General features: G+C 35.0%; 49 protein-coding genes and 2 tRNA genes (1 of these 51 running past the window's edge). 21 read left to right on the top strand and 30 right to left on the bottom strand.

All coding sequences use genetic code 11. The features are described from left to right. Positions 1–217 precede the first annotated feature (217 nt). The 4 genes from J2Y60_RS04775 (at position 218) to J2Y60_RS04760 (ending at position 5,030) form a co-directional block, all read left to right on the top strand. Positions 218–1,450, top strand: coding sequence for an ROK family protein (locus tag J2Y60_RS04775; protein ID WP_309914046.1), 1,233 nt, complete (start codon positions 218–220; stop codon positions 1,448–1,450). A 257-nt stretch (positions 1,451–1,707) separates the two neighbouring features. Continuing rightward, entirely contained in the window at positions 1,708–2,241 is a 534-nt protein-coding gene (locus J2Y60_RS04770; RefSeq protein WP_309914044.1) for a hypothetical protein, read from the top strand. A gap of 391 nt (positions 2,242–2,632) precedes the next feature. After that, positions 2,633–3,100 carry a MarR family transcriptional regulator gene (locus J2Y60_RS04765; RefSeq protein WP_309914041.1) on the top strand — a complete coding sequence of 156 codons (468 nt, stop codon included), beginning with the start codon at positions 2,633–2,635 and terminating at the stop codon, positions 3,098–3,100. Positions 3,101–3,230: 130 nt separating this feature from the next. Next, positions 3,231–5,030: an acyl-CoA dehydrogenase family protein gene (locus J2Y60_RS04760; protein WP_309914038.1), complete on the top strand. Its 1,800-nt coding sequence runs from the start codon at positions 3,231–3,233 to the stop codon at positions 5,028–5,030. A 70-nt stretch (positions 5,031–5,100) separates the two neighbouring features. On the opposite strand, the gene rplS is transcribed toward J2Y60_RS04760, so the two are convergent. Together rplS and fbaA are read right to left on the bottom strand one after the other, a co-directional pair. Continuing rightward, positions 5,101–5,460 (bottom strand): 50S ribosomal protein L19, encoded by a 360-nt coding sequence (rplS, locus tag J2Y60_RS04755; protein WP_309914035.1) that lies wholly within the window; start codon positions 5,458–5,460, stop codon positions 5,101–5,103. Between the two features lie 338 nt (positions 5,461–5,798). Then, positions 5,799–6,881, bottom strand: a complete 1,083-nt coding sequence (gene fbaA / locus J2Y60_RS04750; protein WP_309914031.1) for a class II fructose-bisphosphate aldolase — start codon at positions 6,879–6,881, stop codon at positions 5,799–5,801. 309 nt (positions 6,882–7,190) lie between these two features. Here fbaA and J2Y60_RS04745 point away from each other — a divergent pair, with 309 nt between their 5' ends. After that, on the top strand, positions 7,191–7,760 hold the full coding sequence (locus J2Y60_RS04745; RefSeq protein WP_309914027.1) for a hypothetical protein: 570 nt from the start codon (positions 7,191–7,193) through the stop codon (positions 7,758–7,760). Here J2Y60_RS04745 and J2Y60_RS04740 read toward each other — a convergent pair. Beyond that, positions 7,744–8,652, bottom strand: coding sequence for a sugar phosphate isomerase/epimerase family protein (locus J2Y60_RS04740; protein WP_309914024.1), 909 nt, complete (start codon positions 8,650–8,652; stop codon positions 7,744–7,746). The genes J2Y60_RS04745 and J2Y60_RS04740 overlap by 17 nt on opposite strands. A 166-nt stretch (positions 8,653–8,818) precedes the next feature. Beyond that, positions 8,819–10,534, bottom strand: a complete 1,716-nt coding sequence (locus J2Y60_RS04735; protein WP_309914021.1) for a GMC family oxidoreductase — start codon at positions 10,532–10,534, stop codon at positions 8,819–8,821. A gap of 273 nt (positions 10,535–10,807) precedes the next feature. Here J2Y60_RS04735 and J2Y60_RS04730 point away from each other — a divergent pair, with 273 nt between their 5' ends. The 7 genes from J2Y60_RS04730 to J2Y60_RS04700 all read left to right on the top strand — a co-directional run bounded on the left by J2Y60_RS04730 (position 10,808) and on the right by J2Y60_RS04700 (position 26,184). Next, on the top strand, positions 10,808–12,568 hold the full coding sequence (locus tag J2Y60_RS04730; RefSeq protein ID WP_309914018.1) for a gliding motility-associated C-terminal domain-containing protein: 1,761 nt from the start codon (positions 10,808–10,810) through the stop codon (positions 12,566–12,568). A 274-nt stretch (positions 12,569–12,842) separates the two neighbouring features. Further along, positions 12,843–13,934 (top strand): carbohydrate-binding family 9-like protein, encoded by a 1,092-nt coding sequence (locus J2Y60_RS04725; RefSeq protein ID WP_309914013.1) that lies wholly within the window; start codon positions 12,843–12,845, stop codon positions 13,932–13,934. Between the two features lie 30 nt (positions 13,935–13,964). Beyond that, positions 13,965–15,044, top strand: coding sequence for a family 10 glycosylhydrolase (locus J2Y60_RS04720; RefSeq protein ID WP_309914011.1), 1,080 nt, complete (start codon positions 13,965–13,967; stop codon positions 15,042–15,044). Positions 15,045–15,557: 513 nt separating this feature from the next. Then, positions 15,558–18,215 (top strand): PAS domain-containing protein, encoded by a 2,658-nt coding sequence (locus J2Y60_RS04715; RefSeq protein ID WP_309914008.1) that lies wholly within the window; start codon positions 15,558–15,560, stop codon positions 18,213–18,215. Between the two features lie 435 nt (positions 18,216–18,650). Then, complete coding sequence (locus tag J2Y60_RS04710; RefSeq protein ID WP_309914005.1) at positions 18,651–22,076, top strand: PAS domain-containing protein; 3,426 nt, start codon at positions 18,651–18,653, stop codon at positions 22,074–22,076. A 90-nt stretch (positions 22,077–22,166) separates the two neighbouring features. Next, positions 22,167–22,541 (top strand): response regulator, encoded by a 375-nt coding sequence (locus J2Y60_RS04705; RefSeq protein ID WP_309914003.1) that lies wholly within the window; start codon positions 22,167–22,169, stop codon positions 22,539–22,541. A gap of 88 nt (positions 22,542–22,629) precedes the next feature. Beyond that, the gene (locus J2Y60_RS04700) at positions 22,630–26,184 is read left to right on the top strand and encodes a PAS domain S-box protein (protein ID WP_309914000.1); all 3,555 of its coding nucleotides are present in this window, start codon (positions 22,630–22,632) and stop codon (positions 26,182–26,184) included. 3 nt (positions 26,185–26,187) lie between these two features. Here the strand turns inward: J2Y60_RS04700 and J2Y60_RS04695 are convergent, their stop codons facing one another. The 4 genes from J2Y60_RS04695 to greA form a co-directional block, all read right to left on the bottom strand. Beyond that, entirely contained in the window at positions 26,188–27,279 is a 1,092-nt protein-coding gene (locus J2Y60_RS04695) for a response regulator (RefSeq protein WP_309913997.1), read from the bottom strand. A gap of 333 nt (positions 27,280–27,612) precedes the next feature. Next, on the bottom strand, positions 27,613–28,017 hold the full coding sequence (locus J2Y60_RS04690) for a response regulator (protein WP_309913994.1): 405 nt from the start codon (positions 28,015–28,017) through the stop codon (positions 27,613–27,615). Between the two features lie 327 nt (positions 28,018–28,344). Next, the gene (locus tag J2Y60_RS04685) at positions 28,345–30,420 is read right to left on the bottom strand and encodes a BatA domain-containing protein (RefSeq protein WP_309913991.1); all 2,076 of its coding nucleotides are present in this window, start codon (positions 30,418–30,420) and stop codon (positions 28,345–28,347) included. 171 nt (positions 30,421–30,591) lie between these two features. Continuing rightward, entirely contained in the window at positions 30,592–31,065 is a 474-nt protein-coding gene (gene greA, locus J2Y60_RS04680) for a transcription elongation factor GreA (RefSeq protein WP_309913988.1), read from the bottom strand. Positions 31,066–31,571: 506 nt separating this feature from the next. On the opposite strand from greA, the gene fmt reads away from it, so the two are divergent. Then, positions 31,572–32,486: a methionyl-tRNA formyltransferase gene (fmt, locus tag J2Y60_RS04675; protein WP_309913986.1), complete on the top strand. Its 915-nt coding sequence runs from the start codon at positions 31,572–31,574 to the stop codon at positions 32,484–32,486. 202 nt (positions 32,487–32,688) lie between these two features. Here the strand turns inward: fmt and J2Y60_RS04670 are convergent, their stop codons facing one another. Together J2Y60_RS04670 and J2Y60_RS04665 are read right to left on the bottom strand one after the other, a co-directional pair. Further along, positions 32,689–33,123 (bottom strand): hypothetical protein, encoded by a 435-nt coding sequence (locus tag J2Y60_RS04670; protein ID WP_309913983.1) that lies wholly within the window; start codon positions 33,121–33,123, stop codon positions 32,689–32,691. A 12-nt stretch (positions 33,124–33,135) separates the two neighbouring features. Next, positions 33,136–34,356 carry a sulfite oxidase gene (locus J2Y60_RS04665; protein WP_309913980.1) on the bottom strand — a complete coding sequence of 407 codons (1,221 nt, stop codon included), beginning with the start codon at positions 34,354–34,356 and terminating at the stop codon, positions 33,136–33,138. A 190-nt stretch (positions 34,357–34,546) separates the two neighbouring features. Between J2Y60_RS04665 and J2Y60_RS04660 the strand changes: the two genes are divergently transcribed. The 4 genes from J2Y60_RS04660 to J2Y60_RS04645 all read left to right on the top strand — a co-directional run bounded on the left by J2Y60_RS04660 (position 34,547) and on the right by J2Y60_RS04645 (position 36,720). Next, on the top strand, positions 34,547–35,380 hold the full coding sequence (locus J2Y60_RS04660; RefSeq protein ID WP_309913978.1) for a fumarylacetoacetate hydrolase family protein: 834 nt from the start codon (positions 34,547–34,549) through the stop codon (positions 35,378–35,380). 122 nt (positions 35,381–35,502) lie between these two features. Beyond that, positions 35,503–36,066 (top strand): hypothetical protein, encoded by a 564-nt coding sequence (locus J2Y60_RS04655; protein ID WP_309913975.1) that lies wholly within the window; start codon positions 35,503–35,505, stop codon positions 36,064–36,066. A 161-nt stretch (positions 36,067–36,227) separates the two neighbouring features. After that, positions 36,228–36,524: a hypothetical protein gene (locus J2Y60_RS04650; protein WP_309913973.1), complete on the top strand. Its 297-nt coding sequence runs from the start codon at positions 36,228–36,230 to the stop codon at positions 36,522–36,524. Next, entirely contained in the window at positions 36,490–36,720 is a 231-nt protein-coding gene (locus J2Y60_RS04645; RefSeq protein ID WP_309994552.1) for a hypothetical protein, read from the top strand. The genes J2Y60_RS04650 and J2Y60_RS04645 overlap by 35 nt, the downstream gene beginning before the upstream one ends. A 48-nt stretch (positions 36,721–36,768) precedes the next feature. Here J2Y60_RS04645 and J2Y60_RS04640 read toward each other — a convergent pair whose 3' ends face one another. The 9 genes from J2Y60_RS04640 to J2Y60_RS04600 all read right to left on the bottom strand — a co-directional run bounded on the left by J2Y60_RS04640 (position 36,769) and on the right by J2Y60_RS04600 (position 44,380). Next, positions 36,769–37,308 carry a DNA polymerase III subunit psi gene (locus J2Y60_RS04640; protein WP_309913969.1) on the bottom strand — a complete coding sequence of 180 codons (540 nt, stop codon included), beginning with the start codon at positions 37,306–37,308 and terminating at the stop codon, positions 36,769–36,771. 12 nt (positions 37,309–37,320) lie between these two features. Next, positions 37,321–38,043 carry an alpha/beta hydrolase gene (locus J2Y60_RS04635; RefSeq protein WP_309913965.1) on the bottom strand — a complete coding sequence of 241 codons (723 nt, stop codon included), beginning with the start codon at positions 38,041–38,043 and terminating at the stop codon, positions 37,321–37,323. A gap of 41 nt (positions 38,044–38,084) precedes the next feature. Further along, entirely contained in the window at positions 38,085–39,434 is a 1,350-nt protein-coding gene (eat, locus tag J2Y60_RS04630; RefSeq protein WP_309913962.1) for an ethanolamine permease, read from the bottom strand. A gap of 240 nt (positions 39,435–39,674) precedes the next feature. Beyond that, the gene (locus tag J2Y60_RS04625) at positions 39,675–40,817 is read right to left on the bottom strand and encodes a cysteine desulfurase family protein (protein ID WP_309913959.1); all 1,143 of its coding nucleotides are present in this window, start codon (positions 40,815–40,817) and stop codon (positions 39,675–39,677) included. A 159-nt stretch (positions 40,818–40,976) separates the two neighbouring features. After that, the gene (glmM, locus tag J2Y60_RS04620; protein ID WP_309913956.1) at positions 40,977–42,368 is read right to left on the bottom strand and encodes a phosphoglucosamine mutase; all 1,392 of its coding nucleotides are present in this window, start codon (positions 42,366–42,368) and stop codon (positions 40,977–40,979) included. A 214-nt stretch (positions 42,369–42,582) separates the two neighbouring features. Next, positions 42,583–42,653, bottom strand: a tRNA-Gln gene (locus J2Y60_RS04615). 69 nt (positions 42,654–42,722) lie between these two features. After that, positions 42,723–42,793, bottom strand: a tRNA-Gln gene (locus J2Y60_RS04610). A 174-nt stretch (positions 42,794–42,967) separates the two neighbouring features. Further along, the gene (gene fabD / locus J2Y60_RS04605; protein ID WP_309913953.1) at positions 42,968–43,849 is read right to left on the bottom strand and encodes an ACP S-malonyltransferase; all 882 of its coding nucleotides are present in this window, start codon (positions 43,847–43,849) and stop codon (positions 42,968–42,970) included. A gap of 111 nt (positions 43,850–43,960) precedes the next feature. Further along, on the bottom strand, positions 43,961–44,380 hold the full coding sequence (locus tag J2Y60_RS04600; protein WP_309913949.1) for a thiol-disulfide oxidoreductase DCC family protein: 420 nt from the start codon (positions 44,378–44,380) through the stop codon (positions 43,961–43,963). 126 nt (positions 44,381–44,506) lie between these two features. Between J2Y60_RS04600 and J2Y60_RS04595 the strand changes: the two genes are divergently transcribed. The 3 genes from J2Y60_RS04595 to J2Y60_RS04585 all read left to right on the top strand — a co-directional run bounded on the left by J2Y60_RS04595 (position 44,507) and on the right by J2Y60_RS04585 (position 48,108). Continuing rightward, on the top strand, positions 44,507–45,682 hold the full coding sequence (locus tag J2Y60_RS04595; protein WP_309913946.1) for a sodium:proton antiporter: 1,176 nt from the start codon (positions 44,507–44,509) through the stop codon (positions 45,680–45,682). Between the two features lie 74 nt (positions 45,683–45,756). After that, on the top strand, positions 45,757–46,851 hold the full coding sequence (locus tag J2Y60_RS04590) for an MBL fold metallo-hydrolase (protein WP_309913944.1): 1,095 nt from the start codon (positions 45,757–45,759) through the stop codon (positions 46,849–46,851). A 327-nt stretch (positions 46,852–47,178) separates the two neighbouring features. After that, entirely contained in the window at positions 47,179–48,108 is a 930-nt protein-coding gene (locus J2Y60_RS04585) for a TIM barrel protein (protein ID WP_309913941.1), read from the top strand. 75 nt (positions 48,109–48,183) lie between these two features. Here the strand turns inward: J2Y60_RS04585 and J2Y60_RS04580 are convergent, their stop codons facing one another. From J2Y60_RS04580 to aroQ, 4 genes are all read right to left on the bottom strand, one after another. Then, on the bottom strand, positions 48,184–48,822 hold the full coding sequence (locus tag J2Y60_RS04580) for a ribonuclease H family protein (protein WP_309913939.1): 639 nt from the start codon (positions 48,820–48,822) through the stop codon (positions 48,184–48,186). Positions 48,823–48,856: 34 nt separating this feature from the next. After that, positions 48,857–49,432, bottom strand: coding sequence for a MarC family protein (locus J2Y60_RS04575; RefSeq protein ID WP_309913936.1), 576 nt, complete (start codon positions 49,430–49,432; stop codon positions 48,857–48,859). Between the two features lie 5 nt (positions 49,433–49,437). After that, entirely contained in the window at positions 49,438–50,484 is a 1,047-nt protein-coding gene (locus J2Y60_RS04570; protein WP_309913932.1) for an aminotransferase class V-fold PLP-dependent enzyme, read from the bottom strand. A 91-nt stretch (positions 50,485–50,575) separates the two neighbouring features. Beyond that, complete coding sequence (gene aroQ, locus J2Y60_RS04565) at positions 50,576–51,001, bottom strand: type II 3-dehydroquinate dehydratase (protein WP_309913929.1); 426 nt, start codon at positions 50,999–51,001, stop codon at positions 50,576–50,578. Positions 51,002–51,149: 148 nt separating this feature from the next. On the opposite strand from aroQ, the gene xerD reads away from it, so the two are divergent. Next, the gene (xerD, locus tag J2Y60_RS04560; RefSeq protein WP_309913926.1) at positions 51,150–52,070 is read left to right on the top strand and encodes a site-specific tyrosine recombinase XerD; all 921 of its coding nucleotides are present in this window, start codon (positions 51,150–51,152) and stop codon (positions 52,068–52,070) included. On the opposite strand, the gene J2Y60_RS04555 is transcribed toward xerD, so the two are convergent. The 7 genes from J2Y60_RS04555 to J2Y60_RS04525 all read right to left on the bottom strand — a co-directional run. After that, positions 52,060–52,656: a Crp/Fnr family transcriptional regulator gene (locus J2Y60_RS04555; RefSeq protein WP_309994550.1), complete on the bottom strand. Its 597-nt coding sequence runs from the start codon at positions 52,654–52,656 to the stop codon at positions 52,060–52,062. The two genes, xerD and J2Y60_RS04555, sit on opposite strands and share 11 nt — an antisense overlap. A 107-nt stretch (positions 52,657–52,763) precedes the next feature. Next, on the bottom strand, positions 52,764–52,967 hold the full coding sequence (locus J2Y60_RS04550; protein WP_309913921.1) for a hypothetical protein: 204 nt from the start codon (positions 52,965–52,967) through the stop codon (positions 52,764–52,766). Between the two features lie 192 nt (positions 52,968–53,159). After that, positions 53,160–53,561: a hypothetical protein gene (locus J2Y60_RS04545; RefSeq protein ID WP_309913919.1), complete on the bottom strand. Its 402-nt coding sequence runs from the start codon at positions 53,559–53,561 to the stop codon at positions 53,160–53,162. A 273-nt stretch (positions 53,562–53,834) separates the two neighbouring features. After that, complete coding sequence (locus J2Y60_RS04540) at positions 53,835–55,055, bottom strand: alanine dehydrogenase (RefSeq protein WP_309913916.1); 1,221 nt, start codon at positions 55,053–55,055, stop codon at positions 53,835–53,837. Positions 55,056–55,110: 55 nt separating this feature from the next. Then, positions 55,111–55,554 carry a tRNA (adenosine(37)-N6)-threonylcarbamoyltransferase complex ATPase subunit type 1 TsaE gene (gene tsaE, locus J2Y60_RS04535; protein WP_309913913.1) on the bottom strand — a complete coding sequence of 148 codons (444 nt, stop codon included), beginning with the start codon at positions 55,552–55,554 and terminating at the stop codon, positions 55,111–55,113. A 126-nt stretch (positions 55,555–55,680) separates the two neighbouring features. Then, entirely contained in the window at positions 55,681–56,601 is a 921-nt protein-coding gene (locus tag J2Y60_RS04530) for a sugar phosphate isomerase/epimerase (protein WP_309913910.1), read from the bottom strand. Between the two features lie 95 nt (positions 56,602–56,696). Further along, positions 56,697–57,671, bottom strand: the 3' portion of a protein-coding gene (locus J2Y60_RS04525; RefSeq protein ID WP_309913907.1) for a GMC family oxidoreductase. Its footprint extends 741 nt past the window's final position; only the last 975 of its 1,716 coding nucleotides appear in the window; its start codon lies beyond the right edge, outside the window — the gene reads right to left on this strand; the stop codon is at positions 56,697–56,699.

The following is a 57,671-nucleotide window of genomic DNA, read 5'->3' as shown; positions in this document are numbered from 1 at the left end:
TTATGTAATTAGTAAAAAATATTAAAAAGTATTTTAAAAATAAATTAGGTAAAGGATAGCTCGGTTGTAGAGGAAATTATTTTTTCGTTCTTTTGTAATGAAACCCATTTAACTCTTGCTTTTATATTAGATAATTCGTTTTAACAAGACTATTTATTGAATACAAAAGCCTAAAATTGATAGCCTTATTTTTCACATAAACTCCATTTATTAAAACATGTCTTTTCATTCCCTAGAATCTTCTGAGATAGAAGTATTTGATAAAGAGTCCATCGTAGATAAGAAAAAAAATAGTTTAAGACGTAAAATATTACAAGACTTATACTTCAATGGGAATAAAACAATTGCTCAGTTAACTAAAGAGATTCATACCAGTGTTCCCTCTGTTACGGCATTACTCGAAGAATTGATGTCCGAACGTTGGATCATAGAAATCGGTCCAGCGGAAGCTCAGTTTGGAAGGAAACCCATTCTTTATACCTTAAATCCTAAGCAACGATATACTATTATCTTGGATATTGCTATTCATGGTTCTAAAGCAGCTATTATCAATTTGCAGAACCAAGTAGTATTTGAACAAGACATTCATTTTTGTTTAGAAGATAGCCCTGCTATCTTAGGTAAAATCTGTACATCTATTGATACCATCTTATTAAAGTCTGACATTCAGCTACAGGAAATCATCGGCATTGGTATTTCTATGCCGGGATTGATTAATCCCAACAATGGCTATAATTATACTTATAGAAAAATAAACCCTGAAAACCAATCGCTAGTTGAGTGGCTCAAAAACAATTTTTCTATTCCTTTTTACCTTATTAATGATACTCAAGCCACTATTATTGGTGAAAACCAATTTGGACTATCTAAAGGAATGCAAAATGTGTTGTCTGTAAATATGGATTGGGGTGGGGTTGGATTGGGTATTGTATTAAATGGAAAGGTTTTTCAAGGTTCAAATGGTTTTGCTGGTGAATTAGGACATATACAAGTAAAGGAAAATGGCGAGTTGTGTTCGTGTGGAAAAGTTGGGTGTTTGGATACGCTCACCTCGGCAGCATCATTAATTCGTAGAGTAAAAGAATGTTTGAAAGAAGGAAAAGTTTCCAGACTTGCTAAAACCAATCTTGCCGATATTGATATAGAGTTGGTGATAGAGGTGGCTAATGGTGGCGATGCCTTGGCTATTGATTTACTACATGATATCGGGAAAGAAATGGGTAAGGGATTATCTATCGCTGTGCATTTATTTAATCCAGAAGCTATCGTCATCAATGGTATTCTAGCAAAGGCTGGGCGGTTTATCAGTAACCCAATAGAACAAGCTATTAATAAATATTGCTTAGTAGATTTCAAGAGTAATTTAAATATAGAGGTTTCTTCTTTGGGTGAATCAGCACGTTTATTGGGTACTCAAGTTTATTTAATTGAAAACATCTTGATTGCCTAACCCTTAATAAGATAGCGATAGCACTACTATATATAGTAATGGATTCATCTTTATAAAAATAAACTTCCGCCTTAAAAGTACTCTTACATCTAATTTTTTTTTGAATTAGTAACGTAAACACATCATCGTATATCATGAATGTTTGTTTTTTTCCGATACCTCATAATTTTCATATTGATAATGATAGGAAATTTGGAATTTTATTAACTTTTTGATTACTTTTATGGACACGCCTTTTAACTAATTCACCAGAAGCAATGAAAAAGATTCTGTTTATCATTAGTATACTATCTTTAACAAGCTGTCAAAAAAACGTTTATTTGACAGGTTCTTTAATGCACCAACTTCAAGAGAATGAACTTGACCTTACTAGAATTCAATTTTATAACGACAATCCCCTTTATTTAGAAAGAGAAGTGCCCTCTTCAGATGCCAATATTAAATCTGGAAAAGTGGTTTTCAAAAATGGAAGATATATCAATAGGATTACCCTAGAAAAAAATACGCCTGGTGTAGTACAACTTGAGAACAACGGACATTTAATGATTGCCTTTGAAAAAAGTAATGAAGAAAGTTCTTTACGGTTTGGGCCTGTAGCAGGTGAAAAAGGAGAATATTTCTATCAACTGGTTGATGTTAACGGTAACCCGATGTTTTCTCGTATAGATTACGAAGGCAGTAAGTACCTTGTCGTTTATAAAAAACCAAGGGTTCGTATCATGCTTTCAAGAAGCGTTTTTACAAATATGAAAGTAAAAGTACGCAGAATGAAAGGGAACAAGATAAAGTAATGGTATCAACCCTCTGATTTTAACGAAATATTTGAAGAGTAAGCTTTAAAAGGCTTGCTCTTTTTATTTACATAACATTGCCATCTACCTTTTATGACAGATGCAACTAAAATTGATAAAACATTTATGTACTTGCTTATAATACTATCATTGTGTTCTATATTTTTAAACGTAGCAATTAACTCGTCTGAGGCAAAATACCTGAAAACATCTTGATTGAACAATCTTTGATTTTTAGTCTTTACTGATAAAGTGATAATGTCGACAAAATGATTAATTTAGTAGTATGCTTGCATAATAATTTTTTCCTCTCCATTTTTACCATATTATGCCAAGCATAACATTAAAATATCCAAAACAGAACCCATTCCTTTATAAATAATTGACCAATATGAAAGCAGACAAAACTGTAGATTATCACATCAAATCTGGTTGGCACGCCATTAGCAGAATGTATAATTCATTTGCCGCTCCATTCGACATGACGATGGCAATTGGTTATGTATTATTGAATATTGATAAAAAAGGGACTCCTGCTACCAAAATCGCTCCTGCTTTGGGGTTAGAACCCCGTAGTTTAACAAGAATGTTAAAATCTTTGGAGGATAAAAAATGGATAAGAAGAGAAACCGACGAGGAAGATCGTAGGGTAGTAAAGGTTTACCTGACAGAAGAGGGAAAAAGGAAAAGAGATAAAGCACGAGAAGGTGTATTATTATTTAATAATGCTATTTATGAAAAAATTGGGGCTGAAAAATTGGAGATTTTCTTTGAAGTAATGCAAAAAATTAGTGAAGTAGTAGATATCGATACTGCCGGCTATAAAGCTGATAACATTGGCGAAGATGAGTTTATTTAAAGAATTAGAGAGTGCGAAAATAATTTTAAATGTTATGCTTGCATAACATTTTTTTTATTGCTTATCTTTACATAAAATAGTATGTAAGCATCATATTTTAGGCTTTTATTCAGAATAAATTTATAAAGACATGACAATCACAGCTAATAAAGCTTCCATAAAAGGGGGTGAGTTTTTAATTAAAGACATTGACGCTTCGCAAATTTTCATTCCTGAAGATTTTACAGAAGAGCAACAAATGATTGCACAGACTTGCTTGGATTTTCTTCGTACAGAAGTGCATCCACGTTTAGATGATATCGATTATGCCAAAAATACTGATTTAATGGTTTCACTAATGGACAAAGCTGGCGAGCTTGGTTTGTTAGGAACAGCTATTCCTGAAGAATACGGTGGATTCGGAATGAATTTTAATACCTCGATGTTGGTAGCGGAAGCTTGTGGGGGTGGCCATTCATTTTCAGTAGCTTTATCGGCTCATACTGGAATCGGTACATTACCTATCTTATACTATGGAACTGAAGAACAAAAAGCTAAATACCTGCCAAGGTTAGCCACTGGCGAATGGAAAGCGGCTTATTGCTTAACTGAACCAGATTCAGGTTCTGATGCTAATTCGGGGAAAACGAAGGCTGTTTTATCGGAAGATGGAAAACATTATATCATCAATGGGCAAAAAATGTGGATAACCAATGGTGGTTTTGCCGATTTGTTTATCGTTTTTGCTAAAATTGATAATGATAAAGCTTTAACAGCATTTATTGTTGAAAAAAGTTTTGGTGGTATTACGATGAATGAAGAAGAACGCAAGATGGGAATAAAAGGCTCATCTACTCGTCAGATTTTCTTCAATGATTGCAAAGTGCCTGTTGAAAATCAGCTATATACACGTGAAGGTGGATTCAAAATTGCGGTAAATATCTTGAATATAGGTCGTATTAAATTGGCTTCGGCGGTAGTGGGTGCGGCTAAAGGTATTATTGGTAAAGCAGTAAATTATGCCAACGAACGTAAACAATTTGGTACTTCTATCAGCAATTTCGGTGCAATAAAATATAAAATTGCCGAAATGAATGTAAAAGTATTTGCTTCTGAATCAGCATGTTATCGTGCTGGACAAAACATTGATGATGCCATTGAAGATTTATTGGCATCGGGTGTAGAGTCGGCTCAGGCAAAACTAAAAGGTGTTGAGCAATTTGCCATTGAATGTGCGATGCTGAAAGTACATGGGTCGGAAGTATTAGACTATGTTGTTGACGAAGGTGTACAAATTTATGGTGGTATGGGCTTTTCGGCGGAAGCACCAATGGACAGAGCTTACAGAGATTCTAGGATTAACAGGATTTTTGAAGGTACTAACGAAATCAATCGTTTGCTTGCTGTAGGAACGGTTGTGAAACGTGCAATGAAAGGCGAAATCAATTTGATGCCTGCTGCGATGGAAGTTGGCAAAGAGATTATGTCGATTCCAGATTTTAGTGTTTCGGATGATGAAGGTATTTTTGTAGCGGAGAAAAAGGTAATCAAAAATCTGAAAAAGGCCATTTTGATGGTGGCTGGTGCTGCCTTACAAAAATTCATGATGAAATTTGAACAAGAACAAGAAATTATCATGAATCTGGCAGATATGATGATTGAGCTTTATATTGCTGAATCAACCTTATTAAGGGTTGAAAAATTGATTGCTGTGCGTGGAGAAGCTGCGTGTGCTTTACACAAAGATGCGGCTTTAATTTACTTACACACTGCTGTAGAGAAAACAAATAATGCTGGCAAAGCAGCGATTACAAGCTTTGCCGAGGGCGACGAACTTCGTGTGATGTTGATGGGATTGAAACGTTTTACTAAAATAGAACCTATCAATTTAAAAGAAGCACGCAGAAGAGTTGCAGAAGCGGCTATTGAAAAAAACAGTTATGTATTTTAGTATTTTTTGGTTAGAAACAAAAAGGTCGTTCAATATTGAACGACCTTTTTTTATTGAAAAATCAGTATGATTATTTTTTCTTAACCAATTCTCTAACTTTTGCAGCTCTACCTTGTTTTCCACGTAGATAGAATAATCTAGCACGACGAACTTTACCTCTACGCAATACTTCGATTTTCTCGATGTTTGGTGATAATAAAGGGAAGATTTTTTCTACACCAATACTGTTTGAAATTTTACGTACTGTAAACATTTCACCAGCACCGCTATTACGACGTTGGATTACAGTTCCTTGGAATACCTGAATACGCTCTTTAGCTCCTTCACGGATTTTGATGTAAACATTGATGGTATCACCTGCTGAAAACTCGGGCAATTCTGCACGGCGTGCAGCATTTTCAGCTTCTACGAATTTAATTAACTCGTTCATTTCTTGATTATTTTGCTGTTAAATTCTTAAATAATTTATCCAAAAGACAACCAGCGGTAACTTTAAAGGTCTGATAAACAATTGCTTGCTTCATACAGATTGCCCAGCCACATAATTGCTCTTTAATTGGGGTGCAAAGTTAAGGAGATTTTTCTAAATTTCAATAGTGAACCTCAAAAATTATCCATAAAAAAAGAGTCAGACTTCATCATAATGAAATCTGACTCTTTTTTTATGAGTTTAGGGTTTATGAGTTAAAAGTTTAAAGTAGAGTAATACAATAGAATTAAAAACGAAACTTTAAACTCATAAACCTTGAACTCTAAACTCATAGACTCTTATAAATATTGATTAGCATTCGCTGCGTTCAAATCTTCAAAAGCTAATTTCAAACGGCTTACAAAAGTATCTTCACCTTTACGTAACCATACACGTGGGTCGTAGTATTTCTTGTTTGGTGAATCTTCGCCTTCTGGGTTACCGATTTGTCCTTGTAAATAACCTTCTTTAGCTTTGTAGTATCCTAAGATACCTTCCCAGAATGCCCATTGTAAATCTGTATCAATGTTCATTTTGATAGCTCCATAAGAAAGTGCCTCACGGATTTCTTCACGAGATGAACCAGAACCACCGTGGAATACGAAGTTGATTGGTTTCTCAGCAGTTAAACCATATTTTTCTTTCACAAATTCTTGAGAATTATGAAGAATAACTGGAGATAACTTTACGTTTCCTGGCTTGTAAACACCGTGTACGTTTCCGAAAGCAGCGGCAATCGTGAAACGGTGAGAGATTTTGCTCAATTCTTCATAAGCATAAGCTACTTCTGAAGGCTGAGTATATAATTTTGAAGAATCTACGTCTGAATTATCAACGCCATCTTCTTCTCCACCTGTTACACCTAATTCAATTTCAAGTGTCATACCCAATTTAGCCATTCTCTCAAGGTATGTTTTACAGATTTCGATGTTCTCTTCGATTGGCTCTTCAGAAAGGTCAATCATGTGTGAAGAAAACAATGGCTTACCATGTAGTTCATAAAACTTCTCGCCAGCGTCTAACAAACCGTCTAACCAAGGTAATAATTTCTTAGCACAGTGGTCAGTGTGTAAAATCACTTGAACACCATAAACCTCTGCTAATTGGTGTACGTGATGAGCACCTGAAATAGCACCTGCAATAGAAGCCTCTTGTTTACCGTTTGGTAACGATTTACCTGCATAAAACTGAGCTCCACCATTTGAGAACTGGATGATTACTGGTGAATTTACGGCTTTTGCTGCTTCTAAAACGCCATTTACTGTATCTGTTCCTGTAACGTTTACGGCTGGTAAAGCAAACTGGTGCTTTTTAGCGATTTCGAAGAGCTCTTGCACTGCATCTCCATGCAATACGCCTTTTTGAGAAGATAAACTTGACATAGTTTAATTTTTTCTTGTTAAAAACTTATTTCAACTGATTTTTTGGATAAAAGAACCCAAAAATAATTATTTTAATTGGCTTTCTTAGGTTTTGCAGAATAATATTCGGCACTGACCCAATAAACCAAATATTATAAAAACTAATCTAATAACATTTATACAAAGATACAAATTGAATTTTCGATTTTATAGTTTTCTACTAAGTACTTCATTATCAATTATCAAATGTTAAAAAATCTTAATATTTATCATTTTAAAAATACAAAATCAAGTCGGTCGTTCTCAGCAAAACATTAATTGCATGACTATATGAAAACTAATTTTTTACTTATTTTTTTCTTCCTACCATTAACTTTTGTGTGTGCTCAGAAACCTCCAGAGTCAAAACAACCTTTTCGTTGTCTTACGTTGCAAATGACAGGCAAAACACGCAATATCCATTTTCATGAAGGTAGTGATATTATTTTCAAAACGTTTAGCAATAGAAAAAAACAACACCTCACAATCGTTCAGCTAAGCGATAGCTCATTTTTTTACTTTCCTTATGAAAACCAACATAGTATTTTTGATCTTCAAGAAATAAAATTCAGGGAGATTAAAAAAATATACTCTCATGGGGAAAAACAACTATTTGCCCTAAAAGGTATTGGGGCATTGGGCGGAGCAGGCGTTTTTTTATTTTCATTTGATGTACTAAACCAACTCAAAAGCCCGCCTATTGTTATAAATCCTACTATCGTAGCAATCAGTTCGGGCTTTATAGGACTTAGTTTTATTATCAATAAACTTCAACATCCTTCTTACAAAATTTCTAAACGCCATTATTTACGGTTGTATCATATTGAAAACCCAAAATGGCATACTAAAAGTACTTTTTAATGGCTATCGGAAAATCAGGAATCGCTATTTCTGGTTCTTGAATTTCTGGATGCCAAAGTTTTTCCCATTCAAAGCTATAATAACCTTTGTATCCACCTTTTGTCAATACTTTTATTGCTTCTGCGAGGGGCGTTTCGCCCTTACCCAATAGTACGTATTCTTCTTTGCCATTGACCAAATTGGCATCTTTGATATGCGTATGGCGAATATATTGATGCAATTGTTGGTAAACAAAAGTAGGGCTTTCTTTGGTGACAGACCACATATTAAAAATATCCCAAACCATCCCAACATTAGGGTGTTCGGATGCTTTCATTATTTTTAATAGGATATCAGCCTGAATAACTTTTCCGTGAGATTCTAATAGAACGGTAACCGACGAGCCTTTGGCATAGTCGCCAAGTTCCAATAATCCCTTTGTGATTAAATCAATGGTTTCGTCGTCTCGTTGTTCTTTGGGTAAATCATTAGGGAATACCCTTATAAAGGGGCAATCTAGCTTTGATGCTAAATCTATAAACCGTTTAGCATCGTCTAATTGCGCCTTGCGTTTGATAGGATTGGCATGGTGCAATTCTGTAGAAGAACCCAAATCGACAATTTTCAACTTATTATCGGCTACCTTTCTTTTAGTCTCTGCAATATTTACTGCACTAAACTCAGGGCATTTTGTCAAATCCAATTGCTTTTGGATTCCTCTGATTTCTATACCGTCATAGGTATTCGCTACGGCATATTTCAAAATGGTATCAAAAGACCAATTAGGACAGCCTAGTGTTGAAAACGATAATAAGGGCTTGGTTTTCTTGAAATCCAAAGAAACTTCAAGCATAGCCAACCCTGCTATGGCGAGGGAGTTAATAAGAAAATCCCGACGGGTATTTGTATTCATGAGGTTTTAATTGTGGTTGAGTTGTGAATTAGTGATTGAGTGATTTTCCAAATCATGAATGGACTTTCTTATCACAATTTACCACTTGTCATTGTCTAATTTCTTGAGTCTTATATCTTGTGTCTTATGTCTAATTTCTTGTGTCTAGTCTCTAATCTCTTCCTCCTCACAACTTTTGTGCCTTCATCTGCTTTACAGCATAGTCAACAGCCCTAGCAGTGAGTGCCATATACGTAAGTGATGGATTTTGAGTAGCCGTAGATGTCATGCAAGCACCATCCGTTACAAATACATTTTTACAACTATGCAACTGATTCCATTTATTGAGCAACGACGTTTTGGGGTCTTTGCCCATTCTGACTCCTCCCATTTCATGATTCTCTGAACCCGGCATTCTGTGGGTTTCGTGTAACTGAATATTACTAAAGCCTGCCTTCGTGTACATTTCAGCAAATTGTTCATGAAAATCCTTCATCATTTTGCGGTCGTTTTCATCAAACTTTACTGATATTCTTAATTGTGGAATCCCATATTTATCTTTCAAGTGTGGGTCTAACCTCACAGTACTTTCTTCTTTAGGAATGGTTTCGCCCATCATGTGTGAGCCTATTTTCCACAAGCCTAAATCATCCTTCAACAAGTCCCTTTTCAGGTTTTCGCCCATTTCATCATAAGACTGAATAGGACTCCTCGAAGCGGAAAAGCCAGCAGCATAACCTCTTAGAAAGTCAGTTTCTTGTTTGAATACATTTCTGAACCTTGGTATATAGCTTGCATTGGGTCTACGACCGTCAGTCGTAGCATCTAACATCCCATCATACTCGGCTGAAATTCTGCCTTGATAGGTATGAAAAGCAATGTATTTACCCAATAGTCCATTATCATTCCCTAAGCCGTTTGGAAAACGCTTTGAAATGGAGTTCAACAAAATAAGATTAGAATTGATGGCAGAGGCATTCAAGAAAATGATGTTCGCATAAAATTCCGTCATTTCTCGAGTAATAGCATCTATTACCCTCACCCCTTTAGCTTTGCCTTTTTGCTCATCATAGATAATAGAATGTACAACTGAATGCGGGCGAAGGGTAAGATTCCCTGTCTTCTCTGCCCAAGGAATCGTGGAAGCATTACTACTAAAATATCCCCCAAACGGACAGCCTCTTTCGCATAAAGTACGGTTTTGACATTTTCCACGCCCTTGCTTTACATAAATGGGCTTGCTTTCAGTAATATGCGCTGCTCTTCCGATAATCACATGCCTACTGGTTGCATAGTTTTTAGCCACTTGCTGTTTAAAATGTTTTTCAACACATGACATTTCGTGGGGTGCTAAAAACTCGCCGTCTGGTAATTCAGGTAAACCATCTTTATTACCTGTAATTCCTGCAAATTTTTCAACATAGCTATACCAAGGAGCAATATCTGCATAGCGAATAGGCCAATCTACCGCAAATCCGTCGCGAGCAGGCCCTTCAAAATCAAAATTGCTCCATCGTTGAGTTTGTCTTGCCCATAGTAGCGACCTCCCTCCTACTTGGTAACCTCGCATCCAAGTAAAAGGGTCATCTTGAATATATTCTTGTTCTGCATCTTTTACTAAAAAATGTAAGGTACTTTCTCCGAAAATATAATGGTCGCGTGGAATTTTATATTCGTCATGGAGTGCCAATGGTACTTTTCCATGATGTTCAAACTCCCAAGGGTTCATCATAGTAGTTGGATAGTCGGTTACATGTTTTACATCTCTCCCTCGTTCTAAAACCAACGTTTTTAAACCCTTTTCTGTTAACTCTTTTGCAGCCCACCCTCCACTAATTCCAGAGCCAATCACGATGGCGTCAAAAGTTTGCTTTTTATTACTATCAATATTAAAGTATGTCATATTGTCAATTACACTTGATGAGTCTATAGCCTTGAAAGCTAAATTTTTAGTTCAATTACTTAAATTAATCAATAGATTTTATAACTTTATCCTGATTAGTAAATCTAATTCTTCCATGCAACGCTTTCTACTGCTTTACCTGTCTATATAATTACTACACATTGCTCCCTTTTATTAAGATTTATACCTTACCTACAGCTTAAAATTAATAATGATCTCTCTTGTAAATTCATGAGTTAAAATTCTGTTGGATTATTTCATAACCTGATTGAAATGCAAAAACTTTTATTCATTAGCATATTTTTTGTTTTATCAACTGTTTACAGTTTTGCACAAACAGACTGTACAAATATCGGTTTTGAGCTTGGTAATATTAGTGGTTGGACTGTTACTTCAGGAACCGTTACTGATAATGGCACAAAGACAGAGTTTGGTCCTGAACAATCTGGAGGAATTTATAAGATTACCAATAGTTCAAGTGGTTTTGACCCGAAAATAACGAATGAAAGAATTTCGATGGTAGCACCTGGAAGTAATTATTCGATTCAGTTAGGGAATACAACCGAAACTACGCCTGGAGGTGTATATCATCGATTAAGAACTTCTTTTATGGTGACACAAGACAACACCTTGTTTCAATATAAGTTTGCAGTTATTCTTCAAAATGATAATAACAACCATACTGATGCACAAAAACCAGCCTTCAATATCAGCATTACGGATGAAAACGGTGACCCGTTGACTTGTAGTAATTTTAACATCCAACTTTCAAGGTCTGGAACTGCTTCTAATTTTAGTGTCCAAAATTATAATAGTGGGGGTAATATCGAGTACCGCAACTGGACGGTTGGCTCTATCAACTTGTTAAACTATATTGGAAAAAGAATTAATATTGAAGTGACGGCTCATGGTTGTACAAAACAAAAACATTTTGGCTATGCATATTTTGATGCACAATGTTTGAAATCAGAAGTAAAACCTATTGCCGCTTGTCCAGATGCTGATGGTTATATGACATTAAGTGCTCCTGATGGTTTTGAAAAATATACATGGAGCAATGGCGAAACCACCCCTTCTATTAAAGTATTAGCAAAATTAGGAGATAAATATTCAGTTAAAATACTTCCACAGTCGAGCTTAGACCCTTCTTGCGAACTAAACTTAGACTATACCATTAAATACCAACACCCGTATAATACAATAACTGCTAAAATTTGTGAAGGCGAAAAATATACCCTTGGTACTAAGGATTACAAAACAAGCGGTACATTTATTGAAAATATACAAAGGACTAATATTTGCGACAGTACCGTCACCTTGAATCTTACCGTCAATCCGCTTCTTAAAAAATATCAAGATATTGTCATCTGTGCAGGTACTACTTTAAAGGTTGGCCCTGAAGTTTATAATGCCACAGGTGTATATACTACAACAATTAAGAATGCTGGGCAATGCGATAGTATTGTTACTACTAACCTGAAAGTGATTGACTTTGATGTCACCCTACAAAATAAAGATTTTAGTATCCTTTCGGGTGATAAAGTACTCCTAAAAGCCATTGTATCCACTACGGGGAATTATTCTTATTTATGGCAACCCACGACTGATTTAAGTTGTGCTAATTGTGCGGAAACGTGGGCTAGCCCCACAACAACCAGACAATATTCTGTTTATGTAAGTAGTTTAGACGGCAAAGCATGTGAGAAAATAAAAGTAGCCAATATTTCCGTAAGGAGTTGTGGGTTGGTTTTTCTACCAGATGCCTTTTCGCCTAATAATGATGGTAACAATGACATTTTTTACGCTTTTGCCTCTGGATGTGTCAAACAAATCAAAAACATGAAAGTGTTTGACCGATGGGGAGAAGTTATTTTCTGGAAAGAAAACATTGTTCCTTCACAAGCAAGTTACGGGTGGGATGGCACACACAATGGTTTACCTTCAGACGCAGGCATATACGCCTATGAGGTAGAGGTAGAACTCAATGATGGCACTACTTATAACAGTCAGGGAAGTATTACGCTATTGCGATAATGGTTGATTGATTAAGATTAATTATTATTAATTAATTATCAACAATAAGCAATATAATACCGAATTTGATTTTTAAATCAAACAAACCTCTCCTATTTTCTAGTCATTTATGCCTATTTTACTAGTTTATTGAGTATTTATAGGCTTTTCCTTCCCTTATAATTAGTAATTAGAAGTAATTAATCCTTACTTTGTTTAACTAATTATTACAAGCGATTCGTGGTTTTGTATATCCAACGAGCAAAATCGCGACAATTATCCAAATTTAATGTATATGAAAAAATTATTCCTTACTGGGATAATTGGGTTGAAACTGTGCTCTTCGTTCGCCCAAGTTGTTCCTGAACCTCTTCAATACCATTGTTTCCGAAGTACAGAACCCCTAAAAATTGACGGTAAGCTCTCTGAACCAGCATGGCAAAAAGCTAAGTGGACAAGTTTTTTTGTGGATATTGAAGGAGATAAAAAGCCTAAGCCTTTGCAAGCTACTAGGGCTAAGCTTTTATGGGATGATACGCATCTTTATATAGCTGCTGAACTTGAAGAAAAAAATATCTGGGCGTATCAAAACAAAAAAGATCAGATTGTTTTTTTAGAAAACGACTTTGAAGTTTTTATTGATCCAGACGGAGATGCCCAAAACTACTTTGAATTAGAAATAAACGCTATCAACAATACCTTTGATTTATTTCTGCCAAAGCCCTACAGAAATGGTGGCAATGCCTTGATAAGTTGGGATATTAAACAACTTAAGACAGCGGTAAGTATAGAGGGAACAGTAAACAATGCCACAGACACGGATAAACGTTGGGTAATAGAAATGGCGATTCCATTTGCTTCAATCAGCTTAGATAATTATTTAAACAAACCAGAGGATTTGTCGCTTTGGCGAATAAATTTTTCAAGGGTTGAATGGAATCATGATGTGCAGGCGGGTAAGTATAGTCGCAAGAAAAAAGAAGATGGACAAGGTGTGCTTCCAGAATACAATTGGGTTTGGTCTCCACAAGGTAAAATTGACATGCACATGCCCGAAAATTGGGGCTACTTAGTGTTTTCTGATAAAAAAGTAGGGGCAGAAGATTTTGATTTCTCTATCCCTGACATTGAAAAAGTAAAACAAATAGCTTGGGATATTTATCATCACCAAAAGGAGTACTTTGCTAAAAATCACCAGTATGCCAAAGAATTATCGCTTTTGGCGATAGACCCTACTGTTCTTAAAACTAGCGAATTAGTACACAGCATCGAAATAGAAGCTACTAGTCAAGCTTTTGTAATAACGATTATTGACAAAGCCGAAAACAATAAAATATTCCTCAATCAGGACAGCCTCCTCAAGATAAGCAAATTGAAGTCTTTATAATTGTAACAATCTTCAACAAAAAACAAAGCAATGGAAAAACGTACTTTCTTAAAACAAATGGGCTTAGGAGCATTAGCTGTTGGGCAAAGTGCTAATTTACTTCAAGCACGCCCTTTAGTTCCTGAGAAAAAAAGCACTCAACTAAAAAACTGGGTTTGGATAAACCCTGACCATAAGGAAACAGAAGACGTACTTACTGAACGTTATAAAAAATATAAAGCACATGGCATCACGGGTGTTTTCTTTGAAGCCGACGATGAAAAACATTTTAGAATTGCCAAAAAACAAGGATTAACTACTCATCGCTGGATTTGGACATTGAATAGAGGTGAAGAAAGTCTTTTGAAGGCTCATCCAGAATGGTATGCTATCAACCGCAAGGGGGAATCTTGTGCTACTAACCCTCCTTATGTAAACTATTATAGATGGCTCTGTCCGTCACGTCCTGAGGTAAGAGACTACTTAGAAAATGTTGTTAAAACGGAATTGAGCAGGCCTTATGTAGATGGTATTCATCTAGATTATGTACGGTACTGCGATGTAATTTTAGCGGTAAATCTATGGCAAGTATATGGTATCAAACAAAATCAAGAATTGCCTGAATACGATTTTTGCTATTGTGATGTTTGTCAGGCTAAATTCAAAGAATTGAAAGGGATTGACATCAAAACGGTAGAGAATCCCGACCAAAATTTATCTTGGCGTAAATTCAGATATGACAATGTTACTCGTCTGGTAAATCATTTAGCTAAAACGGCGGCAAGCTTTAAGAAACCTATTACTGCGGCAGTTTTCCCTACGCCAGAAGTAGCTAAAAGAATTGTAAGACAAGATTGGGTAAATTGGAATTTATCGGCTGTATGCCCAATGATTTACCATAAGTTTTATAAAGAAGACGTAAGTTGGATTGGCGATGCCGTAGAAGAAGGCGTAAAGGCATTACATGGAAAATTTCCATTATATGCTGGCTTGTATTTACCCGATTTTGATAGTAATGACGAAATTGTTCAAGGCATCAAGTTGGCGTTAAAAAATGGTGCGGCTGGGATTTCACTATTTGGCAATGTAAATGATGATGTATTAAAAGCTTTAGTAAAAGGTACAGCTTAAATAATTGTTTTATTGACAACCCTATAAAATTTGAATTTATCCTTGAGAAGGGACTGATGTCACTTCTTAAGGATAAGCATTTTACTGAATAACTCTGCTTCAAGCAAAAGATTATTAATAAGTATAAGTTCATCATTGCCTACCCCAAAACGACATCCCCTATTTTCTGTTCTCGATAAAAAACAGGTTTAATGATATAATATTGCTGCCAGTAACCTGATTGAAAGTATAATTATTTTCAACATATTTTGTATTTAAACAATAGCGTATTTCATCAAAAAAGCCTTATTGGTACTAAGTATAATCAATACTGTTTTTATCCAAAACTTACCCTATATCGAGATTGCTTTAATTTATTATTGCATAAATCACTGTATCTGCATAAATTAAGAGTATATTTAAATTACAATTAATATTATTAAACCATTTTACCTCTGTGTTTTTCACTCTTTCTAACCAATAAGAGGAGATAAAACTGTTTTCTTTCCTTACGACGAGATATTTTTTAATGTTATGACAAACTACTTAAAGAATGAATTAGACCTTCATCTAAAAAATGATGAAGAACTTTATGATTTTGTTCAAAAAAATGCGAAAAACGGTTTATGGTTTTGGGATTTGGAGGTATCAAATTTCTGCTGGATAAGCTCAGAAATTGAATTGATATTAGGCTACAATGCTATTTTTGAGTATTCTGTATTTGTAAATCAATTAATAGGCTTTTTCATTGATAATGATTTATTAAACCCTACTAGACTAACTGCTAATAATACTCCGTATCCTGAGTATTTATTGAAGTATATTCATCAAAATGGCTCAACAGTGGCGATGAACTGTGTTTGTAAGATTTTCTATGATGGTGAAGGAAATCCTCATAGACTTTTGGGTGCTAATACACTTGCCCAACATTATGAATTCCCACAGGTAACTTCTGATAAAACTTATAAATCAATAGGTACGTCTATCAAAAACAGTAATGTCTTATTTGTCATGAAAACCGACATTTATGATAATTATAATTTCATTAACGACAACTACCATCAGTTTTTTTGTTCTGATAAAGAATCTTTGCTAGGAACAAACGCTATGCTCTCTGTGATTAAAGATGACCATGAAGTATACAGAGAAACTATTATGAAATGCTTTAGGAGTCCACTTACTCCTTTTTCTGTCTTTCTAAGAAAAATAAATAAACATAGAGAAATCATTACTAATCAATGGGAATTTACAGCCCTAATAGATGATGAAGGCAAACCTTTTGAGATATTATGCATCGGTTACAACGTTTCTGATCATGTTAAGATAGAGAATGATTTATCAGTATTGGTAGCAAACATGACAGATTTACTAATTTCTGTCAATAATCGTGGTATTATTACGTACGTTTCACCCAATATTACAAAGCTATACGATTATGAAGTAAACGAAATAGTAGGGAAATTTTATGCGGATTTCATTCATCATAAAGATTTAGAAACAGGCATACATGCGATAAAAAACGCATTGATTTCAGGTGTGCCGTTTAAAAACCTAGAAATTAGGTTAAAAGAAAAACATGGTTCTTATTACTGGGCAAATATCAATTCTAGTATCAATCCGCTGAACAAGGAAACCATCATGGTACTTAATGATATAACAGCCCGAAAACACGCAGAAATAGAGTTAACCCGAACCAAGACACTTTTGCAAGAGACTAATCAGGTAGCTAAAATTGGTGGATGGGAGCTTAATATTAGCACAGGTACGTTGTATTGGTCTAAAATTACGAAAGAGATTCATGAGCTTGATGAATGGTATCAACCTACTATTGAAGGCGGGATTAATTTTTATAAAGATGATAAAAGTAGAAGGGTGATAGCCAATGCCATAGAAAACTGTATTAATTGGGGAACACCCTATGATGTTGAGCTTGAACTCATTACGGTCACTGGCAAAGAAATATGGGTGAGAAGCGTAGGTAAAGCAGACTTTTCAGATTCAAATAGAAAAAGAATTTATGGTACTTTTCAAGATATTACAGAAGCAAAGCTTGCTGAAGAACAACTCAAGAAAACAAAAGCTTTATTAGAACAAACCAATAAGCTAGCCAGAATTGGGGGCTGGTCATTTGATGTAGCCACAGGGGATATTTATTGGTCTGATGTAATAAAAGAGATTCTTGAAGTGAGCCTAGATTTTAATCCCACCTTTGAAATGGGAATTGCTTTTTATAAAGAAGGCTTTTGCCGAGAATTAATAGAAAATGCCATTCAGAACTGCATAGAATATAGAACACCCTTTGAAGTAGAAACTAAAGTAATAACTACCACACAAAAAGAAATTTGGGTGAAGCTGATAGGAAAACCTGAAATGGAAGACAACAAAATCAAACGAATTTTTGGCACATTTCAAGATATTCACCAGTCTAAAATAGCGGAAGAGAATAAAAAAAATATACAGAATTTAGAAATCCTTCTGACCCAAGAGAAGCAATTAAATCAGCTAAAATCAAGATTTATCTCGCTCACATCTCATGAGTTCAGAACGCCCTTATCAGTCATTTTGGGAAGTACGGAATTATTAGATGTTTACATTAGCAAAATAGAAGATGCCCAAATAAAATTTAAAACGAATAAACAATTAGATAATATTATTACGCAGGTTAATAGGCTAACAGGGATTATCACCGATATATTAAACTTAGAAAAGACCGCAGAAGGCAAAATTGTTTTACAAAAACAGCCTTTGTTGATTAAAGAGTTTCTTGAAAATATTGCTCAGGAATTTCAATATCAACCCAATGAACATAGAAGCCTAACATTATTTCTTCCTAGTGAAGAAAAAGAAATAATTTCAGATGAGTCTATCTTACGGCACGTCATGAATAACCTGATTGGCAATGCCTTTAAATATTCCAGAGGCATATACCAGAACCCCGAAATTCATTTAACTTATTTTGATAATCATTTTTGTATTAATGTAAAAGATTACGGGATAGGCATTCCACAAACTGAGCAAAAATATTTATTTGAAACCTTTTTCAGAGCTAGTAATGTAATAAAAACCGAGGGAACGGGCTTAGGATTGAATATTGCCAAAGAATTTACGGAAAAGCTACATGGTGAAATTAGTTTTGAAAGTGAAGAAGGAAAAGGGTGTAAATTTACGCTCATATTTCCTTATAGCATTTAAGTATAGCATATTGTCTTTTTACATCTTTATTTGTATTATTAGAGAGGAACTTAAGTCCCTCTCTAATGATACAAATAAGAGTAGAAAGCTACTGGCACCCTAACAACGTTATCGCCCTTATTTTCAGAACAATAGCAATTTTTCATTAACGTTTCTACCTGAAAATCAATTATTTAATTTTTATTTTTTAGCCTTTTAACTTACTTTTTCTACACTCTATTACTCCTACCTACAGCCATCACATAAACACAAAAAAGGATTGATTATAATTTACTTTTCGTCATTGTAAATAGACTTCCTTTTAATTAAATTGCTGAACATAAGCCTCTAATTTTAATATTCAAATAATTTACTTTGTTTTCTTACTTAGCGTAAAAACATTTTATCTTATGATAACTTTTGTCATAAATTTGCAAGTAATATAAGTTTATAAATATGGCAAATTATTTAAAAAATGAGCTTATAGCACTTATTCAAGCTGATTCAACCATTTTTGACTTTATTCAAGAATTTGCACTTGATGGATTTTGGTTTTGGGATGCCAAAACTCATAGCGATTGTTGGGTAAACCCTAAGTTAGCATCTATACTTGGTTATCATACAGATACGGAATACAACATCCTACAAAATCAATGGTTAGATATTTTTAAAGAGAAAGAGCTTTCCCTCCTCTCATCAAATAACCATAACACTATATGTTATGTTGATGCTATCACTACCTATTATGTCCATAAAGGTGGGAGTATTATCAACATGAGTTGCTCCTTAAAGCATATATATGATGCGGATGGAAACATTAGTAAAATATTAGGTGCAAACACCCTACAGCATGACGTTAGTCCTCCACAAAAAGCAGATAATAATTTTCATACATCTATAGGCGAATCTATTATAAACAGTGAGTTTTTGTATGTAGTAAAAACAGATTTATATGGAAATTACACCTATATTAATGATTATTTTCATAAGGTTTTTAGTGTTGATAAAACAGCAATTTTAGGTACAAATAGATTATTATCAATTATTGAAGAAGACCGAGCGATTTGTCAGGAGACTGTCTTAAAATGCTTTTTGTATCCTTCAAAACCTTTTAAAGTAATTCTTCGAAAAAAGAATAAGCAACAAGAAATAATAACGAATCAATGGGAGTTTACAGGGCTGATAAACGAAGAAGGAAAAACAATTGAGATACTTTGCGTAGGTCATAATGTCTCTGAACTAATAAAGACGGAGAACGATTTATCTATTTTGGTTTCAAACATGACCGATTTACTGATTTCAGTAAATCACCTTGGAATCATCACCTTTGTATCGCCAAACGTTACAACACTATATCAATATGACATTGATGAAATATTGGGCAAATTGTATTTAGATTTTGTACTAGATGAAGACATTGCACCAGCACTTCAGGCCGTTAGGAAAACGATTGCTACGGGTATTCCCTTTGTTAATCTTGAAATAAGACTAAAAAGAAAGGACGGTTCATGGTATTGGACAAGCATCAATTCTAGTATTCACCCTTATAATAAAGAAACGATTTTGGTAATTAATGATATTACAGCCAAAGTAGATTCATTAAACCAACTTAAACAAACCAAAGAGTTATTAGAAGAAGTCAGTGAAGTAGCTAATATAGGAGGTTGGGAATATTTCCCTGCCAGTAAAATTTTGTTCTGGTCAGATACTACTCGAAAAATCTATGATTTACCGAGTGAGTTCAGTCCTGATTTGAAAAAAATTCTTAAGTTTTTCAAAACTAAGAGTAAAAAAACCTTTTTGATGGCGCTAAAAAAAGGTATTCAAAAAGGGATTACGTCTAATTTGGAATTAGAGATTATTACTGCTAGGCAACGACATATTTGGCTGCGAAGTATTATTAAAACTGATTTCGTTAATGGTGTTTGTACGAGAGTATATGGTACTTTTCAAGATATAAATCAGTTAAAAAAATCTGAAATTGCCAGAGAGAAATCATCAAAATTGTTGGAGCGTTTAGCCAAGCAAGTACCAGGAACATTGTATCAATTTCAACTTTTTGATGACAATCGCTACTTTTTCTCGTATGTTTCTCGACAGCTCATTTATTCGCAGGGATTAGAAAAATTAAATCCTGAAGAAAGGACTAAAGCATTGTTTAAACTCATACACCCTGAGGACTATGCAATGGTGATGAAGGAAATTCAAAAAACCTACAAAACCTTAGCTTTAACAGATATTGAGTTTAGGGTAATTTTACCTTCACAAAAAGAGAGGTGGCTAAAGGCAACTTCAACACCCGAACGATTGAGTGATAGTGTAATATGGCATGGTTATATGAGCGATATTACAGATAGGAAAATAGCAGAGGAGGAATTGAAGCAAACTAGAAATGTCCTTCAGGAAACCAATCAAGTGGCACGAATAGGCGGTTGGGAGGCAGACATCAATACTAATATTGCTTCTTGGTCACAGATTACAAGAGAAATACATGAATTTGATGAAGACGCTACTACTGTTAATGTTTCAGATGGCATAAGCCATTATAAAGAAGGTTATAGCAGAGAAAAAATCAAGAAAGTTTTTTCTGATTGTATTCAATTTGAAACACCATTCGATGTGCAAGTACAATTGATTACAGCTAAAAACAGAGAAATATGGGTAAGGGTAATCGGCAAAGCTGATTTCAGCATTCCAACTAAAAAAAGAATATATGGTACTTTTCAAGACATCACTGATATAAAGCTAGCAGAGGAACAACTAAAAAGAACAAGAGATTTGCTTGAAGAAAGCAATAGAGTAGCACGTGTGGGTGGGTGGTCTATAGATGTGGCTTCTAATACCATTTATTTGTCTAAAGTAATCAAAGAAATTGCCGATATACCCTATAATCTTCAACCAACTATTGAAGAAAGTTTGTTATTTTATAAAGAAGGAATTAGTCGGCAGCTCATCACCAATGCTGTTCACAATTGTATTCAACTAGGTACAGCATTTGAAATTGAAGTACAAATTGTGAATGCTCAACATGAAGGAACTTGGGTAAAAGTTATCGGAAAAGCAGAATTGGAAGGCGAAAAAGTAAAAAGAGTATATGGTATTTTCCAAGATATCAATCAGTACAAAATAGCAGAACAAAATGCGAAGAATCTTCAGAAGTTAGAGGTTTTGTTGACGAAAGAAAAGCAATTAAATCTTCTTAAATCAAGGTTTATTTCATTAACCTCACATGAGTTCCGCACACCCCTTGCGGGTATTTTAGGTAGTGCAGATTTATTAACCTTGTATGTGGAAAAGGTAGGGAATGAGTTCATAAAAAATAAAATACAGGAGCACATTAATCATATAACCTCGCAAGTGGATAGACTGACGGGCATTGTGGCGGATGTACTAACCTTAGAAAAAACCGCCGAAGGCAAAATCATTGTAAAGCTTAAAGCGATAGCTATTAAAGCCTTTTTAGAAAAATTAACCAAAGAATTATATATTAACCTTCGTGAGGACAGAAAGCTAACCATGATTTTGCCAGAAGAAGAGAAAGAAATCTTGACTGATGAATCATTATTACTCCATATCATGAATAATTTAATCAGTAATGCTTTTAAATATTCACGCGGGGTAAACAAAAGTCCTGAGGTTCAGTTACTCTACAATGAACATTGTTTTATTATCATTGTTAAAGACTATGGAATGGGTATTCCGGCAAAAGATCAACAACATTTATTTGAAACTTTCTTCAGGGCAACGAATGTAATTAGTACAGAGGGTACGGGCTTAGGATTAAGTATTGCCAAAGAATTTACCGAAAAACTAGGCGGAACGATAGATTTTGAAAGCGAGGAAGGAGTTGGAAGTATATTTACGTTAAAACTTCCTTATTAAAATTTGTAAACTCTTTCTTTGAAGAAGACAAAAATTATTGTAAATTAATTAACCATTTATTTATGAAAAACTTACTTTATAAATCACACAATGAAAACTAAAATATTATTTGTTGAAGACGACGTTGTTCTTAGGAACAATTACGTTGAGATTTTAGAGTTATTTGATTTTACCGTCATCCCTGCTGAGGATGGTGAAGAAGCGATGGAAATTCTTCAAAATGAATATATAGATGTAATTGTTTCTGATATAAGAATGCCCCGTATGAATGGTTTACTATTTTTGAAGAATGTCCGTGCCGAAGAAAAGTGGGCTAATTTACCCTTTATTTTACTATCTGCACATGCTGAAAATTCTGATTATGAAAACGGAATAAAAAGCGGAGCCAATGAATATTTAACAAAGCCTATCAGAGGCAAAGATTTGGTAAATGCTATTCAAAATGTAATTGCTGAAGTACAATAAATAATATAACTGCTAAAAATACTGTACTGCTAAATAAGTATTAAAGAGTAGGCCCTAAGATGTGATTTAACCTATATAAACAATAGTAATGGAAGATAGTCAAATTTCTTCAAATGAAATCCTTCGTTTGTCCGCCCTAAAGGAATTAAATTTACTTGATACTCCCGCCGACCAAGATTTTGATGATATAATCACTTTAGGTATACAGATAAGTGGTGCTACTATTGCTTTGATTAGCCTTATGGATTCAGACCGCCAATGGTTTAAATCAAAAATTGGTATTGACTTTTGCGAAGTATCTCGCAATGACTCTTTCTGTAAGCACATCATCCAAACAGAGTCTATGGTCCTAGTGGAAGATGCACTTAATGACGACCGCTTCAAAAATAATCCCTTCGTGATAGGTGAGCCTTATGTGCGTTTCTATTTAGGTATTCCCATCAAAAATCAAAAAGGATTTATACTAGGCACTCTGTGTATTCTTGATACTAAAATATTAAAATTAAGCTCCCGACAAATTAATAGCTTGCAGATTCTGGCGAGACAAGCTCAATCTTTATTTAATAAAAAATCGGAGCTTCTTCATTCAGAGAAAATCCTTTCTACTTATGTAAACAACACCCTAGATTCTATTATTTTATTAGATAAAGATAAAAACATCATCGATTCTAATAAGATTTTTCAAAAGAGAGTTAGGGAATTATTACACAAAGAATACCATCAAGGAGCGAATATATTTGACTACTCGCATCCTTCCACACATAGCCTTATTAACGAACACTTCGCTAAAACTATCCTTGGCGAAGAAATAAAAACAGAAATGTTTATTCCCTTTGTTAGTGGTGATAGGTGGTATAAGGTTCTGTTTTTCCCAATTAGGGATTCTTTTCATGAAATTATTGGTGTAATGATTTCATTGACCAATATTACTGACCAAAAAAACTATGAAAAACAATTACAGTCGCTAAATAATGAACTTAACTTTCATTATACGAACTCGCCATTAGGGGTAATTAATTGGGATAGTACTTTGACCATAAAAAGTTGGTCAGAACAAGCGGAAGTGATTTTTGGCTGGAAAGCCTTTGAAATTGTGGGAAAATCATTATCTGAAATAAATATTATTCACGAAAGTGATGTCGTTAAAGTAAGCGTGTATGCTGATGAAATGCTGAGTGGAAGAGTAAATAGGCTGACTTCAAAAAATAGAAATCTAACAAAAACAGGAGAAACTATTTATTGTAATTGGCACAATTCTATCTTAAAAGATGAAAATGGCAAAGTGATTTCTATATTATCTTTAGTAGAAAACGTTACGGATGTTATCAAAATCGCTAGAGATTTAGAATTAAAGAAAAGTAATTACGAGGCTTTGATTAACAGTACAGACGATTGTATTTGGAGTATAGATACTAATTATCGGTTAATCACTATGAATAATGCATTCCTAAAGAGTTTGGATTTTTCATTAGAGACTAAATATAATATTGGCGATTCAGTATTTAAAACTCCAATGCCTGATGCACTAAAAGAATTTTGGAAAGATTTGTACGATAGAGTATTCCAAGGGGAACACTTTACGACTGATTTGCAACTACCCGATTTAAAGCCTAATGGTGACGAAGAAATACATTTTGAAATTAAAGCAAATCCTATCTCAAAAAATGGAATAATAGTAGGGGCTGCCTTATTATTGAGAGACGTATCTGAACAAAGAATTGCGGAACAAAAATTATGGGAATCTGAAGCAAACCTCCAAGCTATTTTTAACACAACTGATACTGGCTACATCCTTATTAACAATCATTTAGATGTAGTTTCATTTAATAAAATTGCTAGCGATATTTCTTCGCAGAACTTCTTTAATGCCAATAAAAAAGCGAAAATAGGAACTCCTATCTTAGATTATTTCCCTGAAGAAAGAAAACCTATCCTTCAGAAAATGATGCTGACCGTTTTGGAAGGCAAGAAGATTGAATATGAAATCAATTTCCCCCAACCCAATGGCACAACGAACTGGTATTACGTAAGATTATACCCCATAGAGAACAAAACGAATCAGAACTATGGACTGGTAATGGCGTTATCGGATATTAGTAATCAAAAACTCTCTGCTATTGAGCTGAATATCAGCAAAGAAAGATTTGACCTCGCCGTAAAAGGGTCTAGTGACGGAATTTGGGATTGGGATATTGCGCACAATATCACTTATTTATCTCATAGATTTAGGGATATGTTGGGGTACCCTCATGATGAAATATACCTCAATATTCCATTTCTTACTTTTTTGAAAGAATCGAGCCACAATGATGATGTAGATTCGGTTACTTCTGCTATTAACAGACACCTTGAACAACATGATATTTTTCATCATGAGTTTAGGCTAAAAACTACAACAGATATTTATCGATGGTTTTTAATTCGTGGGCAAGCTACGTGGGATGAAGAAAATCGTCCTTCAAGAATGGCTGGTTCATTAACAGATATTACCGAGCGTAAACTAGCGGACAAGCAATTACAACAAAGCGAAAAAATGTTTAGCGATTTAGCTAAAAACTCGCCAGGTATTGTTTTCCAATTCTGTGTTGAACCTGATGGTTCTTCTTATTTCACTTATTTAAGCGATAAAGGTCATGAGATATTTGGGACTTTGATAAATGATAAAGACTGGGCATCAAAAATAAAAATTTCTCATAAAGAAAGGAATGCTTTCTTCAACTCTATCGCAGTGGCTATTCTCAACAAAAAAGAATGGAACTATGAAGGAGAAATAGAAACAAGAGATGGTAGGAAAAAATGGTTTCAGGGACTAGCAAGTCCGATAATTAAAGAAGATAAAATCACGTATAATGGAATATCTTTTGATATTACAGAAAGAAAGATTGCAGAGGAAGACCGTAAGAATTTACGAAAATTAGAAATCTCTCTTGCTAAAGAAAAGGAAATTAGTAACCTAAAATCAAGGTTTATTTCTCTGACTTCTCATGAATTCAGAACGCCCATTACGGCCATTGTCACAAGTGCTGACTTATTGGATTTTCACACCAAACAGATTGTTGGCGATAATGTTCTAAAACATAAAATTAAAATGCATATCGACAAAATAATCCTCCAGACTAGTCGACTAGAGGGCATGTTGAAAGATATTTTAATCATTGGCAAAACTGCGGACGGGAAATTGCCTGTTAAACCTCACCCTATTAACATTAATAAATTCTTGAATGATATTAATAGTCAATATTACACCAATAGAAAAGATGGTAGGAAACTAAGGATGTTCTTGAGCGAAGAATACAAGGAAATATCTACTGACCCTGTTTTATTAAGCCATATTATCAGTAATTTAGTCAACAATGCCTTTAAATATTCTGCTAATGCCCAAGAGCCAGAGCTTCATTTAAAGTATTATCCTTCATTTTTTTCCATTACCGTAAAAGATTATGGGATAGGTATTCCTCCAGAAGACCAAGAACATTTATTTGAAACTTTCTTTAGAGCCAATAATGTCTTGAACATTGAAGGTACAGGCTTAGGATTAACTATCACCAAAGAATTCACCAAAAAATTAGGGGGTGATCTCAACTTTAGTAGTAATCAATCCAAAGGAAGTACTTTTATACTTAGACTTCCCTATTCATTGTAAATTTTAATCAATTTGTAATACTGGGATTTTGAGGATAACCTCAAAAATATTAGCATTTGTATTCACTTCTAAACTTCCCCTTTGTTTGGTAGCCCATTCCTTTACAATGTATAAACCCAATCCAGAGCCATTCATATCTTTAGAGTAATGTGCCTGATAAAAGGGTTTTATCAACGCTGTACTCATAGAATATGAGCCTTTATAATAGTTTGTTATTTTTAATACAAACATATTATTTTCTGAAAAGGCTTCAGAACGTATTTCGAACCTAGGGTCAGAATACTGAATTACATTTTGAAGTAATTCAGTAAGCATTTGCTCTAGCAATTCTCTGTCACAACCAAACCAAAAAGAGCTTTCACCTTTAAAAGAAATATCAAATTGGATATTTGTACTATTCTTTAAGAAATCGAAAATGGTTTGGTGCAACTCAGAAACATCCACATTTGCTTTGCTGTGAGAATTTCCCCAAGGGTCTACCCTATGTGCTAATTGATTATACCACAACAGTTTACGAGTTACCCTAAGCATCCTTTGACCAGAAACTTGGATAGCTTTTACAATACTATTGGCATCTTTTAAATCATTTTGGTTAATCATCTCTTCAAGGAGCGTACCAAAGTTGATGATGCCATTCAAGGGTGTTAGGTATTCGTGTGTAGAAATTTGGTAGAATACATCAATGGCATTTTTCCTTGTTTCAATCGCAGCGTTTACTTTTTTAGCTGAGCTTATTTCTATCCTTGCTTGAATAGTTTCAATTAAATCTTTTGACGAATAAGGCTTTGTTAAAAAATCGTCGGCTCCAAGATTCATCCCTTTTCTCTTGTCTGTTAAATCTGCTAAGCCCGATAGGAAAATAAAAGGTAAATTAATAAATCCCTTGTCTTGCCTTATTATTCTCAGGACGTCGAACCCATCCATTGAGTCTAGCATAATATCACAAACCACCAAGTCTGGAATAATCTCTTCTATTAGCAAAATTCCCTCTTTACTACTATTGGCTACAAAACATTCATAGCCATTGAGCGTTAAAATTAAACTAGTATTTTCAGCAAGAAGTAAATCATCTTCAATGAGTACTATCCTAGACATGTCTTTATCGTTTAGTCGGTAGATTATTTCAAATATAAGTACCTCAATATCTTAAATTTGGTTGCTTTATATTCATCACGTTCATAAATTTTAATATTATTTGTACTACATAATACGTTAAAAATAAACAATTTATCAGTCTTTTCATAGAAGTAATATATTCTATTTCTCAAAAACAAGATAATATATTGTCTTAAAAAATTATTTGAATACAATTTAATATTTTTATAGTTAAACTTTAGTACAAATTATTTGAAAACTACCCATCTTTAAACAAAAATCCCTTTTAGCATTCCTGCTAAAAGGGATTTTTGTTTAAAGACACTTTTAGTGTTATACAATAGCATTAAAATATTCTTGTGCTTGTAAAATAGCTTCATGAAGAGACTCCTTTCCTACTGGCTTAGAGAGATATTTAATGATTTCAGCATGAGGAGCATTCTTTCTGAAAACGGTATAGTCAGATGCTGAAACTACAATTATTAATATCTTTTTATCCTTGAATTCAAAATAGTTATCTACCGTATATTCCAAAAACTCATATCCATCCATTACAGGCATATTCAAATCAAGCAATACTATAATTTTATCTTGCTCACTATTTTTAATCCATTCTATGGCCTCTTGTCCATCTGTAACTTCGTCAAAAGGAATATTACACGACTGTAAATATTTTCGCATTAAAAAGCGATTAAGATGTTCATCGTCAACGATTAAAGCGATAGAGTTATTTGGCATTTTACTATTGTGTTAGTTCTGATATGTAAGAATACAGATTTATTACTAATTATGTTTTGTTAATCAAGTGGTTCACATTTAATTAAAGGAGAAATCAATATTTAAAGTTAGCAATACTAAATGTAATAATACTACAACATTTGCTTGAAAGAAAACTAACATTCGTCAGGTATTCTATTGAAAATTACAATTGCCATACCACATTCCAGAAAACATATAAATTTCTAATGTCCTATAAAAACTTCACATACTCAAAAGTATAAATTTCTCTTACACAAAATTAACATTTGCTAATTCAAAAGCAACTTATTCTTGATTTAAGAAGAATTATTTCATCATTTTTATAATAGCAATCTCAATCAATAAAAAAGCTAATGCGGCTATTAAAAAATATTTCCACAACGATATACCAAAGTTTTGTTCCTTAAAGGTATCTACTAAGTCGGCATCATCTATTTTATCAAAAACTTCAATATTTTTGTTTTTACTAAAAATATTTTTCAATTCATTTACACTATAAAAATCCATCATTGATTCATTATGGTCATGATTGAATGCTAATACTTTCTGTAGTTGTCCGTCTAACAACAATTCATAGTATCCCGACTCCAACACTTGATTATCATTTAATTGATTGGCTTTGGGCAGTTCTATCATTAGCGTATTACCAACTAAATTCTGTACAGGAATAAATTCCATCTTATTTCTTTTTAGCGTAAATAGAGATTTCCGTCCATTCAAATCTGCTTTGACATTGTTTAGAACGATAGCAATAGTATTAGCCTCAAAAGAAAAGGCAGCTTGTTCCTGTATAACACTCTGAGCCGCTATCTTATACATGATTGGGACAAATAGTGCGTTTCTGGCAAACTCACCATATTGAATAGCTAGGGGTGCCGCTAATAAATATAATTTTCCTTTTTCAACTGGCGAAACCGTTAAGAAAGCTTGATTATTCCTAAAACTCAATAGTTTATCTCCAACAGCTTGCCAATTGATTACGGCTTGTTGATTAGGCATTTGCATTATTTCTTTTTGAGTAGTATTATCAAAAATATCTGCAAAGAATGAAGAAGATTTGGCAGGTTCTGCCAACGGTGTAGATTCCGTATTAATATTTTTATCCTGAATATTCCGAATATTGAACACACTTAAAAAGGCATTATAGCTATTCAAATCAGGAGATTGATTAGGAATCACCATTAAGCTACCTCCTGCCCTTACAAAATCTGTCAAGGCTGTCTTCATGCTTCCTTCAATACTTTGTAAGCCTTCTAAAATAATAAAGTCTACTGTTTTGAAAATCCCCACATCAATATTAGATGCCCCATAGCTTTTAAAAGCAAAAATGCTATCGTTGGCAAAAACTGCTGGTAAATATTTATCTCCACTATTTTGTCCAAACAAGTGTAACACCTTGATTTTAGGAGCAACATTCAACACAAAGAAATAATCATTATCAAAAGTAATGGGCGTATCATCAAAAGAGATATTGGCTTTTTTAAAGCCCTTACCTTGAATATTGAAAGAGAAGTTACTGACAGTAGACGATTTTGCAGGGATAGTAGCAATAGTAGATGAAACCTGTAAACCATCAATTAATAATTTTACAGGCAGGTTTTCTACTGCTTTTTCGCCTGTATTAAATAGTTTAACTGATAATTGATTTACCTGCATTTCACGCACAAAAGGCGTATTCAACCAAACAGAATCTACAAAGATATTCTGTAATGCTTTGGCCTGTACAGGGACAACAAAAAGGTGTGAGTTGGAATCTAACGTAAGTTTTGATAGGTTTCCAGCAGTTGATTTTTGAAAATCTGAAAACCAAACGTATTGATTACCGCCCTGTGAGTTATGTTTGGATGCAAGGTTTTTTTGTCGATTCAAAACCTGTTCTAATGTACGAGGACTATGTGTAAACTTGATTGATGTGGTTCGCTCTTTGATTTGCTGAGTATTACCAATAGCGTGTTCGTCGGCTGAGAAATCATTGGTAACTAACTGTAGTTTTGAACCTTGCGGAAAGGCAAGTAATAACTCTTCGGTTTTGCTAATCGCTTTATCTAGATACGTTTTTTTATCTAGCTCGTTTTGCATTGATAGCGAATTATCGATGTACAAGCTCGTTATTCCTCCTATTTTCACCTTGCTCCCACTTTTTGAGGGAATAAATGGCTGAGCAAACGCTAAAACCAATGCGATAATAAAAGCCATTCTCGCAGCCATAATCAATAGGTGTTTTAACCTACGAAATGACGATGTGGTAGTATTGACTGCCCGCAAAAAAGCAACATTGGTAAAGTACACTTTTTTGGTTCTTCTAAAATTAAAGAGGTGAATAATTAAGGGAATTGCTGCGGCTAAAAGTCCCCAAAGAAAAAACGGATATAGAAATTGCATGAAAATGTTCCTTCGTTTTTGTTCAAGTCACAGCCTATTCTACTGAGCCTGAAATTTCATTAATGTATAAAACTACAAAAAAAAGCCATCATTGATTAAATCAACGATGGCTAATTCAAGATTTGTATAACAATCTTTTATAGAAAGATGAAATCAAAGAATAGACAATGCCTAGCGACTGATTTCAAGAATTTCAAATTCAAGTTTTCCAGCTGGGGCTTGGATTTCTGCCACGTCACCTACTGATTTACCGAATAGTCCTTTTCCGAAGGGCGATGAATTAGAGATTTTACCCGCTTTCAAGTCTGCTTCTTCTTCCGACACGATGGTATAAACCACTTCCATGCCGTTTTTCTTATTCTTGATTTTTACTTTTGATAAAATAGATACTTTAGATGTATCAATGTTAGTCTCGTTCAATACACGGGCATTGGCAACGATTTCTTCCATTTTAGAAATCTTCAATTCCAACAAACCTTGTGCATCCTTTGCGGCATCGTACTCCGCATTTTCACTAAGATCACCTTTATCACGAGCCTCCGCAATTTGCTTGGCCATATCCGAACGACCCTGCAATTTTAAATATTGCAATTCAGCTTTTAATTCCTCTAACTTCTCTGGAGTATAATACTGTACTTTTCCCATTGTTTTATTTTTTACAAAGTATTAATGTAAACTGACCCAAAACCTTAGCCTAGATTTTTGCCGTTTCTATTCATAACTTCTTTGATTTGATACAAAAAAAATTACTGACATCGCTGCCAGCAAGTGTTATATCAATTCTGAAAATAATAATCTTCAACTCTTTACAAACAAAAAGAACGGCTTTCGACCGTTCTACAAGATTTTTTATGACCTTTGCAGAAATTTCGAAGCTAATTAACTTTGCTTGATTGAGTCTTTCGTTGCATATTTTACTGAATTGAGTTAGCAAAGATAATAAAACGTATTTCGATTTCAAAGAGAAATTTCAAATTGTGTTTTTTTTAGAAATTTTGTATTCAAATAAAGAAGCGATAAGCTTTGAGCCTTTAGCTGTGAGTTAAAAACTATTACAAGGAAAATCATTTCTTTCACTGAAATATCATTTTTAAAGGACAAATTCAGCATTCTCAATACCACATTAATCGTGGTATAAAAATATTAATCTTATGAAAATAATCTTTATGGGTACTCCCGACTTTGCGGTTGAGAGTTTGAAAACTTTAGTTGAAAATAATTGTAATGTGGTGGCGGTAATTACAGCACCCGATAAACCGATTGGACGTGGATTGAAAATCGGTATGTCGCCTGTAAAAGAATATATATTAGCCAATGCTCCACATATACCTATATTACAACCTGAAAAGTTAAAAAATCCAGATTTCTTAACTGAATTAAAAAGCTATGAAGCCGACCTACAAATAGTAGTTGCTTTTAGAATGTTACCAGAAGCCGTTTGGACGATGCCCCCTTTAGGAACGTTCAATTTACATGGTTCGCTTTTACCGCAATATCGTGGTGCAGCCCCTATCAACTGGGCAATTATGAATGGCGAGACCGAAACGGGTGTTACGACTTTCTTTCTAAAGCATGAAATAGATACTGGCTCTATCATTTTTCAAGAACACGAGCAAATTGCTGAGACCGATACCGTGGGCGATGTCTATGTGCGTTTGATGCAGATTGGAGCGAAATTGGTTTTAAAGACTGTTAGAGCCATTGAAGCGGGCAACTATCCTCAAGAACCACAGATAGAATCTGATGAAATAAAACACGCCCCTAAGATTTTTAAAGAAACTTGTGAGATTGATTGGACGAAATCTACTAAATCAATTTATGATTTTATCAGAGGGCTATCGCCCTACCCAGCCGCTTGGACAACCTTGAATGGTAAAGTTTGTAAAATATATCGTACTTCAAAAGTAACGGACGAGACTATTCAATTTGAAGAGGCCTATAAAAGTGACGGCAAAAAGTACCTATATTTTAAATGTGCTGATGGCTATTTAGCCATTGAAGAGTTACAATTAGAAGGCAAAAAACGCATGGGTATTGAGGAGTTTTTGCGGGGGTATAGGTTATAGTTTGGACTTTAGGACTAGAAGACTTTAGGATTAGAAGACTTTAGGACTTGTGGATTTTAAGACTAAAAACAGCTTATTTATACTTAAATAGTGATGTAAATATTGATTTAAATTGGGTGAAATAATCCTTCAAATTGGGCTTTCCCTCCTTATCACTAGCCCGTGACTTAGGTCACGGGCTAGTGATAAGGAGGGGTATTCATCAACGATTCTCCAACTTATACCACTGTATAGTTTTCAATAATTCACGTCTGTTCTGAATTTTCTGAGAAGCCATCTTTGGTGAATAGTATTTCTCTAAATAATCAAGTACTACTTTTTCTGATTCACCCAAATCCCATAGTTTATGGTTCTTCTGCATCCATCTGATTTTATCTTTCCAACCTTCACGGGTAAATCGATGTTGTTGAATCAATTGAGTATTATGGCAAGCTGTACATTGTGCTTTTATCATTATCAAATTAGCATCGTTGACTAATCCAGTTTCTGAATCAATCGTCAATGAATCAGATAGGTTTTGGTATTGACTTTGAAGTGCTAAGCTTGCTGTATTGATATTACTTTCTTCTGATTGCTTGAAGGCAAGAAAAAACATCATTATCGTTCCGACAAATAAATATATATTGATAATTTTCATCTCGATGTTGGTTTATACGACTTTCACCGCAATTCTATGACAAGCATTATTCAAATATCCCCCCGGATTCCACTGAGGAATTACCATTGGTTGTGTAATTCCTTTGCTATCTGTTGCCTTTACCCATACCTCAAAATAGCCCTTTTGTGAAAAATCTAAGGCTAAAGACCAATGTTGCCAAGCTAAACGATTTTTAGGGGCTTCCAGATTACACTTTTTCCAACTAACACCATAATCAAGCGAAACGGCTACTTCTTTAACGGCTAAATCTCCCGCCCAAGCGTGACCACGCAAGGTAATCGTTTTTCCTGTATCAATTACTGCTCCCGTTTTAGGATAAGTAATTAAAGACTTTACAGGCATGGCTTCGATAATTTTAAAATTTTCGGGCGTTTCGGCTAATTTCTCTCCAGGCTCAATCGGATTAATCGGCACTCTGTAGCTATGCCCACTCATTTTTTCGCCATCATGCTCTTTGTTTCTGACCACTATCTTATCCAACCACTTTCCAGACACAGAAGCAGGCCAACCACCAATTACAAGGCGTAGCGGGAAACCATGTTCCAAAGGAATATCTTTACCATTTACAGCCCAAGCAATCAAAGTTTCATCTTCTAAGGCTTTTTTAATCGGTACACCCCTTGAAATAACTGATTTATTGGGCGTTCTGCTCAGGTGAATATCTTTTCCGTAATAACCAATATACACAGCATCGTCTTTTAACCCTACATCTGCTAAAATATCTTTCAATCTAACGCCTGTCCATTCTGCACAACTTACTGCCCCTTGGTCCCATTGGTTACCCGAAGTTTGTGGAAAATAGCCTGAACGTCCATTTCCTCCACATTCCAACGTAAGCTGATAAGTATAATGTTTAAATTTTTCCTTTAAGTCTTTGAGTTTATACGTCTTTGAAGTCTTTACCGATTCACCGCCAATGGTCAATGTCCAAGTATTAACGTCAATATTGCCTTCTGGCACCAAGCCATTGTTGCGAATAAACATTTTTTCAACAGGAGTTACTTTATCGTCGAGTAAATGTGGAGGCGTTTCTACGTTCCAAGGTTTATCAGAAAGAATGATTAATTCTTTGTTTTTCCAGTCGGGTAAACCGCCTTCTACTGGACTTAAAATTGTTGGAGAAGACTTTGCAAAAGGGATGTTGGGAATGACTAATCCCAACAAAGTAGAATAAGTACTTTTCTTTAAAAAATCTCGTCTGTCTTGAATCATTTTTTTATTGTTAATTTGTCTTTCAATAATGTACAAAAAATTAAATCGACATTTTTAGCCAATCAGGTGGTTTGATTCCTCACTACAAAGTTGACTTATTTTAACATACTACAAGCAAGATATTCAGTAAAAATACTATTTCTATCTGCTTTTAGGATTTGAGTCTCCCAAAATAGAAAAAACATTTAATATGAAAATATACAAAACCAAACAAGGAATTATCGTAGAATCGGCAGGTAAGTTTTATTTATCCGCTGAAAACAATTGGGATGTTTATGTAAATCGTGATGATTTATATGAACAAGTCAGCAAGGAAATCACCACACTTTCAAGCATTGAATGGGCTGGGAATGACATCCTTGCCCCTATCAGTCAACAAGAAATTTGGGCATCAGGCGTAACCTATATGCGCAGCCGTGAAGCCAGAATTGAAGAATCTAAAGATGCGGGTGGTGGAGATTTTTATGCACGCGTATATGATGCAGAACGCCCAGAGATTTTCTTTAAATCATCAGCAAGCCGTTGTGTAGGTACAAACGATTTTGTTCGCATCCGTAAAGATTCAGCATGGAATATTCCTGAGCCAGAATTGACACTCTTTGCTACTTCTAGTGGAAAAATTGTAGGTTATACAGCAGGGAACGATATGAGTTCAAGAGATATTGAGGGCGAGAATCCTTTGTATTTACCGCAAGCTAAAAGTTATGATAAGGCAGCCGCCATTGGGCCATGTTTGTTTGTAACTGATGGAGAAATTAGCCCAGATACGTTGATTTCGCTAGAGATTTTGAGAGATAATATTTCACAATTTCAGGGAAGTATTGCGATTAATCGTATGAAACGCCAGCACAATGAATTGATTTCATTCTTATTCAGAGAGATGTCTTTCCCACACGGAGCTTATTTGATGACAGGAACAGGCGTAGTGCCACCGAATGAATTTTCGTTAGCCATTGGTGATGTCATAAATATTTCTATCGAAGGTATTGGAACATTGACTAATACTGTAGAGCAGAAGTCGTAAAATTAAATAATAACTTAAAAGTAAAATAGTCACTGGTAAAATAATACTAGTGACTATTTTACTTTTATAAGTATATATCGATATATTTAACTACAAATACTACTCTTAAAATAAGTTACCTTATGAAAATCCTCCTATTACTATCCATCCTTTTTTTATCCCTTTCTATCAATAGTAAAGCTCAATGCGAACTAATGAAAGTGGAGATTAAAGATACTACCATCATGAAAGCTCTTAAAGAATATATAGGACTAGGATACAAGTATTCTAAACTACCAGGGGACAAAGGAATTGTTTTATTACACATTAGTAGAAGGTGGGAAAAAATAGAAAACGATAGGTATGAAACGAAAACAAATCTACGTGTATGTATCACTTGGGATAATCATTATAAAGAATATCAAACCCCCTATACAAATTATACTATTATTGATGATGAGATTGTTTTGATTGAGTACGAAGGGCAAGGGGGCATTATTACTCCTTCAGTAGATTGTTCAAAATGTATTGATAAAATTGTAGGAAACAAAGTAAAACAATTCCCTCCTATTGAAGAATACTGGACCACACTCCCAATATCGAACAAAAGAGTAAAAAAGATTAAGGAACGTAATACAGAAATTTACATGGGTGGCTTCTATTCTATTGACAGCAAAGGGAATTACATCTTCAGACAAGGTATTTAATTTTATGATGTTATTATTTCCATTCGATGATATATTTTCATTGAATGGAAATTTGTTTTTCTTTAAACCCTTAATAGCAACGTTATTCTGTGAAAAAGTGCCTATTACTATCCATCCTTTTTTTATCCCTTTCAATCAATAGCAAAGCTCAGTGTGAACTAATGAAAGTGGAAATTAAAGACACTACTGTCAAGAAAGCACTAAAAGAATATATCGGTCTGGGCTATAAGTACAATAAGCTACCAGGGGATAAAGGTATTGTTTTATTACATATTAGTAGAGGTATGAAATATATGGGAAATGATATATATGAAAAGAGAACAACTCTAAGTGTATGTATCACCTGGGATAATCATTATAAAGAGTACAAAACGCCCTACACCAATTATACAATTATTGATGATGAGATTGTTTTGATTGAGTATGAAGGGCAAGGGGGGCATAATAACATCTTCTGAAGAATGTTCAAAATGTATAGATAAAATTGTTGGTAATAAAGTAAAACAATTCCCTCCTATTGAAGAATACTGGACGACATTACCTCTTTCAAATAAAAGAGTAAAGATGAGAAAAGATCGTAAAGCCGAAATTTATATGGATGGCTTTTATTTTATTGATTCTAATGGAAAATACACCTTTGGGTATGGTATTTAATGTTTCAATTTTTGAGTCATAGCTTTAAAAGCTATGACTCAAAAAAAACTACAAAAACATTTCCTGCAAAGCCTTCCACAAGGCTTTTTTCTTTTCTACATCATGCTGCAATTCACTCAATGCATGAGAAAACAAAAAACGAATATTTTTGATTTCTTTGGTTTGATATGGATTGAGTGGAATTTCAAGCTTTATCTTTTGCAGCGCCACTCCAAAAGTAATAAAATGACTAATAAGGTTTTGCGAGAAAGCCGTTCTGGCATTCATCTGGCTCAAATCTGCCAAGTGAACTAAATCTATCTGATTAAGATTGAGCTTTACAGCCGTCAAGATTTTAGCCAATAACGCTTGGTCTGCTTCGCTATATTCATCTACCAAAATAACTATTCTGTGATTAGGCACAAAATGCAAAACTTTTACTTCATCCACTGTGGCAGTAGCTTTCATTACCGTTTTTTCCTCAATGGGTGTTGCAATTGGGCTGTTTTCAACAGTTATTTTTTCTTTTTGCAAACTTTGTTCAGGAATTACATACAATTGTTCTCCTGCAAAAAGTTGTTGGAAAAGGATGGTATTATTCTCTGGCATTATCTCTTACAATTAACATTTCAGTAAAAACTTTCCTACAAATTTCAAACAATCTTCTGGTTCTTCAATCATCCCCATGTGTCCGACTTCATCAAGAATAGAAGATGAGAAAAATTTCGGTATCATAATTTGTGCTTTAGCGTCTTCAGGAGCAACGCTTTTATCCCTTTCACCGATAATAAACATTACAGGACAACGCAACGACTTCAACACGTGCTTGCGGTCGGGGCGGTCGCGCATGGCTTCCATTCCGGCAATCAATGCTTCAACAGGCAAAGACGAAGACGCATCTATGTGCTTTTGGATGATTTCAGGATATTTTTTGGCAAAAGCTTCTGCATATAAATTAGGTGTCGAAACTTTGATAAAAGCTTCCGCACCATGCGTTTTTATGAACTCCACATTTTTATTTCTAGCCGCCTTTTTCTCGTCTGAATCTGCAAAGGCTGTAGAATGAAAAAGTCCAAGACCTAATACTTTGTCAGGATATTTTTCGGCAAATGCCAAAGCAATATACCCTCCCATTGAGTGCCCGATGATTACACATTTTTCAAAACCGCTTTCGCTAACTTTTTTTTCCACAAAATCAGCGTAATCATCAATCGTCTTTAGATTACTCAATCGTGCATATTCTGGAACAATTATATAAAAATCCTTTTGTAAAAAAGGTACATAACCGCTCCAAATGGTAGCATCCTCACCATAACCATGTAATAATACAACTGCTTTTTTCATAATATTGATATCAGAAGTCAAGTATAAACACTTGCTTCATTTTATTTAATGATAGTTTTTGGAGCTATTTTCCCTCCAAACTTTAATACGAACCCAAGCAAACACACAATCAAACTTCCAAAAAATAAAACACTTAAATACTGATTATAATATACAATAGCAACCATACATACCAAAGACAACACCAAGGCAATAATAGGAAAATATGGATAAAAAGGAGCAATAAATGGTCGGTCTAGCTGAGGTTCTTTTTTACGCAAAGCTAACAAACTCAACATACTCATGGCATACATTACCACAGCCCCCAAGCCCGACATAATAATGATTTTATTGGTCGTGCCCGTAAAAATAGCAATTGCTCCTACTACACCGCCCGCTATCAATGCCCAATGAGGCGTTTGATACTTTTTGTTAACAACCGATAAAAATTTAGGCAAATAACCCGCCCGAGCCAACGCAAAGATTTGTCGAGAATAACTAATCGTATTACAATGAAACGAAGCAATCAAGCCAAATAGTCCTAAACTAGCAAACACTTTTGAAAGACTATTGTTTTTTCCTAAGGCCATCGATAGTGTTTCGGGCAAAGGATAGTCAATATTACTCAATGTTCGCCAGTCGCCAACGCCTCCGCTCAGAATCATTACGCCCAAAGCCAATATTACCAGAGTAATGATACTAGAAATATAGGCTTTTGGAATAGTAGTACGGGGTTCTTTTACCTCCTCTGCTACCATGGCTACGCCTTCAATCGCTACAAAAAACCATATTGCAAAAGGTATACCAGCAAAAACACTATCGACCGTGATAGTAGGCGGATTGTTGGCAATAAAGTTTTCTGTTTTGTAAAAAGGAAAGATAACCGCTATAAAAATGATTAATTCTAAAACCGATAAAATGGTAACAAACAATGAAAACCGAGCAGATTCTTTGATACCGAAAAGATTTATCGTAATAAATATCACATACATACCTATTGCCGTAGGCACTACAGGAATAGCTGGATGTAAGAAATTGACATAACTTCCAAGGGCATAAGCAATCGCTGGTGGTGCTAATAAAAAATCTACTAATGTGGCAAAACCTGCAATAAAACCGCCTACTTGACCAAACGCTCTGTTAGCGTAATCAAAAGCTCCTCCAGCATGAGGAATGGAGGTTGTAAGCTCGGTATAGGAGAAAATAAAGGTAACGTACATTATCGTTACTAACAGCGTTGCTATTAAAAAGCCAATGGTGCCAGAGGAAGCCCAGCCGTAATTCCAGCCAAAATATTCTCCTGAAATGACAAGTCCTACTGCAATTGCCCACAATTGGGTAGTATTAATAACTTTTTTAAGGGTTGGTTGATGGTCGTCGGCTGTCGGTTGTCGGCTGTCGATTGTCTGCATAAGTTTATAGGATTAATAAGGATTAAAATGCTGATGAATTGATAATACTATATATTTTAAATTAAGACGAAACCCACAAACGCTACTAAAACCCATTCCAAAAACCTAGATACTAAAAAAATGATGCCGAAATTCCACAGCTAAGCGCCATTTTCAAAATGGCTAATTAAACAAATATACAAAAGGCTCAGAGAATCTCTGAGCCTTTTGTATTAAATTCTAAATTGAAAATTATAGCACCTAAGCTGTTACTTTCAACATACTCACCAATTTATCTACTACATAATCAATCTCTTCGATGGTATTGTACTTTGAAAACGAGAATCTAACTGATGGTCTTTCAGCCGAAACATTCAAGGCTGTTAATACGTGTGAGCCAATATCTGAGCCACTAGTACAGGCACTTCCGCCCGATGCGGAGATTTTGTTGATGTCTAAATTGAACAAAAACATATCTGCTTCTTCAGATGGTGGGAAGCTTACATTTAGTACCGTGTAAAGACTTCTATCTAAATTATCAGAGTCACCATTGAATTCAATATCATCTAATTCACTGCTTAATCTAGCAATCATTCTAGCTTTTAGCGTTTCAATATGCTTTCTATGTTCGTCCATGCCTGCATAAGCAATTTCTAATGCTTTAGCCAATCCTACGATACCATATACATTTTCCGTTCCTCCACGCATATTTCTTTCTTGTGAACCGCCATGAATAAAGGGAGTTATTTTGCTCTTGGCATTGATGTACAAAAAACCAACGCCTTTAGGCCCATGAAATTTATGCGCTGCACCTACCATGAAATCAATTTTCATTTGTTGCAAATCATGGCGATAATGTCCCATTGTTTGTACGGTATCTGAATGGAAAATGGCACCGTAGTCTTCGCACAATTGCCCAACCACTGTTAAATCTAACAAGTTACCGATTTCATTATTCCCATGCATCAACGAAACTAATGTCTTCGGGTTATCACGTAGTAATTCTTCTAAATGCTTTAAATCTACATGACCTTTTGCATCCAATTCAACATAGCTTAGCTTGATTTTCCCTTTTTTAGCCATGTATTCCAATGTATGAAGTACGGCATGGTGTTCAAGAGGCGAAGTAATGGCATGTGTGATGCCGAAATCTTCAATAGAACGGACGATAGCAGTGTTGTCTGCTTCTGTTCCACCAGAGGTAAAAAATATTTCCGCAGGCGAGGTATTTAATAAACCTGCAATCGTTTTTCTAGCACGCTCAATGGTATTACGCACTTCACGTCCGTGAGTATGGATAGAAGATGGATTTCCAAAATTAGATTCCATCATGGGTAACATCGCTTCGATTACTGCTTTGTCCATTGGGGTTGTGGCAGCATTATCTAAATAAATTCTATTCATTGAATTAATTTGGAGATTAATGAAGTGTTTTGGCTTTGATGATAAACACAATTCTTTTAAAAGTCTATCACTTCTGTATAACAAATGGGTATTATTGAAAACTAAAAATGTCAGACAAACTGCCTGACATTCCTTTAACAAGTATTTATCTTTTTGAGTTTATCTTGAAGAAACTACTTCCTTAATATCACTCATCAATTTCTTAGCTAAATTATCAGCTTTGGTGATTGAATCTGATTCAGAATATATCCTAATAATAGGTTCAGTATTAGATTTTCTGAGGTGAACCCACTCTTTATCAAATTCAATTTTTACGCCATCAATCGCATTGATTGGGTTTTTAGCATACTTTTTCTGAATAGCTTCCAACACTCCATCTACATCAATATCTGGCGTAAGTTCTATTTTATTTTTTGAAATATAGTATTCAGGATAGCCTTTTCTCATTACTGAGATTCGCTTGCCTGATTTAGCTAAATGTGTCAAAAACAATGCAATACCCACCAATGCATCACGACCATAGTGTAATGCTGGATAGATAATACCACCATTCCCTTCACCACCAATGACAGCCTTAGCAGATTTCATCAACGTAACTACGTTTACTTCTCCAACAGCCGAAGCATAGTATTTTCCGCCAGCCTTCTCTGTTACATCCCGTAAAGCACGTGTCGAAGAAAGGTTTGATACTGAGTTTCCTTTATGGTTTTGTAAAATATAATCTGCCACAGCTACTAAAGTATATTCTTCTCCAAATGGAGAACCGTCTTCGCACATAAAGCACAGTCTATCTACATCTGGGTCAACTACTATTCCTAAATCAAACTTACCTTTTTCAATAGCCTTCGTAATATCGGTTAAGTTTTCAGGTAGTGGTTCTGGATTATGTGCAAAATGCCCCGTAGGCTCACAGTGCAATTTTGTAATTTGTGTTACCCCTAATGCTTCAAGCAACATCGGTACAGCTATTCCTCCTGATGAGTTTACAGCATCAACAATTACTTTAAAGTTCTTATTTTTGATAGCCTCAACATCTACTAATGGTAAAGCCAAAATCAAATCAATATGCTTTTGAAGCCAAGTATCATCCTGCGTATAGCTTCCTAATTTCTTGACATCAACAAAATCAAAATCTTCATTTTCAGCAATCAGCAGCATTTCTTCTCCATCATTGCCAGAAATAAATTCACCTTCAGCATTCAATAACTTTAGGGCATTCCATTGAATAGGGTTATGACTTGCCGTTAAAATAATACCTCCTGCGGCATTTTCGGCAGGTACGGCCATTTCAACGGTTGGTGTTGTAGAAAGTCCTAAATCAAGTACACTTAATCCTAAACTTTGAAGTGTACCTACCACTAATTTAGAAACCATGTCTCCAGAAAGACGAGCATCACGTCCAAGCACAATCTTAAGGGTCTCAGGTTTTCTTCTTTTTAACCAAGTGCCGAAAGCTGCTGTAAATTTAACAACGTCTAAAGGTGTTAAGGATTCTCCTGCTTTTCCACCGATAGTTCCTCTAATGCCTGATATTGATTTGATTAGTGTCAATTGCTTAATAAAATTTTTAAAAATCGTTTAATTATCAAAAACTAAAGTTAATATAAAAATGCTTGTCTGCTATGATAAACCTAAATTGTATCTATTTAATTGTGCATAAATTTATCTGGCGGTATTATTTATGTTTCTTTAAGGGTATTTTGGTACGTGTACGAAATGATATTAACATAAAAGCCTTCAAACTAAATAGCTTGAAGGCTTTTTGTTAACCGACATGGATTCGAACCATGAATGACGGTACCAAAAACCGTAGTGTTACCATTACACCATCGGTCAATATAATTCTTTTGTGAGTTGACTTGTTAATTAAAAATCTCTCGAAACAATTGTTTCAAGAGATTTTTGTTAACCGACATGGATTCGAACCATGAATGACGGTACCAAAAACCGTAGTGTTACCATTACACCATCGGTCAATCACATTTGAATTGTGGTGCAAAATTAGTCGTATAATTCGGCTTTGTCAAGTCATTTTTTCAAAAAATAAAAAAATGACACACTAAAATTTTATAAGTTATTGACTAATTGACTTTTATATTTCAAAAAAAACATCATCTCTACCTTACTATTTGTGGTAAAAGCGGGATATTTTAAACAGCTACGCCACTAGTTTCAACAGTTGGAGCAATCTTTTTTACTAATCCTTGTAATACTTTACCTGGACCACACTCTACAAAAACCGTTGCGCCATCTTCAACCATATTACGAACTGATTGTGTCCAACGAACAGCACCAGTCAACTGCGAAATAAGGTTTGATTTAATCGTTTCAACATCCGTTGAAGGCTGAGCATTTACATTTTGATAAATTGGGCAAGCAGGTTGTGCAAAAGGTGTCGCCTCAATGGCAGCAGCTAATTCCTCACGAGCAGACTCCATCAATGGCGAGTGAAATGCACCACCTACTGGCAACAATAAAACACGCTTTGCTCCTGCCTCTTTTAGTTTTTCACCAGCTTGAGCAACGCCCTCGTTAGAACCCGAAATCACTACCTGACCTGGGCAGTTATAGTTAGCAGCCACTACTACTTCATCCGTAATAGAAGCACAAATTTCTTCAATTACTTCATCTGATAAGTTTAATACCGCCGCCATTGTTGAAGGATTGTTTTCACAGGCTTTTTGCATGGCTAACGCACGTGCAGAGACCAATTTCAAACCATCTTCAAAACTCAATGCTCCTGTCGCTACCAATGCCGAGAACTCTCCTAATGAGTGCCCCGCTACCATATCTGGTTTAAAATCTGCTGTTTCTTTGGCTAAAATAACTGAATGCAAGAAAATAGCAGGTTGAGTAACTTTGGTTTGTTTAAGCTCCTCATCTGTACCTTCAAACATAATATCTGTAATACGAAAACCTAAAATTTCGTTTGCTTGCTCGAATAATGCCTTGGCTGATGCTGAATTATCGTAAAGGTCTTTACCCATGCCCTTGAATTGAGAGCCTTGACCCGGGAAAACGTATGCTTTCATTTTAATAATTAAATGAATGTGAGTAAAATAAGTAAAAGAGTATAGTATTTCTATTGCTCTTGTGCTAAAGTCCGCAAAATTAACTATTCAATTTAACTATTTACTATCCGTTCAGAGAAATCTTTCTCTTAACTCAGGCGTTGGCATTCGGCAAGAATCTGATTTTCCAAAAATTTTATAGCGATTCTTGGCTATCAAATCATAAAAAAAATCAAGAATTGAACTCGGTAATACGCTAAAAAGGGACAAATACTTCCAAAAACCACATAAATCTTTGGCAATTTCTAATGCTGCTTTTGATTTGGTGAATATTCTATTATTTTTCAATAAAATTACCGAATCAAAATCTGTCGTATTTCTCTGGTACTTTTTCAAAATAGCATTCCCAAATTCAGATTGCAACGAAGCAAATTTGAAATGTTTGTTTGGGTCATGGTCAATCACAAAATTGATTGAAGCATTACAAAAATTACAAACACCATCAAATAATATCACTTGTTGCCCATCAGCTATTGTATCTATATTTTCCATTTAAATGAATTATTAATCTCTGATTATCCTCTTATTATCTAAACAAAAATATCAGTATAAAAGTCTTAACAATACAAAGAATATCTATTTGCTTTTAAATTAAAGCTAACCTTAATCTTATAAAACATGAGTACAACCATCATCATTACTGTATGTTCGTTATTATTAATTGCCTATGCATTTGATTTAACTGCGTCTCGGACAAAAATTCCATCTGTTATCTTACTGCTATTATTGGGCTGGTTAGTGAAACAAGTTACTACTTTCACTAATGTCCGCGTACCCAATTTAACTGCTATTCTACCCGTGCTGGGCACAATCGGATTAATATTGATTGTGCTAGAAGGAGCCTTGGAACTTGAATTGGACAAATCCAAAATTCCGATTATCAAAAAATCCTTTATTGTGGGTTTCTTCCCGATGGTAATTTTAGCCTTTTTGATGGCAGCCACTTTCCAATACTTTGGTGGAGGCTCTTTCAAAAACAATCTGACCAATGTTATTCCTCTATGTGTGGTAAGCAGTGCCATTGCGATACCAAGTGTAAAAAACCTAAAAGCTACGGATAAAGAATTTATCATTTACGAAAGTAGTTTATCAGATATTATTGGGGTGCTTTTTTTCAACTTTATGGCTCTCAACGCCACTATTAATGTCGCTTCCTTTACAGAGTTTGCCTTTGAACTCTTGATTATTATTATAGTATCGTTTGTTTCTACGGCTACTTTGTCATTTTTATTAAGCAAGATTGAACATCCTATCAAATTTGGGCCTATCATTTTATTGGTAATTTTGATTTATGCCATCGCCAAGCTGTATCATTTACCTAGCTTGGTTTTTATTCTTCTTTTAGGACTTTTCTTAGGAAACCTCGATAAACTAAAACAGTTTCATTGGATTCAACGATTAAAGCCCGATCAATTAGAAGTAGAAGTTAATAAATTTCATGAACTGGTAGGCGAAGCTACCTTCTTAATCAGGGCTTTGTTTTTTCTTTTATTTGGGTACCTTATCGAATCTGCCGAAATATTAAATACTGATACCCTCAGTTGGGCTTTAGGAATCGTCTTTATGATTTTCTTGATTCGTGCTATACAATTAAAATTATCTAAATTAAACCTCCGTCCACTACTTTTTGTAGCACCCAGAGGGCTGATTACAATTTTACTCTTTTTGGCGATAGAGCCTAATCAGCATATTCCGTTAATGAATAAATCATTAATTATTCAAGTAATTGTATTAACTGCATTGGTGATGATGTTTGGATTGATGAATACCAGCAGAAATGAACAAAAGCATTAAGAATAGGTGTTAGCAAGGTAATTATTCAAATAACTATTCATTAAAAAGTGATCCTAACATATTTACGCAAAATTATGCTACTAATTATCCTTATTATTGCCTTTCTCGGATTGGGCTTGTATGTCTTTATGCAACAAAAAGTTTTTGGCAAAGACCCCTCTGGCGCTCGCCTAGCTCGTATCGAAAAGTCACCTAATTATTCAAATGGCTCTTTCCAAAACCTATCGCTTACTGAAGTAATGCCAAAGGATGCTTCTTATTGGGGATTGCTTAACGATTTTTTGAATAAGCCTAAAACAGTTGAACCAGACAATGTCCTCCCCTCTATCAAAACTGATTTAAAAACATTAGCTTCTGAGCAACCAACCATCGTTTGGTTCGGACACTCTTCCTATTTAATCAAATCTAAAAAAACAACGGTTTTGGTTGACCCTGTATTTAGTGGCTCGGCTTCTCCTGTTTCTTTTTTTGGAAAAGCATTCAAAGGGGCTGATGTATACAATGTAGAAGATTTTCCTGATATCGATATGCTAGTACTTTCGCATGACCATTACGACCACTTGGATTATGTGACTATCAGTAAATTAATCCCTAAAGTAAAGAAATTCTATACCGCTTTAGGTGTAGGCGCACATTTAGAAGAATGGGGAGTAAGCCCTGAAAACATTGTAGAGTTCGATTGGTGGGAAGGTAAAAAGATTAACGATGATTTAGAGATTACGTCAACACCTGCAAGACACTTTTCGGGACGAGGTTTTACACGTGGCAAAACCCTTTGGTCTTCTTTTGTTTTGAAAATTGATGGCTACAGCATTTTTATTGGCGGAGATTCTGGTTATGATCATCACTTCAAAACCATTGGAGAGAAATTTGGCCCATTCGATATTGCCTTATTAGAGAACGGTCAGTATGGTAAAGATTGGCCACTGATACATACTTCGCCAGAGGAAACGGCCAAAGTAGCCGCAGAATTGAATACCAAAGTATTGATGCCAGTACACTGGGCAAAATTTGCCTTAGGTTATCACGCTTGGGACGAGCCTATCAATCGCTTGGTAAAAAGCTTGGAGCATTCTGATATTAAACTCACAACCCCTCTTATTGGCGAACCCGTTGTCCTAGACAGCATATATCCTCATAAAGTGTGGTGGAATTTTAAAAAACCATAGTCCTATAAGTACGTGCATATTTTATATTTAGCATGAGTATATTTGAACAGTAGCAGCTTAAAGAAATAAGTAGTTCAACAAATATATCGGGTCTAAAATAGCGTAAAAACTAATCTTTTTTTGAAGCGATACAATTTTATGACAGGTATAATCAATGACTTGCTGATTTTTTGTTGTATTAACTTCGTTGGTTTATTTAGATACTATTTGTAAAAACAGTGATAAAACGAAGAAAAAATAGCTATCAAAGAATGATTGATGAAAGTTTTTTAGCGGGTGTAAAAAATTACTTTAAAATCTAAATATTACTCAAAATTAACTTAAACTATGAAAAGAAGAGATTTCACAAAAAACATCATTGCTGGCACAGGCTTGGCGACGTTGCCAACTTTGGCAAAATCGGCTGAAAAAGCAAATGTAGCTAGTCCTCAACCTGTATTTAAATTAAAATATGCTCCGCACTTTGGTATGTTCCAAAATTCGGCAGGCAAAGATGAAATTGACCAATTGAAGTTTATGCACGAGATGGGATTTCGTGCTTTGGAAGATAATGGAATGATGGGCAGAACCCCAGAATTGCAAAAGAAAATAGGCGATACTATGGCTAAGTTGGATATGGCTATGGGCGTTTTTGTGATTGATGGTGGCGACAATTGGAAAACATCTTTAACCACAGGCAAACAAGAATTTAAGGATGTTTTTTTGAATACTTGTAAAAAGGCAGTTGAAGTAGCCAAACGCTGTAATGCAAAATATATGACGATTGTGCCAGGCTATTTTGAACGCAACTTACCGATAGGAGTACAAACTGGGAATGTAATTGATGCTTTTAGAAGAGGTGCTGAGATTTTTGAGCCACATGGCTTGGTAATGGTAATGGAACCGCTTTCTGATAATGCTGATTTATTCCTTCGTAATTCTGACCAATCTTATATGATTTGCAAGGCTGTGAATAGCCCATCGTGTAAAATCTTATTCGATATGTGGCACATGCAACGCAACGAAGGACGTATGACACAACATATGGATTGGGTTTGGGATGAAATTGCTTATTTTCAGATTGGTGACGAACCAGGAAGAAAAGAACCTACTACGGGCGAAGTAAATTATAAGTTTTTGTTCAAACACATTAACGAAAAGGCTAAAGCAACCAATAGAGGTGAGTTCATTTTAGGAATGGAACATGGCAATTCTATCGGTGGAAAAGAAGGCGAAATGAAGTTGATTGAAGCATATCGTGCTTCTGATTTGGCTTAAATATATCTCTTCATCACTAGCGAGGGACTTAAGTCCCTCGCTAGTGATGAAGATTAAGACTTAGCGCAGACAGACCTACTTCCTACCATAATCAGCAGGGTTTTCTCCCCAAAATTCAGTTTCCCATTTGAGGATTTTATTAGGGTAGTGATTATTTTTTAACCAAAGCACGCCTCTTTCCATGAGCTGAAATAGCTCTTCATTCTTAGCATTCCGCTCTAGCTTCGTTTTTACGGCTTTGTTCTTTACCCAACTAATCGCTGTTTTAGAATCTGAATAGATTGGTAAAGTAGAATTATGTTTTTGCAAAAAAGCTAACCCATGAACAATGGCTAAAAACTCACCAATGTTTACCGTTCCTTCTGGAAAAGGGCCCATAGAAAACAATACTCGTTTTGTACCTGTTTCTACGCCTTGATATTCTAATTTGCCTGGATTACCTGCACAGGCAGCATCTACAGAAATGCTTTCAGCAATAGGTTTGCTAACCAATGCCGACGACTTCCCCGACTTACCAGTAGCAGCACTTTGTGTTTTTTGTACAGATTGCCAATAATTACCTTTGAAGGCATCGTCTGCCTCTTTTCTACTTTCAAAAGATTTATATTGAGCAGTCTCAAAACCTTTTACTTGTTCCTCTGCCTCTGCCCAAGTTTCAAAAACGCCCGTTTTTCGTCCTTTCCAGACTACATAAAATTTTGCTTTCTTTGCCAATGTTAATAGATTCTTTTAATGTCGTCAAAAACAATTATCCAATTCTCGACTTAATTATTTTAATTGAGATAGCTAAGAGAATTACGCCAAATACCTTTCTCAGCACGTTAGCACCTACTTGGCCTAAACGGTTTTCAATCCATTGTGAAGCCCTCAAAACAGTGTAGATAAATACAAGATTCAGTAAAATGCCTACTAGGATATTGATTTCATCAAACTGAGATTTCAAGGAAAGAATAGTAGTCATTGTTCCTGCCCCAGCAATTACTGGAAAAGCTAAGGGCACAATTGAAGCAGCTTTGGCTCCGCCTGTCGATTCCTCTGATTTGAAAATACTTCTACCGAGTGTCATTTCTAGACCAATCAAGAAAATGATTAAAGCCCCAGCAATGGCAAAGGAGTTGATATCAACACCAAAAAGGTTCAGAATTGACTTCCCGACATATAAAAAGCCGACCATAATTCCGCCTGAAACCAAGGTAGCTTGTTCTGCATGAATATCGCCTGTTTTCCTACGAATATCAATAATAACAGGAATCGAGCCTAGAATATCAATGACCGAAAAAAGAATGAGTGAAACCGAAATGATTTCTTTAAAATTTAATGCCATCTATTTTAATATAAAATTTCTTTTAGTTTACTAATTTCAAATGCTTCAATCGCTGGAAAATTAGCAATCCTAAAAGTTGTATTTTTCCAAGTACCGTAGCCATTCCCCAACGTTATCCCTGCTATTTTAGTTCGCTCTTTTATCGCTTTAATTTGCTCTGTTGTCCCTTGTATAGCAATTACAGTATCCGACTGTATATCAATATTTTGCACTAAACAATTTAGACCAAATTTATCATTATCATTGAAGAAATTATACCAATCTTTTGCTTGTTTTTTTATTTTCCTTGAAATCTCAGAAATATTCGAAATATCACTTAAAACTTTATTCAACAAATAAATACTTAGCACATTTGGCGTATAATGAGTTTGATTTTTAGCAAAATTTTCTTGCATAAATAACAGACTATTGTAGTATTTTCTATCATTAATCTGCTCGGCTTTTTGCAGGGCTTTCGGCGAGCAAATCATAATCCCCATACCCGCAGGCAAGCCTAAACATTTCTGAACCGATGCAAACCAAACATCGCCATTGTGCCAGTCTAACTCAATTCCTCCTAAAGATGAAGTAACATCTACCGCAATAATACTCTCTGAAAAAGTCTTTCTAAAAGTGCTCAAATCTCTGATTTGTGTACCGTTTGATGTTTCGTTTTGTGTCAAACAAAGCACTTCTACTGCTGCATTCAGCGATAAATTTACCGAGGGTATTTCTTCTACAGCAAATGATATTCTGTCTACATTCTTTACGATTTTACTACTATAATCTGCCCATTTCTCTCCGAAAGCCCCATTATAAAAATGTGTAGAGCTTTTTGAAGTAAGCGACTGAGCGATTATCTCCCAAGCCTCTGTTGCCGAAGAAACAAAGTAAATGCTATAGTCAGGAGGAATATTCAATTTTTCATGCAAAAGCTGAATTGCACTTTTTGTAATTGCCATGCATTCAGCACTGCGATGATTGATACTCAAAACGCCTTCTTCAAAAGCCTCTTGCATATACCTAGCTACTTGCGGATATACTTTTGAAGGTCCAGGATAAAAAGTAATCATTGACTTAATGTTAGCCGAAATCGCCCAACTGTTAACGGTGTTAATTTTTGATAGTCGTGATTTTATGATGATGCCTCACGTCTACCCAATCTTATAAAAATGTTTGAATCGCAAAATCATAACCTCGCAAACCAAAACCAATGATGATACCAATTGAATTTTTACTGATATAACTATGGTGGCGAAACTCTTCACGCTTATGAACATTGGAAATATGCACTTCTACCACAGGCGTTTTTACCCCAGCAATGGCATCAGCCAACGCAATTGATGTGTGTGTGAAAGCACCCGCATTCAAGACGATACCATCATATGAAAAGCCTATTTCGTGAATTTTATCAATCAAAAAACCTTCGTGATTCGACTGGAAATATACTAAATCTACCTTATCTGAGTACTTATCTTTTAATACTTCAAAATATTGCTCAAAAGTTTGATGACCATAAATTTCTGGTTCACGCTTGCCCAATAAATTCAAGTTTGGGCCATTGATAATGATAATTTGTTTCTTTGACATTGTTTTTTAAATGAATGGTTATTCCTACTCTGTAAAGCAATGCTTCGCAAATGGTTTTTAAGTATCTTTGAATTAATTCTGCGGTATTAAAATCAAGATTTTAATTTTTACCGACTTTCTATTCAATAAATCCCAACCGATATTTCTTATGGTATGGCAAAGCTATCTAAAAAATTTCAAAAGCTATCTTACTTTAGAACGTTCTCTTTCTGAAAATTCCATTGAAGCTTACCTGCGTGATGTTCAAAAGTTGTGGGAATATCTTGATATTGCTGGTGAAAATGACATTAACCCGACTACGGTTACCGATACCCACATCTTTAATTTCTTTACTTATCTGGGTGAATTGGGCTTAGAGACCACTTCACAAGCTCGGATGTTATCTGGTCTTAAAGCTTTTTTTAAATATCTTTTATTAGAAGATGTCATCAAAACCGACCCTATGGATTTGATGGCTTCTCCCAAAATCGGACGGAAATTACCTCCTACGCTTTCTTTTCCTGAAATAGAGACGATTTTATCCATCGTTGACCTTTCTACACCCGAAGGAGCGAGAAATAGAGCCATACTGGAAGTACTTTACAGCTCTGGTTTAAGGGTTTCTGAATTGGTAGAAATGCAATTAACAGAGTGTTTCCTGGATATTGGTTTTATCAGAATTATCGGTAAAGGCAACAAAGTTAGGCTTGTGCCTATTGGTAAAGATGCCATTCATTATCTTCAAATTTACCTAGAAGAAATCCGAAAATATCAGGTTATCAAAGAGGAAGCAGGCAATTATGTTTTCTTGAACCGCCGAGGGAACAAGCTAACAAGGGTAATGATTTTCTTGATTATCAAAGATTTAGTGGCACAAGCTGGTATTCAAAAAAATGTTAGTCCCCATACTTTTAGGCATTCATTTGCTACCCATTTAATTGAGGGCGGAGCCGACCTGCGTGCTGTTCAAGAAATGCTTGGACATGAATCTATTACTACTACGGAGATTTATACCCACCTCGACCGAGAATATTTACAACAAACCATTGTTGATTTTCACCCTAGAAGTAAAAAACATCTTAAAGTTTGATATGATGACGTATACGGCTCAAACTATCTGGATGAATGCCCAAATAAGAAGCCAAATCTTTCACAGCAATCAGCCTGAGGGCATCTGGCTGATTCTCTAATAAATATAAATATCGCTGTTCGGCATTTTTCGAAATCAGTGAATAAGTCCGTTTGCTCTCTCGTACATACAGTTGTTCTGCAATTAATCGATGAAAACGTTCAGCATTCTTTGATTGCTCCATCAACTCCAACACTTTAGGGTAATATAACCTAAAAGCATTTACAGCCGTCACTGCTTGAATTGAAATATTTGAAACTTGTTGGGATAAACAAGAAGCAAATGAACTAACAAAACTTCCTTTAAAGCCTAAATCAACACAAATACTTTTGCCATCGTGCGTATAGGCTTCATATTTCACAGCTCCCTCTATGATAAAATAAGCATATTTTTCTACCTCGCCCTTTACTGTCAAAAAGGTTTTTTTAGAAAATGTAACTTCTTCAAGGAGTTGTTTATAATACTCCCATTCTTCTGTTGAGAAATTAGCAAGTTTAAAAATCGACTCTTTGACCAGATTAGTTTTATCAAAAGGAAAAGCTACCATACCTATTAATCGTCTTAATGTATTACAAATAAAAAATGCTGAGCTTAGTTTAACAACTATACTCAGCATCTAACAAAGTTAAAACATTTTAGATTTCAAAATAACTATTAGTTCCACATTAGATATGTAACAAGATCGTTATCTCTTTCTACTTCTTCAATAATTTCAAGCGGATAATCGAATTTGATTTCTTTTGAATCCGTTTGTGTAAAAGTAATTACGTAGCCAGTAGATTTCAAATTTACAACTACGCCATCTCCATAGTCCGTATGGCGGATACGAGAGCCGATGCCTAAGATTGGGTTTAACATAATGGTTAATATTTTAAATGATTATACATGCTTATTTCTTTATACAACCTTCCAATTATTGTACCATAAATAAGCTTTAGTGGTTGAGGTTGTAAAATTAGTAAACGTAGTTTAATAATCTAAATTATTTGTATAATTATTTTTTTTATTTATATAGTTATATTTTCCATTATACTAACAAATTCCCTATCATCAGTCTTCTGGGAAGGGAATATAAATAAAACTAGCAAAATCTCTGTCTAATACGAAAAGGCAACAATACTCATCGGGGTCTTTATAGCTGCTTTGAAATACTTCTACATTCTCCTCAGCAATAATCCCTCTTTGTAGAAATTCTTCTACAAATGAGGCATGATAATTCCATGTATTTTGGTTCATCTCATGAATCCCAATTAACTTCTGTCCTATTTGAACAGGGTTTTGCGAAACGGCAAAAATTGGAAACTTAGAAAATCCCCTCGTTCTGATTTGATAAGATGCTTCCTTTAAAAATTCAGAAACTAATGCAAAATCTGCTGAAATAATGCCCAAATATTTCCCATTTAAATCAGGAGAATTCGGAGCATTGGATATGGCTGTGTAATCTTCTATCATTGTTTTTTTATTTGTCTTTGTTGGACTTTAGGATTGTAAGACTTGAAGATTTTTTCTTTTGGACTAGAAGACTTTAAGACTGGAGGACTTTAGGATTTTTAGCGTTGAAGATTTAAGAGCTTCTCTTAAAAACCTAAAAGTCCTTTAGTCAGAAAATCAAAGTCCATTATCCTAAAATCTTCTAGTCATAAAGTCCTTTAGTCGGAAAATTAAAGTCCTCTAGTCCTAAAGTCTAAAATTCTTCAAGTCCTAAAACAATCCTAAAGTCAAAAATCAAAATCTCGCTGCGGATAGCAAGCTTAAATCCTTATAATTTAAACCGAATTTCTTTGCGACAGTTGCATTTGTTAAACTTCCTTTAAAAGAGTAAACCCCTTTCATAAATGCTTTGTTCGCAAAAATGGCTTCTTCAATCCCTCCCGTCTTACCTGTTTTAAGTAAGAATGAAGTAAAAATATTACTCAACGCCTGACTAGCCGTATGAGCCACCCTCGAAGGAATATTAGGCACGCAATAATGAATTACATCATATTTTCTGAATATTGGCTGGTCGTGCGTAGTAATTTCAGATGTTTCAAAACACCCTCCGCTATCAATGCAAACATCTATAATGACAGAATTAGGCTTCATCATCGATACCATCTCTTCTGTGACGATACAAGGCGTAAAACCATCCTCCGCACGTAAAGCACCAATTACCACATCAGCATCACGAATCGCTTGTGTTAAAACATTCGAGTCGATAATACAGGTATAAATATTTTGACCTACCGAGTATTTCAAGCGTTGAAGTTTAAAAATGTCTTTATCAAACACCTTTAAATCTGCCCCTAAGCCTATGGCTATTCTGGCGGCATATTCTGAAACCGTTCCCGCACCCAAAATCACTACTTTAGTTGGTGGAACTCCCGTGATTCCTCCTAGAATAACACCCATGCCATCATTCCCACTACTCAAATACTCAGCCGCAATCAACATCACCGTACTTCCTGCTATTTCAGACATCGCCCTAATAATCGGAATTCCGCCAGCATTGTCTTCGATATATTCATAGCATAGTCCTGTTATTTTTTTTCGGTTTAGCTTCTCGAAGTATTCTTTCGTTAGTTTCGACATATTTAAGGAAGAAACCACCGTAGCACCATGCTGTAAATATTCAATTTCAAGGTCGGTTAATGGCTGAACCTTTACAATAACATCAGCTTTATACAATTCTTCGGTTGAATAAACTACCTGTGCGCCAGCCTCAGAGTATTGGCTATCTGTAAATTTTGCACCATTACCTGCCCCAGTTTCAATGACCACTCTATGCCCATTTCTGATTAATAAACCAACGGCATCTGGTGTAAGTGATATCCTATGCTCTTGCATAGACACTTCCCGAGGAAGGCCTATAAACAGGCTTTTTGCATTTTGTTTTGTCCAAACCAACGCCTCTTGTGTCATTAAGCCTGTCTGAGCAAGTACTTCTTTAAATCCTGAAGGTTGAGCCATTTTGATTGCTGAATTTCATTTATCAGAATGAACTAGTCATTCATCAATGATAATCTTAAACTTTTAACAAATTTATCACTCTTTTACCATTTTCATCTACTTCAATATTCACTTTCAAGTGCTTAGAAGGCAAGAGGTTTTCTATTCTTGATGGCCATTCAATAAAACAATAATCACCAGAGTATAAATAATCATCCACACCTATGTCCATTGCCTCCTCCTCATTTTTGATTCTATAAAAATCAAAATGATAAATGTTTTCGCCACGTGTAGTAGCATATTCATTTACCAATGAATAAGTTGGACTCTGTACATGACTATTTACTAGCATACATTCGCAAATGGCTTTTATCAACGTGGTTTTCCCAGCACCCATTTGCCCTTCAAAAAGCCAAATCGGTGTGCTTTTCCCAAAAGCCAAAATAGCTTGTGCTGCTTTGTTAATATCTTTCAGTGACGTATATTCTATTGTTTTGCTGTTGCTTACGTTTTTACTCATTGTTATGGCTTTAAGCTAAGAGTAGCGAGCTTTTATTGATTTTAAGCACTAAGCTGAATACTTTAACTTATTGATTTATGTATTAGCAGTAATCACTAGTGATTACTGCTAATAGAATTCTTATTATTAACCTAAAAACTGACTCAAATAGTTTCTTGCTGTTAAGATGGCCGTCTCTACATCTTCGGCAGTCCCTTCATATGCTTTGTCTTCCACCTCTATAACAACTGGCCCACGATAGCGAGCATCGTTCAAAGCAGAAAAGAATTTTCCCCAATTAATATCTCCTAGACCCGGTAGTTTTGGTGAATGATATTCCAAAGGATTACCCATAATACCTACTCTATTTAGTTTGTCAGGATATACTTTGGCATCCTTTAAGTGAATATGATGTAGGCGGTCGCGGTAATCATATAGTGGACGCGTATAATCCATCATTTGCCAAACCAAATGCGAAGGGTCATAGTTTAACCCTAATGTTGACGAAGGAATAATGTCAAACATTTTATCCCAGATAGCTGGTGTCGTAGCTAAGTTTTTACCCCCTGGCCATTCGTCATTAGTAAAAAACATCGGACAGTTTTCAATCCCAATCTTCACCCCTACTTCCTCTGCCAGCTTCACTATATCAATCCAAGTTTCCTTGAATTTATCTAAGTTGTAAGCAATATTTTTAGAAGGGTCTCTACCAATAAAAGTATTCATTACAGGGATATCTAATTTGGCTGTTGCCAAGATGATTTTCTTGATATGGTCTACATAAAAATTGGCTTTATCAATATCTGGATCAAGCGGATTAGGATAATACCCTAATCCAGAAATAAATACACCTTTTTCGGCTGTATAGTTTTTAATATGCGCAATCTGTGCGTCGTCTAGGGTATCTACATCAATGTGCGTAACGCCTGCATATCTACGTGCATCAGCATTTCCAGCTGGCCAGCACATTACTTCTACACATTTAAAGTTTTTCTCTGAAGCAAAATCTATTACTTGTTCAAAAGTATGATCCGCTAAAATAGCACTCACAAATCCTAACTGATGCATTGTATGATAGTATATTTATTAAATTGGCTTTAGTAATTTTCAAGTAAAATTAGAGAATCCATCGAAGAGTTTATACTATATGGTAAAATTACTTATCATAACATCCCTTTCTTCATCTCTTCTACAGCATGATTTACCGCACGCGCCGTAAGTGCCATAAAAGTAAGCGATGGATTTTGGTTACCCACTGAAGGCATACAGGCACCATCTGTTACAAATACATTTTTACAGGTATGTAATTGATTAAACTTATTCAACAATGATGTTTTGGGGTCTTTTCCCATGCGTACGCCACCCATTTCATGAATATCTAACCCCGGAGCCTGCTTGCTATCCGACATATAAATATTTTTGCATCCTGCCTTTTCTAGCATTTCTGTAGCTTGCTCATGAAAATCTTTAATCATTTTCTCATCGTTTTCAGTATCGTACCCAATCGACGTAATCAATTGTGGAATGCCCCATTCATCTTTCTTTTCGGCACTTAGTCTAAGATGATTTTCTTTTTGAGGTACTGTTTCTCCTTGCATCATAATAAATACTCCCCACTGCCCAGCTTTGGTAACTTTTGCTTTATAATCTTCTCCAAAAGTAGGCTGATTTATATCTTGTTGCCAACCTGCTCGCGAGGCTGAAAAGGCTACCATGTATCCACGCTGAAAATCCATCTCTTGCTTTTCAAGATTTCGGAAGGATGGCATAAAAGCAGAAGTAGGTCTTCGACCTAAATAATATTGGTCTTCAAAACCATCGAAAGTAGCTCCACCTGAACCACGATAATTATGGAAAGCCACGTACTTACCCATTAACTCATTATCATTTCCTAAACCATTTGGAAAACGATTTGAAGCAGAATTCAACAAAATCAAGTTAGTATTTAAAGTAGCGGCATTCACAAAAATGATTTTTGCATAAAATTCCAGTATTTCCTTTGACTGTGAATCTACCACTCTTACACCTTTGGCTTTTCCTTTTTGCTCATCGTAAATGATTGAATGTACCACTGAATACGGACGAAGCGTTAGGTTTCCTGTTTTTGCAGCCCAAGGGAGCGTTGAAGAATTGGAACT

Source organism: Arcicella sp. BE140 (genome assembly GCF_031456255.1).
Taxonomy (GTDB): domain Bacteria; phylum Bacteroidota; class Bacteroidia; order Cytophagales; family Spirosomataceae; genus Arcicella; species Arcicella aquatica.
This window is presented reverse-complemented; position numbering and strand designations above follow the sequence as displayed.

What these genes read in the sequence shown, in the direction of transcription:
- J2Y60_RS04775 (WP_309914046.1), top strand. Translation starts at nt 218, where the DNA reads ATGTCTTTTCATTCCCTAGAATCTTCTGAGATAGAAGTATTTGATAAA.
- J2Y60_RS04770 (WP_309914044.1), top strand. Translation starts at nt 1,708, where the DNA reads ATGAAAAAGATTCTGTTTATCATTAGTATACTATCTTTAACAAGCTGT.
- J2Y60_RS04765 (WP_309914041.1), top strand. Translation starts at nt 2,633, where the DNA reads ATGAAAGCAGACAAAACTGTAGATTATCACATCAAATCTGGTTGGCAC.
- J2Y60_RS04760 (WP_309914038.1), top strand. Translation starts at nt 3,231, where the DNA reads ATGACAATCACAGCTAATAAAGCTTCCATAAAAGGGGGTGAGTTTTTA.
- rplS (WP_309914035.1), bottom strand. Translation starts at nt 5,460, where the DNA reads ATGAACGAGTTAATTAAATTCGTAGAAGCTGAAAATGCTGCACGCCGT.
- fbaA (WP_309914031.1), bottom strand. Translation starts at nt 6,881, where the DNA reads ATGTCAAGTTTATCTTCTCAAAAAGGCGTATTGCATGGAGATGCAGTG.
- J2Y60_RS04745 (WP_309914027.1), top strand. Translation starts at nt 7,191, where the DNA reads ATGAAAACTAATTTTTTACTTATTTTTTTCTTCCTACCATTAACTTTT.
- J2Y60_RS04740 (WP_309914024.1), bottom strand. Translation starts at nt 8,652, where the DNA reads ATGAATACAAATACCCGTCGGGATTTTCTTATTAACTCCCTCGCCATA.
- J2Y60_RS04735 (WP_309914021.1), bottom strand. Translation starts at nt 10,534, where the DNA reads ATGACATACTTTAATATTGATAGTAATAAAAAGCAAACTTTTGACGCC.
- J2Y60_RS04730 (WP_309914018.1), top strand. Translation starts at nt 10,808, where the DNA reads ATGCAAAAACTTTTATTCATTAGCATATTTTTTGTTTTATCAACTGTT.
- J2Y60_RS04725 (WP_309914013.1), top strand. Translation starts at nt 12,843, where the DNA reads ATGAAAAAATTATTCCTTACTGGGATAATTGGGTTGAAACTGTGCTCT.
- J2Y60_RS04720 (WP_309914011.1), top strand. Translation starts at nt 13,965, where the DNA reads ATGGAAAAACGTACTTTCTTAAAACAAATGGGCTTAGGAGCATTAGCT.
- J2Y60_RS04715 (WP_309914008.1), top strand. Translation starts at nt 15,558, where the DNA reads ATGACAAACTACTTAAAGAATGAATTAGACCTTCATCTAAAAAATGAT.
- J2Y60_RS04710 (WP_309914005.1), top strand. Translation starts at nt 18,651, where the DNA reads ATGGCAAATTATTTAAAAAATGAGCTTATAGCACTTATTCAAGCTGAT.
- J2Y60_RS04705 (WP_309914003.1), top strand. Translation starts at nt 22,167, where the DNA reads ATGAAAACTAAAATATTATTTGTTGAAGACGACGTTGTTCTTAGGAAC.
- J2Y60_RS04700 (WP_309914000.1), top strand. Translation starts at nt 22,630, where the DNA reads ATGGAAGATAGTCAAATTTCTTCAAATGAAATCCTTCGTTTGTCCGCC.
- J2Y60_RS04695 (WP_309913997.1), bottom strand. Translation starts at nt 27,279, where the DNA reads ATGTCTAGGATAGTACTCATTGAAGATGATTTACTTCTTGCTGAAAAT.
- J2Y60_RS04690 (WP_309913994.1), bottom strand. Translation starts at nt 28,017, where the DNA reads ATGCCAAATAACTCTATCGCTTTAATCGTTGACGATGAACATCTTAAT.
- J2Y60_RS04685 (WP_309913991.1), bottom strand. Translation starts at nt 30,420, where the DNA reads ATGCAATTTCTATATCCGTTTTTTCTTTGGGGACTTTTAGCCGCAGCA.
- greA (WP_309913988.1), bottom strand. Translation starts at nt 31,065, where the DNA reads ATGGGAAAAGTACAGTATTATACTCCAGAGAAGTTAGAGGAATTAAAA.
- fmt (WP_309913986.1), top strand. Translation starts at nt 31,572, where the DNA reads ATGAAAATAATCTTTATGGGTACTCCCGACTTTGCGGTTGAGAGTTTG.
- J2Y60_RS04670 (WP_309913983.1), bottom strand. Translation starts at nt 33,123, where the DNA reads ATGAAAATTATCAATATATATTTATTTGTCGGAACGATAATGATGTTT.
- J2Y60_RS04665 (WP_309913980.1), bottom strand. Translation starts at nt 34,356, where the DNA reads ATGATTCAAGACAGACGAGATTTTTTAAAGAAAAGTACTTATTCTACT.
- J2Y60_RS04660 (WP_309913978.1), top strand. Translation starts at nt 34,547, where the DNA reads ATGAAAATATACAAAACCAAACAAGGAATTATCGTAGAATCGGCAGGT.
- J2Y60_RS04655 (WP_309913975.1), top strand. Translation starts at nt 35,503, where the DNA reads ATGAAAATCCTCCTATTACTATCCATCCTTTTTTTATCCCTTTCTATC.
- J2Y60_RS04650 (WP_309913973.1), top strand. Translation starts at nt 36,228, where the DNA reads ATGAAAGTGGAAATTAAAGACACTACTGTCAAGAAAGCACTAAAAGAA.
- J2Y60_RS04645 (WP_309994552.1), top strand. Translation starts at nt 36,490, where the DNA reads ATGAAGGGCAAGGGGGGCATAATAACATCTTCTGAAGAATGTTCAAAA.
- J2Y60_RS04640 (WP_309913969.1), bottom strand. Translation starts at nt 37,308, where the DNA reads ATGCCAGAGAATAATACCATCCTTTTCCAACAACTTTTTGCAGGAGAA.
- J2Y60_RS04635 (WP_309913965.1), bottom strand. Translation starts at nt 38,043, where the DNA reads ATGAAAAAAGCAGTTGTATTATTACATGGTTATGGTGAGGATGCTACC.
- eat (WP_309913962.1), bottom strand. Translation starts at nt 39,434, where the DNA reads ATGCAGACAATCGACAGCCGACAACCGACAGCCGACGACCATCAACCA.
- J2Y60_RS04625 (WP_309913959.1), bottom strand. Translation starts at nt 40,817, where the DNA reads ATGAATAGAATTTATTTAGATAATGCTGCCACAACCCCAATGGACAAA.
- fabD (WP_309913953.1), bottom strand. Translation starts at nt 43,849, where the DNA reads ATGAAAGCATACGTTTTCCCGGGTCAAGGCTCTCAATTCAAGGGCATG.
- J2Y60_RS04600 (WP_309913949.1), bottom strand. Translation starts at nt 44,380, where the DNA reads ATGGAAAATATAGATACAATAGCTGATGGGCAACAAGTGATATTATTT.
- J2Y60_RS04595 (WP_309913946.1), top strand. Translation starts at nt 44,507, where the DNA reads ATGAGTACAACCATCATCATTACTGTATGTTCGTTATTATTAATTGCC.
- J2Y60_RS04590 (WP_309913944.1), top strand. Translation starts at nt 45,757, where the DNA reads ATGCTACTAATTATCCTTATTATTGCCTTTCTCGGATTGGGCTTGTAT.
- J2Y60_RS04585 (WP_309913941.1), top strand. Translation starts at nt 47,179, where the DNA reads ATGAAAAGAAGAGATTTCACAAAAAACATCATTGCTGGCACAGGCTTG.
- J2Y60_RS04575 (WP_309913936.1), bottom strand. Translation starts at nt 49,432, where the DNA reads ATGGCATTAAATTTTAAAGAAATCATTTCGGTTTCACTCATTCTTTTT.
- J2Y60_RS04570 (WP_309913932.1), bottom strand. Translation starts at nt 50,484, where the DNA reads ATGATTACTTTTTATCCTGGACCTTCAAAAGTATATCCGCAAGTAGCT.
- aroQ (WP_309913929.1), bottom strand. Translation starts at nt 51,001, where the DNA reads ATGTCAAAGAAACAAATTATCATTATCAATGGCCCAAACTTGAATTTA.
- xerD (WP_309913926.1), top strand. Translation starts at nt 51,150, where the DNA reads ATGGTATGGCAAAGCTATCTAAAAAATTTCAAAAGCTATCTTACTTTA.
- J2Y60_RS04555 (WP_309994550.1), bottom strand. Translation starts at nt 52,656, where the DNA reads ATGGTAGCTTTTCCTTTTGATAAAACTAATCTGGTCAAAGAGTCGATT.
- J2Y60_RS04550 (WP_309913921.1), bottom strand. Translation starts at nt 52,967, where the DNA reads ATGTTAAACCCAATCTTAGGCATCGGCTCTCGTATCCGCCATACGGAC.
- J2Y60_RS04545 (WP_309913919.1), bottom strand. Translation starts at nt 53,561, where the DNA reads ATGATAGAAGATTACACAGCCATATCCAATGCTCCGAATTCTCCTGAT.
- J2Y60_RS04540 (WP_309913916.1), bottom strand. Translation starts at nt 55,055, where the DNA reads ATGGCTCAACCTTCAGGATTTAAAGAAGTACTTGCTCAGACAGGCTTA.
- tsaE (WP_309913913.1), bottom strand. Translation starts at nt 55,554, where the DNA reads ATGAGTAAAAACGTAAGCAACAGCAAAACAATAGAATATACGTCACTG.
- J2Y60_RS04530 (WP_309913910.1), bottom strand. Translation starts at nt 56,601, where the DNA reads ATGCATCAGTTAGGATTTGTGAGTGCTATTTTAGCGGATCATACTTTT.